Here is a 57,671-nt window from a genome sequence, read left to right on the forward strand (position 1 = left end):
AGATGGCGGCGGCGGAGCCGGATTTCTCCCGTGCGTCTCCGCAAAACGTGCGCACGCGCGTCGCCATGAAAAGTGTCGCGGCTGCAGCCCTCGCCAAACTGGGGAAGGCGGATGAAGCACGCTCGCTTGCCCGGAGCGCCCTCGACCTGGCGCAAGGAAGCAAAGGCATCGATCGCGAGGTGCTGAAGTCGTTGCACGCAACCGCAGGCGCCGAGTAGCCGAAAATTCTTCGAGCGACTCGCAAGGTTCCGACGTCCAGCGACCGAACTCGCGCCGCTCGCATCGGCGGCATGGTGTTTCCGAGCCTTTCCCCCGGCATCGCGCTCGAGCGATAGAGGCGCTGCCGGCACGGCGTAGGGAGTCTCCGTGCAGGCAGCGCGCACAAGCAGGGGGAGGCTGCTTGCAACTCCGTAAACGTCGAAACCGGCTTGATGGCGCCATGCCGCTCCAAATTGGCGCCCGCCCGCTCCTCTTCGGTATTGGCGCTGTCGGCCTGCTTCCGACGTTTACGCCGACGTAGACCGGAGGACGATGCAGTGATCACACAGGAATTCGCCGATGCTTTCGCCCGCGAGTGGATCGCGGCGTGGAATGCGCATGACGTCGAGCGCGTGCTGTCGCACTACGCCGATGACTTCGAGCTCACTTCTCCCTTTATCGCTCGCATCGCCGGCGTTCGGGATGGTCGACTGATCGGAAAGGCGTCCGTACGCGCGTACTGGATCGAAGCATTGCGTCGCATGCCCGATCTGATGTTTCGCTTGCGCGGTTGCCGTATCGGCGTCGACAGCATAGTGATCGAGTACGAGGGCGTGGGGCACCTGGCTGCCGAGACACTCGTGTTCGACCGCAGCGGCGTGGTCGTGCGCGCCTATGCCAATTACGGATGAGCGGCGCGTCGATCCGGCGCCACGCCATTTTCCGATGTACAAACATACGAGGACCTTCATGAAAGCAGGAACAGGCTTGCTGCTCGCACTCTTGGTCATGAGCGCCACCCAGGTGGCGGCACAGGAGGGCGTTCCGGATCCGACTTTCGCGACAGCGGGGCGCAGCGAGTTCGTTCCGATCGAGTCGGGAGCGCGAGCAATCGTTTTCAACGCGATCAAGCCATTGCCGGACGGAAGCCTGCTGGCGGTCGGTTACATCGACTACGCATTGCCGCTGCCATTGGCCGAACCCAAGACTCGCATTGCCATTGCGAAGTTGACGGTGAACGGTGCGCCGGACGTCACCTATGGAAACGCGCCCGAGTATCCGGGGATGATGCTTTTCGGCGATATCAACCTGGGATCGCGGATGCAGGAAGCGCGATCGATTGCCGTGCTGGCGGATGGCAGCGCCGTCGTCGGAGGCATCCTCGATTCCTGGCTGTTCGGCGGGTTTACCTTGCGGCTCGATTCGAGCGGCGTTCCCGTCGACGGATATGGCGATGCGGGCATGTCACTGCTTCCTTTCCAGGTCACGGATCTGGACGTCGATTCACGTGGACGCGTCGTCGTCGCGGGGAAAAGCAGGGGCGAGCAACCGGCAAGTCATGGCGTGGTTGCGCGCATCGACGGGACCACGGGCAACCTCGACGCCACGTTCGGTGGAGATGGCGTCGTCGACCTGCTCGAGTTCGCGGCCGACGGCTCGGTGCTGAATCACCTGGGCGGTCTGCAGGCGATCGCCGTCACCGCACAAGATGATGTGGTCGTCGGCGGCTTTCAGGAAGGAGACGCTTTCCAGGTGCAGTATTCGCTCGCGAAATTCGTCGATGGCGAGTTCGATGCGTCGTTTGCCGAGGGAGGCTGGTGGCGCTTCGTGCCAGCTTGGCCGCATGCCTACGTCCCCGACGGACTCGCGGACATTGCGATCACGTCCGGCGGCGACATCGTGCTCGCCGGTCAGTACACGGACGATGCGAACAACACGTTCCCGATGCTCGGCCGGCTTTCCGCGGAGGGCGTGCCCCAACCCGAATTCGGCGAGACCGAGTATCCCGGATTCAGGCGTCTCGACGTGCGCGCGGGATTCGGGTATCAGCGGCCGACCGCGCTCGCGCTGCAGAACGACGGCAAGATCCTCTATACGGCGATGGCGGTTGCCGATGGCCAGGTTTCGGATTTCGTCGTGGGGCGCGTCGATGCACAGGGTGCCCCGGATGCATCGTTCGGCATCGGTGGAGTTTCCATAATCGGAATGCCTACATCGAGTGAATTCGCGCATGCACAGGGCATCTCGTTGCAGGCTGGTCGGCCTGTCGTCGTCGGGGCGAATGGACGCCGCGCGGATCCGGAAAGTCCGATGTTCACCCGGGCGGTGGTCGTGCGTCTGTCGACCGACCGGGTGTTCGCAGCGGGGTTCGATCCGCTTGAATGAGCGCGCTGCCAAGCAGGCGATGCGCAGCGCGCAATCGCCTGCGCCGAGCGGTCCGGCGAATCGCGTATCCGATGGACCTTCGCGCTACGCCGGCTCCGCGGGCGCGAACTCGCCTTTGGCAAGCGCCATCGATCCAGGTGCTTTCAGCGCATCGCGAGGCGAACCGCCCCACTTGCGGTTCCAGGCGCGACGCAGGTGCAGGCCCGAGCGGAAACCGGCCGTCTCTGCGGCAATCGTCACGCTCGCTCCGTGTTCGAGCGATTGGCGCGCGCGTTCGAGGCGCATGGCCTGCAGGTAGTGCAAGGGCGAAACGCCCGCGTCGAACCCATCACACAGGGTTGCCTAATCCACGAACTCTACGAGCGGACCGATGGGCTGATCGGCGACAGCATCCTGAGCTACGATCCCGCGCGCAAGCAATGGCAGCAGACCTGGGTCACCAATCGCGGCTCGATCATGGTCATCGTCGGAACGTTCAAGGACGGCGCGCTCGTTCTCGAAGGCGATGTCCATCTCAAGGACTGCAAGTCGATCATGCAGCGCATAACCTGGAAAAGCCAGGGCAACGGCGTGCGCGAGTCGGCCGCGCTGTCGAAGGACGCGGCAAGACCTGGTCGCCCGCGTTCGATGTACTGTTCCTCAAGCGCAGGGCCGGCGCTTGACCGCGAACCGGCAACCGTAACGATGGATCGAAGCTGGTAAAATCCGCGCCGGACCGTGCCGCGTACGTGCGGTATCGCCAACTAACGGCCGGGCACGGATGGGAATCGAGATTCAACCTGATCGCGATGACGCGCGGCTGCGAACGGGCCGGGTGTCCTGCGTCGCGCCGATGATGGACTGGACGGACCGGCACTGCCGGTACTTCCATCGCCTGCTCGCGCCGCACGCGCTGCTCTACACCGAGATGGTCACCGCGCCCGCGGTGATCCACGGTGATCGCGCGCGCCTGCTCGGTTTCGACGAGAGCGAGCATCCGGTTGCGCTGCAGCTCGGTGGTTCGGAGCCGGAGCAGCTGGGGGAAGCGGCGCGCATCGGTGCGGAACTCGGTTACGACGAGATCAACCTCAACGTCGGCTGCCCGTCGGACCGCGTGCAGTCGGGTCGCTTCGGTGCGTGCCTCATGCGCGAGCCTGCGCTGGTGCGCGACTGCGTGGTCGCGATGCGCGAGGCGATCGCGCACACGCGCGCGACGGTGACGGTGAAGTGCCGCATCGGCGTCGACGAACAGGACGAGTATGCCGGGCTCGCTCACTTCGTCGACGACGTGCACGCGGGCGGCTTCGACGTGTTCATCGTGCATGCGCGCAAGGCGTGGTTGCAGGGTCTTTCGCCGAAGGAAAATCGCGAGGTGCCACCGCTGAACTACGAGCGCGTGTACCGGCTGAAGCAGGAGCATCCGCAACTGACCGTGGTCATCAACGGCGGCGTCGCGAGCGTTGCCGAGGTCGAGGAACACCTGCGTCACGTCGATGGCGTGATGCTCGGCCGCACCGCGTACCACGAACCGTATCGACTTGCGGAGATCGAGCATGCGTTGCATGGCACGCCGCTTCCCGATCGCGACGACGTGCTCATGCGCCTGCGCCCGTACGTCGAGGCGCATCTCGCGCGCGGCGATCGCCTGCAGCACATCACGCGCCATGTGCTCGGGCTCTACCAGGGCTTGCCCGGTGCGCGCGCGTTCCGGCGCATGCTCAGCGAGCAGGCGCATCGCGCGGACGCGGGCTGGGACGTGATCGGGCAGGCGATGGCGGCGCGGCGTGGGGAGCTGCGCAGCCGCGCCGCGTAGGCGCAGGGACCGGGGAAGGAACGCTTCGCGTGCTGAAGCCGCTCCACCGGCCCGCCCGGACCCGGCGGTTCAGGGCACAATACGCGCCGCAACCTCGAACGCCGCCCACGCATGTCCCTCGTCAACCTCGTCAACGTCGACTACTCGGTCGGCGGTCCACTGCTGCTCGAAGGCGCGACGCTATCGATCGAACGCAACGAGCGCATCTGCGTGGTCGGGCGCAACGGCGCCGGCAAGTCGACCCTGCTGAAGCTGATCGCGCGCGAGATACGCCCCGATGACGGCGAGGTGCGCGTGCAGGACGGCGTGCGCGTCGCAAAACTGATGCAGGAAGTGCCGACCGACGTCGCCGGCAGCGTGTTCGACGTCGTGGCCGGAGCGCTCGGCCACCTCGGCGAGCTGATCGCCGAGTACCACCACCTGACCCATCACCTCGAGGTGCCCGGGAACGCCGACGCGCTCGGGCGCGTGCAGGCGCAGATCGAGGCCGAGCACGGCTGGGACATCGACAGCCGCGTGATCCAGGTGCTGACGCGCCTGGACCTGCCCGAGGAGGCGGAATTCGCCGCGTTGTCCGGCGGCATGAAGCGCCGCGTGCTGCTCGCGCGCGCGCTCGTGCTCGATCCGGACGTGTTGCTGCTCGACGAGCCGACCAACCATCTCGACATCGAGGCGATCGACTGGCTTGAGCAGTTCCTTCTCGACTTCGCCGGCAGCGTCGTGTTCGTCACCCATGACCGCCGTTTCCTGCGCGCGCTGGCGACACGCATTGTCGAAATCGATCGCGGCCAGGTGACGAGCTGGCCGGGCGACTACGACAACTACCTGCGCCGGCGCGAGGAGCGCCTGCATGCGGAAGCGCAGGCGAACGCGCTGTTCGACAAGAAGCTCGCGCAGGAGGAAGTGTGGATCCGCCAGGGCATCAAGGCGCGCCGCACGCGCAACGAAGGCCGCGTGCGCGAGCTCGAGGCAATGCGGCGCGAGCGTGCACAGAGGCGGGAACTCGGCGGCAAGGCGAAACTGCAGGTCGGCACGGCGGGCGCGTCGGGGCGCCGCGTGATCGACGTCGACGGCATCCGTTTCGGTTACGGCGAGCGCACGATCGTCGCCGACCTGACCACGACCATCCAGCGCGGCGACCGCGTCGGCCTGATCGGCGCGAACGGTTCCGGCAAGACCACGCTGCTGCACCTGCTGCTTGGCCAGCTCGCGCCGCAACTTGGCGAGGTACGCCTGGGCACCAATCTGGAGATCGCGTATTTCGACCAGCACCGCCTCCACCTGCGCGACGACCTCAGTGCGCTCGACAACGTATCGGAAGGTCGCGAGTTCATCGAGATCAACGGCGCGCGCAAGCATGCGCTCGGCTACCTGCAGGACTTCCTGTTCTCGCCGGAGCGCGCGCGCGCGCCGATCACGGCGCTGTCCGGCGGCGAGCGCAACCGCCTGCTGCTGGCGAAGCTGTTCGCGAAGCCCTCCAACCTGCTGGTGATGGACGAACCGACCAACGATCTCGACGTGGAGACGCTCGAATTGCTGGAGGAACTGCTCGCGGCTTACGCGGGCACGCTGCTGCTGGTCTCGCACGATCGCGACTTCCTCGACAACGTGGTGACCAGCACGCTTGCGCTCGAAGGCGGCGGTCGCGTCGGGGAGTACGTCGGCGGATACAGCGACTGGCTGCGTCAGGCGCCACGGCGTGACGGCAAAGGCGGCGGAGGCATTCTTCCTGTATCGCCCACTTCGGACTCGGGCACGGATGCAGGGAAAGCTCCTCCGTCCCCTGTGACGCCCGCGGCGAAGCGCAAGCTGAGCTACAAGGAGTCGCGCGAACTCGAAGAGCTGCCCGGTCGAATCGACGCGCTGGAAACCCGCATCGCGGTCATCGGTGCCGCGATGCAGGCGCCGGGTTTCTATCAGCAGGAAGGCGCGCGCATCGTCGCGCTGAACAATGAATTGTCGGCCTTGCAACTCGAACTCGACGCCGCGTACGCGCGCTGGACCGAACTCGACGCGTAGGGTGGGCCCAGGCCCACCACGGAATTGTCGAGACGTCGCAATTCCCGGGATGCAGCATGCGGTGGGCCAGAGCCCACCCTATGAAATGCAATGCGAGGCCGCGGGAATGGCGAATGCCACTCCCGCAGCGGCTGGCGCGTTCACCACACTTCGCAGCGCTCTGCCGGCGCGCGCACCATCGGTGCATCCGCCTTGCACTGAAATGCTTCGCGGAACGCGGGCAGGTTCGACAACGGGCCGTTCACGCGGTATTTCGCGATCGGATGCGGGTCGCCCTGAACCATCGTGCGCTGCGTCTCCGGCCGGATCTCGTCGCCGCGCCACTGGCCCCACGACAGGAAGAACTGTTGCGCGGGCGTGAACCCGTCGAGGGTTGCCTCGGGCGCCTTGCCCTCGCGCGACTTCTGGTAAGCGAGCCAGGCGAGCTTGGCGCCAGCGAGGTCGCCGATCGACTCGCCGAGCACGAGCTTGCCGTTGTGGTGGATGCCCGGTTCGATGAAGTAGCCGTCGAACTGCTTCACCACGCACGCGCCGCGCGCCTTGAATTTCTCTTCGTCCGCCGGCGTCCACCAGTTGCTGAGCCGCCCTTGCGCGTCGAACTGCGCGCCCTGGTCGTCGAAGCCGTGGCTGATCTCGTGGCCGATCACCACGCCGATCGCGCCGTAGTTGACCGCGTCGGTCGCGGTCATGTCGAACGCGGGCGGCTGCAGGATGCCGGCCGGGAACACGATCTCGTTGAGCAGCGGGTTGTAGTACGCATTCGAGGTCGGCGGCGTCATGCCCCAGCGCGCGCGGTCGACCGGCTTGCCGATCTGCATGCGGCCATCATTGACGTTCCAGCGTGAAGCGGAGACGACATCGTCCCAGTACGAGTCGCGCCCGACCTTCACGCCGGCGTAATCCTTGAACTTGTCGGGATAACCGATCTTCGGGTTGAACGTCGCGAGTTTCTCCAGCGCCTTCGCCTTGGTCTTGTCGTCCATCCAGTCGAGTCCGCGAACGGTGTCGCCCATCGCGAGCAGGATGTTCTTCACCATCTCCTGCATGCGCGCCTTTGCTTCCGGCGGGAAGTATTTCTCGACGTACTTCTTGCCGAGGGCCTCGCCGAGCTGGTTGTCGGTGGCTTCGGCGCAGCGCTTCCAGCGCGGCTTCATCTCGGTCGCGCCGGTGAGGAACTTGCCGTTGAACGCGAAATTCTCCTCGACGAACGGCTTCGACAGCGAATCGGCCGCGGCGTTCAGCACCTGCCATTCGAGGTAGGTGCGCCACTGCGCGATCGGCGTCGCCTTGAGTTCCTTCTGCACCTGCTGCATGAACTTCGGTTCGGTGACGTTGAGGTCGTTGTGCGGAATGTGCGCAGCGTCGAAATACCCCGCCCAGTCGAACGCGGGCACCTGCTCCTGCAACTGCGCAAACGTCGTCTTGTGGTCCTGCTGCTTCGGATCGCGCAGCGCCACGTTGTCGAGCGAGGCGAGCGCGAGGCGCTTCTCGAACTCGAATACGGTGGCCGATGCCCGCTTGGCGGCATCCGCTTTGGCGCCGGCCAGTGCAAACATGTTCGCGACATGCGCGTGGTATTTCGCGCGCGCTTCGACGAAGCGCGGTTCGGGCTTGAGGTAGTAGTCGCGGTCCGGCATGCCGAGGCCGCCGGCGGTCAGGTGCGCGATGACCACGGTCGGGTCGTGCAGGTCCTGCTGCGCGGCCAGGCCGAACGGCACGTTGACGCCCAGATCGTGCAGGCGGCCGATCGTGCGCTGCACGCCGCTCTTGTCCTTGATCGCGCGGACTTCGTCGAGCAGGGGCTGCACCGGCTTCACGCCGAGTTCGTCGACCCGCGCTTCGTCCATGCAGGCCGCGTAGAAGTCGCCCGAAAGTTGTTCGGCGCTGCCGGCGGGCCAGTCGCTGCGTGCGGAAACGTCGGCGAGGATGTCGCGCACATGCTCCTTGTTGACCTCGCCCGACTGCCAGCGTCGGCTCCAACGGTCCATGTAGTCGGGAATCTTGTGCTGCGCGCGCCACGCGCCGTTCGCGTAGTCGAAGAAGTCCGTGCAGGCGGCACCGTCGCGATTGATGTCGGCGGGGTCGATGCCGTGCAGCGCGAGCGCGGGCGAGGCGGTCGCTGCGAGCGAGACGAGGAAGGCGAGCTGCGACGCGCGCAGGCGCAGCGTCGGCGGGGCAGTGCGGTCGTGCATGGCAACGTCCTCATGGCTGGCAACGCCCCATCGTTGCCGATGGCGCGCGCGCGGACATGGCCCGAATGGCAGGGGTCCGGAAGCGGCCAATCCGGATAGCCGTCCCTTCCGGCGTTCGATCTTCCCTCCGCACGTGTCGAGCGCAGCGGAACGCCGTTCCGCGACGCCGATACACCTGCGAGCGTTCGACGCCGGCGCTGCGCGTCATTCGACTTCGCCCAGGACAGGGCTGCGCCCAGGGCGGACGTAAGCGTGCGGCTGGCTTCAGGACTCCGGCGGCACGGGCGGCGCGGGAGGCATCGGCGGCCCGGGCGGCGCCGGTGGCGCGGCGGATGCGGGTGGCAGTGGCGGCGCCGGTGCCACCGGTGGCGCAGGCGGCACGGGTGGCGCAGGCGGTGCTGGTGCCGTGAAGATCGACTTGAACTCCGGTGTCTTCATCGTCAGCGCAATCGCCTTGTGGTCGCGCAGCAGCTTGACCGTGACCTCCTTGCCTTCGGGTTGGTCGCGCAATGCGCGCATGACATCTTCCGGCCGCTCGACGGCACTGCCGCCGACCTCGGTGATGACGTCGCCGCCGCGCAGTCCCGGCAACGCAGCCGTGTCGCTCGCGACCACCAGCGCGCCGCGGTCGGTACCGAAGTAGCGGCCGAGGTCGGCGTTCACCGGCGCCAGGTTGAGGCCCCACCATGGCATCGCACGGCGCATCGTCCGCTGCGCATTCAGCATCGACTCGCGCACCTGCTTCGAGTTCATGCGCTCCTGGATGCGTTCGCCCGCCTCGGAAATGCGCTCGTGCGCGCGCACTTCGCGATCGGCCTGCCGCTGCGCGCGTTCGACGTCGACGCGCACGCGCTCGTTGAAATCCTTCGGCAGGAACGGGTGTTCCGGATCGTCATTCATCAACGCCGGCCAGTTCAGCGCCTTGCGCCGCTCGGCATTGAACACGACCACGCCGTTCTGCGCGCCGCGCCGGTACTCGATGCTGACCGACTGGCCCTCTTTGAGGTTCGCGAGCAGGCCGCGCGCCTGCCGCAGGGCGGAACCTTCGCCTTCGTCGCGGCCATCCGCCGGATCGCCGGTGGCGGCGAGCGCATGGCCGTCGATCGCGGTGATCACGTCGCCGTCATGCAGGCCGGCGCGCGCGGCCGGGCCGTCCGGCGTGACGGCGCTGATGCGCACCCGATCCTTGTCGCGCGCGAGCACCACGCCAATCATCGCGCGGTCGGATTCGCCGAGGTAGCGGAACGCGTACGCGCGCGGACCGACGTCGCCGAGTTCGCCCGACAATTCGGCCATGCGCCGCGTCAGGTCCTGCATCTGCTTGCGCAGCTCGGCGAGCTCCTTGCGCGCGGCTTCGGCGTTGGCGGCAGGCACCGCCGCACTCGCGGCAGCGCCGCCGGCCGCCGGTGTCGCGGCATTCGGTGCCGGCTTGGCGGCGGGTTCGATCGCAACGGCGCCGCGTGCGGCGAGGGCGAGGGCGAGAAACAACAGGCTGCGCTTCATGGAGGGGCCTCAGTTGATGCGATTGAACGAGGTGTCGATGGCGTTCGCATCGATGTCGCTGGCGGCGATTGCGAACGCACTGCCGCGGATGGTGGCAAGGTCTTCGAGCAGGGCGACGCGTTGGCGCCACAGCGGCAGCGCATCGGCGCGGTCGCGGCTCGCGCCGAGCTGCACGTCGACGAGACCAATCAAGTCCTCGACTTCGACCGCGGCCATCAGGTCGCTGCTGTTTTGCGGCGCATGCGCGGCCACTGCCGCGACCCAGCGCTCGAGCGTCTGCGAGCGCGTGCGCAGCGCATCGAGTTCGTCGTTCGCGCTGGTCGGAGCGGTGGTTGCAGGTGAGGGTGTCGCCGTCGGCTCGTTCGCGAGCGGCGGCGGCGTGGTCGCGCGTGGCAGCAGCAGCGCGAGCAGTACGCCGGCAGCGAGTGCGGCGGGCACGATGTAGCGCCAGATGCGCGGACGCCGTTTCGCGGCGAGCGCGCGCGCGAGCTCCGGCCACAGGTCCGGCTGCGGCGCGGCATCGGGCAGGGCGCGCAGCGCGGCGCCCAGCGTACGATCCGCGTCGATGTTCAATGTGCGGTCGCGGTCATGCATGGCGCGGCCTCCTCCTGCAGTGGTTCGAGCAGGTTGCGCAAGCGAATGCTGCCGCGCATGACCTGCGACTTCGAGAAGCTGACCGACTTGCCGGTCAGCTCCGCGATCTCCTGGTGCGTGTAGTCCTCGACGTGGTACAGCCACAGCACGCTGCGCGTCAGCGCCGGCAGATGCGTGAGCGCCTGTTCGAGCCGGCGCGCGTCGGCCAGCACCCACGGCGGGGGTGCATTGCCCTGGACATCGTCGTCGGCGGGCAATTCTTCCAGCACCACGCCGCGCTCCTTGCGCAGGCGCATCAAGGCCTGGTTGACGACGATCTGGCGCAGCCAGCCCCAGAACGGCGACTCGCCGCGGAACTGGCCGATGCGTTCGAGCACATGCAGCATCGCGTCATGCACGGTTTCCCGCGCATGCTCGGCGTCGCCGAGCATGCGCAGCGCGAGCGTGAACGCGGGGCGCTCGAACGCGCGGTAGATCTGCTCGAGCGCGCCGGTTTCGCCGCGCCGCGCACGGGCGAGGACGGTATCGGGGACCTCGATCTGGAAACTGGTTGCGCTCACGGAAGGGTCAGATGCGGGTCGCGGCGATTTGGTCGCAATCGCACGATGCGCCATGCGCGCGCACGCCGCCAGCGAGCGGCGCGGACAGCCTGTCCGGCACCTGTCCGCATCGCCCGCGGACACTGCGCAGTGTACGGCTTTGTGTCGTAAACGCTCTTGATATCAATCATTTGAGTGTTGGCACAGTCGTTGCTGAGTAACCGTCGACGCTATCCATGGAGTCTGCACCCGATGATCCGCGACACCTCCGCACAGGACCGTGTGCTCACCGCCCCGAGCAATCGCAGGAAGCAGTTCGTCTGGATCGGGCTCGGCCTGGCGACGTTGGCCTCGATCGGGTTGTGCGTGCCGACCATCGTGCGGCTGATGTCGGCGGACTCGTCGGCGAGCAGTGCACGCCTGCGCATCGCCGAGGTCAAGCGCGGCGACCTCGTGCGCGATGTGTCGGTGCAGGGGCGCGTGGTCGCGGCGGTGAGCCCGACCTTGTATGCGCGCACCGCCGGCACCGTCACGCTCGACGTGCATGCGGGCGACAAGGTCAAGAAGGGCGACGTGCTCGCCGAGATCGATTCGCCGGAACTGACCAACCGCCTCAAGCAGGAACAGGCGACGCTCGACAGCCTCGGCCTCGACGTCGAGCGCGCGATGATCGACAACCGCAAGGCGCAGGCGGCGACGCAGATGGCGTACGAGCAGGCGAAGATCGACCGGCAGACTGCTGAGCGCGAAGTCGAGCGCAACGAGAAGGCGTTCCAGCGCGGAGCGCAGCCGGAGATGACCGTGTTGCGCGCGAAGGATGCGCTGGCCAAGTCGCGCCTGAGCGAGACGAATGCACAGCACAATGTGCAGCTCGACCGCGACAGCCTCGCGTTCGAATTGAAGACCCGGCGCTTCGCGCTCGATCGCCAGAAATTGCTGGTGCAGGATCTTGCGCGCCAGGTCGACGAACTCAAGATGCGTTCGCCGGTCGACGGCCAGGTCGGCCAGCTCGTCGTGCAGCAGCGCGCGAACGTGGCGGCGAACGCGGCGATCCTCAGCGTGGTCGACTTGAGCGCGCTGGAGATCGAGGTGCAGGTGCCGGAAGTGTTCGCGCACGACCTGAGCGCCGGCATGGCCGCCGAGATCCAGGAAGGCGGCGAGAAGTACGCGGGCGAAGTCAGCGCTATTTCGCCCGAAGTGCAGAACGGCCAGGTCACCGGGCGCGTGCGCTTCGGCGACAGGAAGCCTGCCGGCCTGCGCCAGAACCAGCAGCTGACCACGCGCATCCTGATGGATGAACACCCGAACGTGCTGATGGTCGAGCGCGGGCCGTTCGTCGACACCGGCGCCGGTCGCATTGCCTACGTCGTGCGCAACGGCACGGCCGAACGCACCGAGATCCAGGTTGGCGCGACCAGCCTCAACGCGGTCGAGATCGTCAGCGGCCTCAAGGAAGGCGACCGCATCGTGATTTCCGGCACCGATGAATTCAGGGGCGCGCAGAAGATCGCGCTCAACTGATCCAGCAAGAACAACGAACGACGACGAGGAACCACCATGCTTAAGATGACCCACCTGCAGAAGGTCTATCGCACCCACCTGATCGAGACCTATGCGCTGCGTGATTTCTCGATCAACGTGCGCGAAGGAGAGTTCGTTGCGGTGACCGGTCCGTCCGGATCGGGCAAGACGACGTTCCTCAATATCGCCGGCCTGCTGGAGGAGTTCACCGGCGGCCAGTACCTGCTGGATGGCGTCGACGTCAGTGGCCTCGGCGACGATGCTCGCTCGCGCCTGCGCAACGCCAAGATCGGCTTCATCTTCCAGAGCTTCAACCTGATCCCCGACCTCAACCTGTTCGACAACGTCGACGTGCCGCTGCGCTACCGCGGGTTTGCGGCGGCGGACCGCAAGAAGCGCATCGACGAGGCGCTGTCGCGCGTCGGCCTCGCCTCACGCATGAAGCACTACCCGGCGGAACTCTCGGGCGGCCAGCAGCAGCGCGTGGCAATCGCGCGCGCGCTTGCGGGTTCGCCGCGCCTGCTGCTCGCGGACGAGCCGACCGGCAACCTCGATTCGCTGATGGCGCGTGGCGTGATGGAGCTGCTGGAGGAGATCAACCGGCAGGGCACCACCATCGTGATGGTCACGCACGATCCGGAACTCGCCGCACGCGCGCACCGCAACGTGCACGTCATCGACGGCCAGGTTACGGATTTCGACGACGAGCCGGCGCTGCGGCGCCCGGTGCGCGACGACGACACCGCCGCCGCCGCGATCGCCTGAGGAGGACCGCGCATGTTCGCCTACTACCTCCAACTCGGCCTGCGCAGCCTGCGGCGCAACCCGATCCTGACCGCGCTGATGGTGGTCGGCATCGCGCTTGGCATCGCCGCCAGCATGACCACGCTGACGGTCATGCACCTCATGGGCAGCAACCCGATCCCGTGGAAGAGCGACAAGCTGCATTACGTGCAACTGGACAACTGGAGCGGCGACCAGTCGTTCTACGACGACGGACGTCCGCCGGACCAGGTCACCTACCAGGATGCGGTCGCGCTGATGAAGGCGGGCAGGGCCGACAAGCAGGCGGCGATGTTCAAGCTGTCGCTGCCGGTGCAGCCGGAGAACAAGGACCTCAAGCCGTTCCAGTCGCTCGGTCGCGTGACGTACTCGGATTTCTTCGCGATGTTCGAGCCAAAGTTCAAGTACGGCGCGCCGTGGAACCACGACCAGGACGAGAGCCATGCGCGCGTCGTCGTGCTCGGCAAGGACATCAACGAGAAACTGTTCGGTGGGCAGGACAGCACCGGCAAGAACGTGCGCCTCAACGGAATCGACTACACGATCATAGGCGTGCTGGATGCGTGGAACCTGCGCTCGCGCTATTACGACCTGACCAACGGCGCGTTCGCCGAGCCGGACGAGTTCTTCATGCCGTTCACCACCGCGGTCGACCTCAAGCAGCGCTCGAGCGGCAACAACAGTTGCTGGAAGTCGCCCGGCGATGGCTGGGATGCGTACCTCGCGTCCGATTGCGTGTGGATGCAGATGTGGGTGCAGCTCGATTCGCCAGCGCGGCTGGCCGAGTACAAATCGTTCCTCGACAACTACGTCAACGAGCAGAAGAAGCTCGGCCGCTTCCCGCGGCCGCTCAACAACCGCCTGCTCGACGTGACCGAGTGGATGCGCGACCAGAAAGTGGTGTCTCGCGACGTCGAGGTGCAGACCGGCCTTGCGTTCGCGTTCCTCGTGGTGTGCCTGGTCAACACCATCGGCCTGCTGCTGGCGAAGTTCACGCGCAAGGCGGGCGAGATCGGCCTGCGCCGCGCGCTCGGTGCGAGCCGGCGCGAGGTATTCACCCAGTTCCTGGTGGAGTCCGGCGTGGTCGGCCTGACCGGCGGCGTGCTCGGCCTGATGCTGACCGGCCTCGGCCTGCTTGCGGTGCGCGCGTTGTACACCGAGTACAAGACGGTTGCGAATCTCGACTGGGCGATGGTCGCGATGACGATCGTGCTGGCGGTGGCATCCGCGTTGCTCGCCGGCCTGTATCCGACCTGGCGCGCCTGTCGCGTGCAGCCTGCGGCTCAATTGAAGGTTTGAGGAGAGTCACCATGGAAATCAGACCGATTCTCTCCGCGCTGATGCGCAGCAAGGTGTCGATGATCCTGATCGGCCTGCAGGTCGCGCTGACCCTCGCGATCGTCTGCAACGCGCTGTTCATCATCGGCCAGCGCCTTGATCTCATGAACCGCCCGAGCGGGATGAACGAGGCCGACACCTTCATGTTCGGCAGCTCCGGTTTCGGCCAGGGCTACGACGGGCGCGCGGTGATGAAATCCGACGTCGCCTTGTTGCGGCAGATCCCCGGCGTCGCCGATGCGACGACGACGAACTCGGTGCCGATGAGCGGCGGCGGCTGGGGCTCCGGCATCTCGTTGCAGCCGAAGCAGAAAACCTCGAGTGCCGACACCACGTTCTACATGGTCGACGATCACGGGCTCTCAACCTTCGGCGTGAACCTCGTCGCCGGGCGCGACTTCACGCCCGCCGAAGTCGAGGACCACGACCAGGGCCAGCGCGTGCAGCCGCCGGTGATCATCGTCAGCAAGGCGCTCGCCGACAAGCTGTTCCCGAACGGCGATGCGCTTGGCAAGCAGGTCTACCTCGACGAGGACGAGCCGCGCAGCACGATCATTGGCATCGTCGAAAAGGCGCAGGAGCCGTGGGTCGACAGCAAGGACGTCGAGAACGCGACCTTCATTCCGTACTACCTGCCGTACGGCAACTACACCCGCTACCTGGTGCGCGCCGAGCCGGGACGCCGTGACGAAGTCATGAAGTCGGTCGAGCAGAAGATGGCGGAAGCGAATCCGAGCCGCATCATCGGCAAGTTGCGCAGCATGCAGCAGGTGCGCCGCGAGGCCTATGCCAACGATCGCGCGATGGCGATCATCCTCGGCGCGGTGATCTTCGCGCTGCTCGCGATCACCGCGCTCGGCATCGTCGGCATGGCGAGCTTCTGGGTCGCGCAGCGCACGCGCCAGATCGGCACGCGGCGCGCGCTCGGTGCGACCAAGTTCGACATCCTGCGCTACTTCCAGACCGAGAACTTCATAATCACGACGATGGGCCTGATCGCAGGCGGCATCCTCGCCTACGGACTCAGCCTGTGGTTGATGCAGCAATACCAGTCGCCGCGCTTGCCCTGGTACTACGTGCCGATCGGTTTCGTCTGCCTGTGGCTGCTCGGGCAACTCGCGGTGCTCGGCCCGGCGATGCGTGCATCGCGCGTGCCGCCGGCGGTGGCGACGCGCAGCGTGTAGTTGATGTGGGCTACTGTCTTTCTTCTTCGCGAGGACCGACCCGCATCCATGCGCGTTCGTCCCGCATCCCTGCGGGCCGGTTACCTTCTCTTGCTTGTCCAAGAGAAGGTAACCCAAGAGAAGGACACCCCCGCGGCAACGCCCGCGGGGCATCCTGCCCCGCGGGTGCGTGAACGGCGGCCGAGGTTCGCCGACAGCGCATCCGTGCGCTGACGGCGAACGCGCGCGCATCGTGCGCGCGCCCCTGCGGGCTTTGTCGTCCGCCGTTCACCGTTGCCGAAGGGGACCCGATAGAAGCAGCGCGCTCCTGCGCGCAGAGGCCGAGCAGCAGCAACAGGAGCGTAGGAGCAGCTTCGGCGGCGATGCTCTTGACTCAAGGCATCGCAAGTTTCCCCGAAGGATACCCGGACTTCCGGCCCATCCAATCCGCACGTCGATCACCGATCATGCACTTCCGATCTGGCCATCCGGCCGGCCCGCCCGAATGGATGTCTGGAGTCTTTCGATGTCACGCAATCCGTACCGAATGCTTGCTGTCGCCACCGCGATCGGCATGGGCCTGATGCAATCCGCGTTTGCGGCCGGCGACGTTGCCGCGCGCGTCAAGGCGCTCAACGACCTGCTCGCCGAGCAGTGGCAGTACACGATGAAGGAGTCGCCGGAGTTCGCCTCTATCCTCGGCGACTACCGCTACAACGACCGGTGGAGCGACTTTTCGCTCGGCCATATCGCGCAGCAGAAGAAGGACGCGCAAGCGTTCCTCAAGCGCTTCGAGGCGATCGACACCAGCGGTTTCTCCGAGCAGGACCGCCTCAACCAGCAGTTGATGGTGCGCCAGCTCAAGGATGGCCTCGAAGCCATCGCCCTCAAGAACTACGAGATGCCGATCGACCAGTTCAGCGGTGCGCACCTGCAGCTCGCGCAGTTCGTCTCGGCGCTGCCCTACGACAGCACGAAGCACTACGAGGACTACATCGCGCGCCTGGACAAGGTGCCCGCGATCATCGATGACCTCATCGCGATCCTCAAGCAGGGCGAGAAGGACAAGCTGATGCCGCCGCGCTTCCTGCTCGAAAAGGTCGTCGGCCAGTGCCGTTCGATCGCCGAGCCCGCGGGCGAGGAGAGCGTGTTCGGCGCGTCGGTGAAGAAGTTCGCCGATACCGTTCCGCAGGCGGATCGCAAGCGCCTGCACGACGCCGTGATCGCCGCGGTCGACGGCAAGGTGCGCCCGGCGTATCGCAAGCTCGCCGACTTCGTCGAGAAGGACTACGCGCCGAAGGGGCGCACGAGCGAAGGCCTGTGGTCTCTGCCGGACGGCGACAAGCGCTACAAGTTCGCGGTCGAGCAGATGACGACGACGGCGATGGAACCCGCGGCGATCCACGAGCTCGGCCTTTCCGAGGTGAAGCGCATCGAGGCGGAGCAGACGAAGATCGCCGAGAAGCTCGGCTACAAGGATTTGAAGGCGATGCGCGTCGCGCTGGACAACGACCCGAAGGTGCACGCCACCTCGCGCCAGCAGATCGTCGATCTCTACAAGTCATACATCGAGCAGATGCAGCCGAAGCTGCCGGAGCTGTTCGGCCTGCTGCCGAAAACCAGGGTCGAGGTGTTGCCGACCCAGGAGTATCGCGAGAAGGAGGCGTCCGGCGCGGAGTACCAGCAGGGCACGCCCGACGGCACGCGTCCGGGGCGCATCTACGTCAACACCTACGACTTCGGCAAGCGCCTGACCACCAATATCGAGACGACCGCCTATCACGAAGGCGTGCCGGGCCATCACATGCAGATCTCGATCGCGCAGACGCTGCCGGACCTGCCGCCGTTCCGCCAGCAGGCCGGCTATACCGCCTACATCGAGGGCTGGGCACTGTACGCCGAGCGCCTCGGCGAGGAACTCGGCTTCTACAAGGATCCGCTCAGCTACTACGGCCACCTGTCGGATGAACTGCTGCGCGCCGATCGCCTCGTGCTCGACACCGGCGTGCACTACAAGCACTGGACGCGCGAGCAGATGGTCAACTACTTCCGCGAGCATTCCTCGCAGGACGAGCCGAGCATCCAGTCCGAGACCGACCGCTACATCTCGACCCCGGGCCAGGCGCTTGCCTACAAGATCGGCCAGCTGAAGATCCTCGACCTGCGCGCGCATGCGAAGAAGGAGCTCGGCGACAAGTTCGACATCCGCGCGTTTCACGACGAAATCCTCGATGGAGGCGCGTTGCCGCTCGACGTGCTCGACGCGCGCGTGAGCGCGTGGATCGCGGCGACCAAGGCGGGCAAACCCTCGGCCTGATGCAACGAGCGCGGGAGCGCAGCGATGCGCTCCCGCCTCTGGATACATCCCCGCGTCGGAGTTGTATGCTCCGTCCCACGCAACCTTTTCGCCTCGCGCCGCATCCAAGCGGCGCATGTGCCGCCCAGACGCCAAGAATGAATCCATGCGCACGGTCCTCGTGATCGACGACAATCCGGCGGTCGGAACCTCGCTTGACCTGCTGTTCGGGTTGCGCGAGATCCGCACGCTGACCGCGCAATCGCCCGAGGACGGCATGGCCGTGCTCGCGCGCGAGCCGATCGACCTCGTCGTGCAGGACATGAACTTCTCGAGCGACACGACCTCGGGCGAGGAGGGCGTGGCGTTGTTCCGCGCGATCCGCGAACGACATCCCGACTTGCCGATCGTGCTGCTGACCGCATGGACGCACCTCGAAACGGCGGTCGAACTGGTCAAGGCCGGCGCGTCCGACTACCAGGCCAAGCCGTGGGACGATCACAAGCTGGTCGCGACCGTGGAGAACCTGCTCGAACTGGCGGAAGCCACGCAGGAAGTCGCGCGCTTCCGCGACGAACGTCGGCGCAGGCGCAAGGCGCTCGACACGCAGTACGACCTGCGCGGCCTGGTGTTCGCATCCGCGGCGACCGAACGCGTGGTCGAGCTCGCCTGCCAGGTCGCACGCGCGGACATTCCGGTATTGATCACCGGGCCGAACGGTGCCGGCAAGGAGCGCATTGCCGAGATCATCCAGGCGAACTCTGCGGTCAAGGACGGCCCGTTCGTCACCGTGAATTGCGGCGCATTGCCTTCGGAGCTGATCGAAGCCGAACTGTTCGGCGCCGATCCCGGCGCCTACACCGGCGCGGCGAACAAGGCGCGCGAAGGCCGCTTCGAACTTGCCGATGGCGGCACCCTGTTCCTCGACGAGATCGGCAACCTGCCGCTCGCCGGGCAGGCGAAGCTGCTGCGCGTGCTCGAAAGCGGCCAGTTCGAGCGCCTCGGTTCGAGCAGGACGCGCAAGGTCAAGGTGCGCGTGATCAGCGCGACCAATGCGGATGTCGCCGCGATGATCCGCGACGGACGCTTCCGCGAAGATCTCTACTACCGCCTCAACGTGATCGAGTTGCGCCTGCCGCCGCTGGCCGAGCGCATCGACGACGTGATCCCGCTGGCCGAGCATTTCCTCGCCGGCGCCGCGCGCCTCGACGACAGCGCGCGCACCGCGCTCGTCGGCCATGCCTGGCCCGGCAACGTGCGCGAACTCAAGAACGCGATCCAGCGCGCGGCATTGCTGTGCCAGAACGGCGTGGTCAGTGCACGGGACCTCGGCCTCGTCGCGGTGCGCACCGCCAGTGGCCGCATCGCCGCCGACGCCGAACCCGATCGCGAGGCGATCGAGACGGCCCTGCGCAACGCGCGCGGCGTGATCAGCCAGGCCGCCGCCGAACTCGGCCTGTCGCGCCAGGCACTGTATCGGCGCATGGAGAAGACGGGGCTGAAGGCCGAGGGCTGAGGCTCTGACAGCCGGGCGCGGGGCGGCTGTTCATTGCCCGTGCGCGCCGAAGCTGCGATGTTGTCAGCCCCGGGACCAAGTCCTCATTGCATGCGCCTGCTTTCCCTCGAAGGCAAACTCGCCGCCGCACTTGCCGCCGCACTGGTTGCCGCGGCGGTGCTCGCGGCGTGGGCGACGACCTGGTTCGCGTCGGCGTGGTACGGCGCGGCGGCCGCGGTGCTCGTGCTCGCATTGCCGGCGCTGGTGTTCGCGCGCCAGCTCGCGCACCCGGTCGCGTCGCTGATCCGCGCCCTGTCCGGCAGCGTGGTCGCGTTCCGCGATGGCGATTTCAGCTTTTCGATCGGTACCCGCCGCAGCGACGAGGTCGGTGAACTCGTCGCCGCGCACAACGAACTCGGGCGCGTGCTTCGCGAGCAACGCCAGCATCTGTTCCAGCGCGAGTTGCTGCTCGACACCGTGGTGCAGAACACGCCGACCGCGCTGGTGCTGGTCGAACCGGGTGGACATGTCGTGTATGCGAACGTGTCTGCGCGGCAGATGCTCAACGGCGGCCGCTCGCTCGCCGGCGAGCGCTTCGCCGAGATCGTCGCGAGCGCACCGGAAGCGTTGGCGCGTGCGATCGGGAGCGGCGCGGATGGACTGTTCAGCGTGGCGTTCGACAACGAGGACGAGACGTTTCATCTGTCGCAGCGCGAGTTCAAGCTGCAGGGACGCGCGCACCGCCTGTACCAGATCAAGCGCCTGACGCGCGAGCTCGCGCGCCAGGAGGTGATGACCTGGAAGAAGGTCATCCGCGTGATCAGCCATGAGCTCAACAACTCGCTCGGGCCGATCCGTTCGCTCTCGCATTCCGGGCGCGAACTCGCCCGCCTCGGCGATGCGGCGCGGCTCGGCATCGTGTTCGACACGATCGAGGAACGCACGCGCCACCTCGAAGGATTCATCAACGGCTATGCGCGGTTCGCCAAGCTGCCGCTGCCGCGGCCGGAGCGGATCGAATGGGCGCCGTTCCTCGCCGCGCTTGCGCGCCACTATCCGTTCCGTGCGGTCGGCGCGGTGCCGGAACAGCCCGGCTGGTTCGATCGCGCGCAGGTGGAGCAGGTGCTGATCAACCTGCTGAAGAACGCGCACGAATCCGGCGGGGCTGCCGATGAGGTCGAGCTCGGCGTGGCGCAGGGATCGCGCGAAGTGCGCATCGAAGTCGCCGACCGCGGCAGCGGCATGAGCGAAACCGTGCTCGCCAATGCGCTGCTGCCGTTCTATTCGACCAAGCGCGCCGGATCCGGACTCGGCCTTGCGCTCGCACGCGAGATCGCCGAGGCGCACGGCGGGCGCGTGCACCTCGCCAACCGTCACGGCGGCGGCCTCGCGGTCACGCTCGCGCTTCCGATCGTCGAAAGAACCGAAGCAAGAGACTGAAACACGCAGCACGCCGGGCGCACGAAGGGAAATCCAGGATGGGCGCAGCAGTATTTTTCCTGCGCGTGCTCGGCTTGCGGCTCCGCTCTGTTCGCACTCCGCTGCGGTCGCCGGTGCGCGAGTGGGGCGCGGGGCTATACTGGTCGTCCAATCCGGGGAGAGCGCCATGGGACTGTATCTGCCGCTGATCGTCGTCGTCGTCGCAGTGATCCTGTTGTCGAAGCTGGTGCGCATCGTGCCGCAGGGCTTCGAATGGACGGTCGAGCGCTGGGGAAAGTACACGCATACGCTGACGCCGGGCTTCCACCTGCTGATCCCGGTGATGCAGAACGTCGGGCGCAAGATGAACATGATGGAGCAGGTGCTCGACGTTCCTTCGCAGGACGTGATCACCAAGGACAATGCGGTCGTCAAGGTCGACGGCGTGGTGTTCTACCAGGTGCTCGATGCGGCGAAGGCGGCGTATGAAGTCGCGCAGCTGGAAGTCGCGATCATCAACCTGATCATGACCAACATCCGCACCGTGCTCGGCTCGCTCGACCTCGATGAATCGCTGTCCAAGCGCGACGAGATCAACGCCAAGCTGCTCAAGGTCGTCGACGAGGCGACCCATCCGTGGGGCCTCAAGGTCACGCGCATCGAACTCAAGGACATCCAGCCGCCGCGCGACCTGGTCGACTCGATGGCGCGCCAGATGAAGGCCGAGCGCGAGAAGCGCGCGAACATCCTGGATGCGGAAGGTTTCCGCCAGGCCGCGATCCTCAAGGCCGAAGGCGAGAAGCAGTCGGTGATCCTCGCCGCCGAAGGCCAGAAGGAAGCCGCGTTCCGGGAGGCCGAGGCGCGCGAGCGTCTTGCCTCTGCGGAAGCGAAGGCGACCGAAGTCGTGTCTGCCGCGATCGCCGGCGGCGACGTCAATGCACTGAACTACTTCGTCGCGAACAAGTACATCGAGGCGCTCAAGGCGATGGCCGATTCGCCGAACCAGAAGATGCTGCTGCTGCCGATCGAGGCGACCGGCGTGCTCGGCTCGCTGGCCGGCATCGCCGAGCTGGCGAAGAATGCCCTGGCGGAGCAGGGCGCGCCGCGCGCGTCGGCACCCCCGCGCGCGCCCGCGCCGCCGCGCGTCCCACCGCCGGATCAGCGCTGATCCGCTCCGGACCCGTTGGAGACATGCTCATGGACAATTTCGTCGACAACTATGGCTGGTGGGTGCTCGCACTGGTGCTGATCGGTGCGGAAATGATCGCGCCCGGCTATTTCCTGCTCTGGATCGGCATCGCCGCCGGCCTGATGGGCATCCTCACCTGGATCTTTCCGGCGTTGCCCGCACTCGGCCAGGCGATCCTGTTCGGCGCACTCGCGATCGCGGCGTGTGCGGTGTACTGGAGATTCATCCGCCCGCTCGCCGAGCAGCGCGACGACCAACCGCTCTTGAACAAGCGCGGCGAGCGCATGGTCGGGCGCCGGGTCGTCGTGGTCGAGGCGATCGTCAATGGCCGCGGCAAGGTCAAGGTCGGCGACGGCCAGTGGCTGGTCGAGGGGCCGGACCTCGCCGTTGGCAGCGAAGTCGAAATCGTTTCGGTGCAGGGCACCACGTTCACGGTGAAACCGGTGGCGTGAGCGCGTCGTGCGGGCGATCCCGTCCGCCGGTGCCTGCCCCGGGCGGAAATCCCGCGTTGCCCGCGGAGCGCAGACACGATCCCCCACTGCCGCGATAATGCGCATCCCGCATACCCGGAACGGACCCGACGATGACCCAGAAGACCATCCTCAACGACACCCACCGCGCGCTCGGCGCGAAGATGGTCGACTTCGGCGGTTGGGACATGCCGATCAGCTACGGCTCGCAGATCGAGGAGCATCACGCGGTGCGCCGCGATGCCGGCATGTTCGACGTATCGCACATGACCGTGGTCGACCTGCACGGCGCGCGCTGCCGCGAATTCCTGCGCCACCTGCTCGCGAACAGCGTCGACAAACTGAAGGTGAGCGGCAAGGCGCTCTACTCGTGCATGTTGAACGAGCAGGGTGGGGTGATCGACGACCTCATCGTGTACTTCCTCGCCGAAGACTTCTTCCGCGTCGTCGTGAACGCCTCCACGCGTGACAAGGACCTCGCCTGGATCGAAAAGCAGGCGGCGGCATTCGACGTGAAGGTCACCGAGCGGCCCGATTTCGCGATGATCGCGGTGCAGGGGCCGAACGCGCGCGACAAGGTGCTCGGCCTGCTGACGCCGGATACGCGCGCGAAGGCGGCGAAGATCGGCAAGTTCGTCGCCAGCGAGGGCGACGGCATGTTCATCGCGCGCACCGGCTACACCGGCGAGGACGGTTTCGAGATCATCGTGCCGGAGCAGGACGCGGTGTCGTTGTGGAACCGCCTGAAGGATGCCGGCGTCGCGCCCTGCGGACTCGGCGCGCGCGACACGCTGCGCCTCGAGGCGGGCATGAACCTGTACGGCCAGGACATGGACGAGTCGGTGTCGCCGTGGGAGGCGAACCTCGGCTGGACCGTCGCGCTCGACGAAGGCCGCGCGTTCATCGGGCGCGACGTGCTCGAGCGGCAGAAGGCCGCCGGCGATCACCGCGTGATGGTCGGTCTCGTGATGGACGACAAGGGCGTCCTGCGCCACGGCCAGCGGGTGGCGACGCCGCAGGGCGATGGCGAGATCCTCTCGGGCAGCTTCTCGCCGACGCTCGGCAAGTCGATCGCGTTCGCGCGCGTACCGGCTGGCGCCACCGGAATGCTGCACGCGGACATCCGCGGCAAGCTGGTGCCGGTGCGTGTAGTGAAGTACCCGTTCGTGCGCGACGGCAAGCCTTGCGAAGGCGTTTGAGCCCACTCGTCGCGTTGTACGTTTCCCGTTGCTAGAATCCGTTCCGCTGACTACCCAAGGACCCGTGTCATGCAAGAGATTCCCGGTGATCTGAAGTTCATGAAGTCCCACGAATGGGCGCGCGTCGAGGACAAGGGCACGGTGACCTGCGGCATCTCGGACCACGCACAAGGCCTGCTCGGCGATCTCGTCTACGTCGAACTGCCGAGCGTCGGCGACACGGTCAAGGCCGGCAATGCCTGCGCCGTGGTCGAGTCGGTGAAGGCCGCGTCCGACGTCTACGCGCCGGTGTCGGGCGAGATCGTCGCGGTCAACGAGGCACTGCCGGACAAGCCCGAGACGATCAACGAGGACGCCTACGGCGATGGCTGGCTGTTCGTGATCAAGCCGGACAATCTGGCCGAGGATCAGGAAGAACTGCTCGACCCGGACGCATACGCGGAGCTGATCGAGAGCGAAGAACACTGATCCCTGTTCCGAAGTCTCCGGGTTTGAATCCAAGGGCGCGCCAATGGCGCGCCCTTTTTCATGTCTGCTTGCGTGGCCTTGCGCTGGTCGAGCGGAGCTTGCTCCGCTGCTCCTGCTTGCCGCCCTTTTGACAGTCGAGGTGCATCACGAGTCGCGCAACTCGGTTGCATCACGGTGACGATCCACACGTCGATGCGCCCGTGTGTGGACTCACCAGTCGTGCTCGCATCATCTTCGAGAGCGTGCCGAAGGTTGCTCGATCGATGCATCGAACGTCGTCGCGATGACTCCGTCGCGAGTGCTGGCGACGCCCCGATCGATCCGAGTCGAGGATGCCGATCGGCACCGCAATCCGGCCTCGACGCCCCCGGAAGAGGCGAAACCGAAAAATATTTTTTCCGCCGTTCACCCGCCGTTGAGGCATCTGGTGGCGCCACGCGAGCCGCGCGCTTCCACGCTTGTCAAGCATCTGCATCGTTGCGTTATGCGTCCGCCGCAAGTTCGAAATCGGCAAGGTGGAAAACCCGCAAAGCCGCGCCACGCCTAGCTTTCCGGGCTTTCACACGCTTCTTTTAATGCGCTATTTACAGACGTTAAGACGTCTGGACGTCCTTAGTAAAAAGTGCACATTGAGCGTGTTTAGCGTGGCTCGGGAGGGGCTCGGAGGGCGCTTGGAGGCGGTTCGGGAACCTCTTGTTTCCCCTCAGAAATTTGTTGACACGCGCTTGGGACAGTAATAGTTTCTGCGCCGGCGTGACAAACAAATAAAGGAAACATGACTGCGACACGCTTCATCGTCCCCTACGTTGAACACGGCGCGAAGGCCGGGTCGGTGAAGAAAATCACGGTGTCGGTTCCCTTTCACATTCTCAAGCTTCTGTCCGACGAACGGACCCGCCGCCAGGTCGGAAACCTGCGGCACGCCACCAACAGCGATCTGCTGTGCGAAGCATTCCTTCACGCTTTTACTGGGCAACCACTGCCAACTGACGAGGAGCTAAGACGCGATATGGCCATGAAGAAAGCAGCTGCAAAGAAGAAACCCGCCAAGAAGGCCGCCAAGAAGGCGGTGCGCAAGACCACGGCGAAGGCGAAGACCGCAACGGCCCGCAAGACGGGCGCTGCGAAGAAGCCGGCGGCCAAGAAGGCGGCCAAGAAGGCCGTCAAGAAGGCTGCAAAGAAGAAGTAATGCCACTGTCGGGTCGTCCGTCTCCGACGTGACGGTCCAGGGTTACAGCTTCGCGACCGGAACCTGGTCGCGAAGCGGCCCGAAGAAGTGATCTGCAACACGCAACACGTAGCAAGCAACAACAAGCACCATCGGAAAGAGACTCGCCTCTCCCTGCGGATACGCCCAGCGCAGGGAGAGGATTTCTCCGCAGCCTTTCCTCCTTCCGCGCCGACTTCCCCTCCCTTCGATCGAGCTGCTCCGCTTGCCGGTGGCGCGCGCATGCCTTTGCGCCGGATCCGAAGTCGCCGGCCCCCTGTTTCTTCAGTCGCGCTTCGCGCTCGCCACGCCCCTTCGCCCGCTGCACTCGCAGTAGCGGGGTGACAGCAGTTGTCCGGAATGGGTCAGTGCGACAGCAGGGTCGCGACGGTGTACCCGTGCTCGCTGCGCCCCGCAATGATCTTCGCGCAGCTCATCAGTGGCACTGCCAGCAGCAGACCGGCAACGCCCCATACCCAGCCGAGTACCACCAGCGCCAGGAACACCATCACCGGATCCAGCGCGAGTCGACGCCCGACCAGATGCGGCGTCACCAGTTGTCCTTCGACGAGGTGCAGGCCGAGGAACGCAGCGGGTGCGGCGAGTGCATGCAGCGGCGTGGTGAACTCGGCGAACCCGGCGACCGCAAGCACGCACGCGGTCAGCAAGGGTCCGATGAAGGGTGCGTAGTTCATCAGCGCGGCGAGCCCTCCCCACAGCAAGGGGTCGGGGACATGCAGCAGCGCAAGCGCACCCGCGGTGGCAAGACCGAGCGCGAGATTGATCAGAGTGATCGTGATCATGTACAGCGACAGCTCGTGCTGCGCCTGGCGCGTCGCCTGCACGAGGTCGCGCTTGGCACGCAGATGCGGCGCGAGGGTCACGAACTTGCGCAGCAGCGCATCGCCGTGCAGCAGGAACAGGAAAGTCAGGAACAGCACGACCAATGCACCGGCCAGCACGGTCGGGGCGGTGCTGGCTAGCTGCGAGAGCACGCCGGACGAGGAATCGACCACCTGCATCGGTTCGCTGCCGCCCATGTTGGCGAGCTTGCCGAGTTCGCGCGTCGCTTCGCTCGCCGCCTGCAGCGGGCGGCGCAGGTCGCGCAGCGCCGACTGCAGGTGCTCGAGCGCGCGCGGCATGCGCGCGATCCAGGTGCGCGCTGGCGCCGCGAGTGCGAAGAACGCGCCGGCAGCGGCGGCGATCGCAATCGTGATCGCGACCAGTGCGCCGAGTGGCCGCGGAACCCGCCAGCGTTCGAGCCCCCTTACCAGCGGCGCGAACATCAGGCCGAGCAGGATCGCGAGCAGGATCGGCACGATCAGCGCTTCGGCGAGCGCGCAGGTATAGGCGATGAGCACGGCGAGGATCGTCGCGCACAGACGCACCAGCGTTTCCTGCGGCGTGGTCGCAGCGGCTTCGTCGACGACGACGGGCGCCGGCGACACGCCCGCAACGTGCGCAACCACCGCGGCGGGCTGCCCTGCAGAGTCCTCGTTTGCGGTCGTCATCATGCGCGCTCCTCGGTGGGCGGGCGATCATGCATGCGCAATGCACCGATCCAGGCGTTGACGGGAACGCGCAAAAGCAACATGCCCACGCTCGCCAGCCCACGCGCGATGCGCATCACGCCGCCGAGCGGCAGCAGGCCCGCGACGGCGCCCGCTGCGGCTCCGGTACCGAGCAGCGCGACAGGACCGTGGCGATGGATGCGTGCGCGCACGCGTGCCGTCGACGCGTGCAAGCCCGCAGTGGCATCCGCGAGACGCCGCTCGGCGATCGCGAGCCGGAGTCGGCGCTCGCGCCGCCTCACGCGCGCGCCTCGGTGATGCCGGCGAGTACGCGGCGCGTGCGTGGCAACGTGAGTTCGCGCCAGCAGCCGCGCATCGCGAACAGGACCGCAACGCCGCCGATCACGTTGGCGAGGGCGACACTGCCGATGCCGAGGAACAGGTTGCCGCTGAGCTGGTACACGCCGACGGCGATCGCCGCGCTTGCCGCGAGCCAGGCGCCGACGCCGAGGAAGACCAGCAGGAACGACAGCCAGACGAGCAGCAAGGCGCTGCTGCGCGCGAGACTGAGCTCGGCGCGCAGCAGCGCGAGCGCCGCCTGGGCGACGCGCATCGCCTGGTCGAATGCAGTGCGTGCGGCATCGAAATCCCGCTCGATGCCGCCGCCCCCTTCATCCGCCCCCTGCGCGTCCATGTCAGCGACGACGCAGCGCGCGGGACAGGACGAACCCGGCAGCGAACGCGATGCCGAAAGCAGCCAGCGGGTGCGCGCGCACCTGCTCGGTGGCGGCGCTACCGAACGTTTTGGCGCCTTCCGCGAAACGTTCACCCGCGTCGCGCAGTTCCTGTTCCAGATGCGCGCCGTTCGCGCGCAGCTTCGCACGCAGGCGGCGCAGCTCGCCGCGGGTCGCCTCGATGCTCTCTTCGGCGGCATCCGCGACTGCTTCGCCGGCATCGCCCAGTTGCTGCTTGACTTCTCGTACGCTTGCCATGGGACGTTTCTCCTCAGGAGAGAGTGCGGCCAGACGGGGCCGGGCCGCACCAAGGAACCCGCTGACGCGGGAAGGTTCGGCAGTCCGCCGGCGCTGGATTTGCGCCGCCGGACGTCGCAGCGCCGGGTCTTCGGCACCGGGGTGCTTGCGACGCGACGATTCGCAGCGGAAGCTTACGCAAGCGATTCTGAACGCACCTCGGACGAGGTGCCGTCGCTGCATGGCGTGCATTATGCATTCAGGGGGTATAGGTTTAGTCTCGCGCGCGGTTTCCGCGTGCTCCATATCAAAGCAGCGGGAGGGTTGGGACATGCCGGAACTCATCGGCCAACGCACCACGTCCATCGATGCAACAGCAGCCGTGCGCACGATGCGCGGTGGCGCCCCGGCCCGCATGCGCGGGCTGGCGGCGGCGCAGCTCATCGTCATCATCGGCATCATCGCGCTGCTCGCGATCGGCGCCTGGTGGTACCTCGGGGGTTCCGGTCCGGCGAGTACCGGCACCACGACGGCGCCGGCGGCATCGACCACCGCGGCGCCGGATGCGTCGCAGGTTCCGGCGCCGGAGGCGGGTGATGCCGATCTCACCGTCGACCAGCTCTACAAGGAAGCGCGCTCGGCGATGAGTGAGAATCGCATGGTCGTTCCGGCCGGCAAGAACGCGCTGGAATATTACCTGCGCATCCTTGCCAAGCAGCCCGACGACACCGGCGCGAAGGACGCGTTGCGCGAGATCTTCCCCTTCGCGACCGCGGGCGTCGAGGACCAGATCAACCAGGGCAATTTCGACGAGGCGGGCCGCATCATGGCGCTGCTGGCGAAAGCCGATCCGAGCAACTACACGCTGACGATCCTGCGCAGCAAGCTCGACCTCAAGAAGAAGCAGAACGATCGCGACCTCGCGCAGAAGGCGGTGGCGGATGCGGCCGCAGAAGCGGCCAAGACGCGAACCGCGCAGGCGCCAGCCGCTTCCGGCGACACCACCGCCGCAACGGCCGAGACATCCGCTGCTGCGCCCGCGGGCGGTACCACCGCGCCCGCAACCGCGAGCGAAGCACCCGCCGCGGCTGCCGCGCCCAAGCCGACCGAAGTCGCGAAGGCGACGCCACCGCCTGCGCCGGTTGCGCCGGCCGGCGAATCGCGCGAGGTACGAGTGCTGACGCCACCGCGTCCGTCGTACCCGCCGGCGGCTGTACGCAATCGCCAGGATGGCTGGGTCGAAGTCGAATTCACGGTCGGTGCCGATGGCTCGGTGCAGAACGCGCATGTGACCGCGTCCGAGCCGGCGCGCGTGTTCGACCGCGAAGCGGTCAGCGCGGTGCAGCGCGCCAAGTTCGATCCGAAGATGGAGAACGGCCAGGCCGTCGCGTCGACCCTGCGTCGTCGCATCGAGTTCAAGCTCGGCAACTGAAGCATCGCGGCGCGGCGGCGGCATGCGCCGTCGCGCCGATCAACGCGTGCCGTCAACACCGCATCGCCAAACGACGATGTGTCAGCACTGCGCGTGCATCGTCAGTTTGCGACACGCGTCGGCCGCACGCTCTTGTTGCCCGCGTCAGTCCGCGTTGCCGCTTGCTTCGGTGGCATCGTCATGGTCGATGCCGGCCCAGTTGACTTCCGGCAGGCCGAGATAGCGATCGAACAGCATCGGCATCAGGCCGGCCGGCAAGCCCGACTCGCTGTTCCACAGCATCGCCGCGCCGAAGCGGTACTTCGGCAGGAAGGCGATCATCGCGCGGTACCCCTGCACCGCGCCGGCGTGGAAGATCAGGGTCTCGCCGGCGTAGTCGTAGATGCGCCAGCCGAGTGCGTATTGCGCGTCCTTGAGTCGACCGCGCTTCCACGGCGTCGCGCGCAGCTCGCGTTCGGTTTCGATCAGCGGCTTGTGCAGCGTGTCGAGCAACGCCGGCGACAGCACGTCCGGGCGACCGCCCATCTGCGCGATCAGCCACTGTTCGATGTCGCGGATGCTCGCGTTGACACCAGCCGCCGGCGCCACGCGGTAGTACGCCTCATTCGGCACGAATGGCGACCAGCTGCTTCCGAAGTGGTGGTGCGGACGCGCCCAGCTCTTCGAGCTTTCGAGTGCGTCGCGGCCATAGGTCGCCGTCGTCATGCCGAGCGGGCGGAACAGGCGCTTTTCGACCTGGTGGTAATAGAAGTCGCCGGTAGTCGCGAACACGACGTCGCCGACCAGGCTGAAGGCGATGTTCTGGTAGGCATAGCAGGCGCCGACCGGACACGCCATCGGTACTTCCTTCAGGCGATCGACGAGCAGCTCGTACGGTTCGTCCTGTTCCAGCAAGGTGTCATAGGTATTGTGCGGCAGGCCGACGCGATGACTGAGGATATCCTGCACGGTCAGGCGCTGGGCGCCGTCGACATCGCTGAGCGTGAACGCGGGCAACATGTCGCCGACCTTGCTGTCCCACTGCAGGCGACCGTTCTCGACCAGCAGGCCGGTCATCGCGGCGGCGAACGCCTTCGACAGCGAGGCGAGGCGGAATACGGTGTCGGCGTGCACCGGCTCGCCGGTCGACCAGTCGGCATAGCCTATGCCGCGTTCGAGCAGGACCTTGTCGTCCTTCACGACCGTCGCGGCGAGTCCCGCGACACCACCCGATTCACCCACCGCAGCGAGCCAGGTGTCGAACTCGCGCGCGATCGCTGCGCTGTCGTGCGCGACCGCGCGCGGATCGGCCAGCGGTACCGGGATGACAGGCTCGGCATGCACGCGAGGACGCGTCGTGGCGATCGCCTTGCGGGGGAACTTCGCGTGCGCGGCGCCGTGTGGAGCGCGCTGGCTCGCATGCGCCTTCTTCGGCCGGCCGGCGGCATCGACGGAAGCGGACAGGGCAATTGCAATTGCCGCAACGAGGGCGACCAGGGCGCGTGGGGTGCTGCTCAATTCAGTCTCCGGGGCCTCGAAGGACCCTCGTGTTATGCTCGAAACGCCTTGATTCTAGCAGGATACTTGCCAAGTCGAATGGGCTGCACGTTGCACAGCTTGTTGTTTTTCGTGTACCGCGTCCGCAAATCGTGATGGACGTCCGCCATCATTCAGCTACACGCATCGGAGGGTTGGAATGAGCATGATCGTCCTGCTGGTCATCCTGGCGGCCCTGGCCCTGTGGCTGGTGGGCATCTACAACGGCCTCGTCGCCGGCCGCAACGGCTACAAGAACGCGTTCGCGCAGATCGATGTCCAGCTCACGCGCCGCTATGACCTTATCCCGAATCTGGTCGAGACTGCCAAGGGTTACATGAAGCACGAGCGCGAGACGCTTGAAGCCGTCATCCAGGCGCGCAACTCCGCCGTCAGCGGGCTGGCCGCCGCGAAGTCGAATCCGGGCGACGCCGCCGCGATGCAGCAACTGGCGGGTGCCGACAATGCACTGACCCAGACACTCGGCCGCCTGTTCGCATTGAGCGAGGCCTACCCTGACCTCAAGGCGAATCAGAACATGATGCAGCTGAGCGAGGAGCTGACCTCGACCGAGAACAAGGTCGCGTTCGCGCGTCAGGCGTACAACGACTCGGTAATGTCCTACAACAACCGCCGCGAGATGTTCCCCGGCTCGATCTTCGCGAACATGTTCGCGTTCCTGCCGGCCGAACTGCTGAAGATCGAATCGGAGCAGAAGCGCGAAGTGCCCAAAGTGCAATTCACCTGACATCGGGTCGAAGCATGGGCCTCCCGTACGCCGTATCGTCGAGCGTGCGAATCCGCACGGCACCCGATCTCCTTCAACCCGGCGGGGAGAAGGATTGGACGAGGGGTGATCGGAGCGACGACTTCGTCATGCACAGGCGCCGCGCTCCTGCATGGCACGTCACACCGGCCTTCTCCCCGGCAGCGAGGGGGAGAAGATGAATTTCTTCGCGCACCAGGACCTCGCGCGCCGCCAGACGCGACGCATGCTCGTGCTGTTCGCGCTTGCGGTCGTCTCCATCGTGTTGCTGATCGACGCGGTCGTGCTGCTTGGTTTCGGGCATGGCCGCGCCGGGCCTGGCGGATTCGTGGTCCTGAGCCTGCTGGTGCTCGGTGTGATCGGTTCCGGTTCGCTGTATCGCATCGCTACCTTGCGCGGCGGCGGCGCTGCGGTCGCCGCGCAACTGGGCGCGCGTGAAGTCCCGAACGACACGGGCGATTTCACCTACCGGCGCCTGCGCAACGTCATTGAAGAGCTCGCGATCGCCGCCGGTGTGCCGGTCCCGCAGGTGTTCGTGCTGGAGGACGAGCGCGGCATCAACGCGTTCGCTGCCGGCTACGCGCCGGCCGATGCCGCGATCACGGTGACGCGCGGCGCGCTCGACAAGCTCACGCGCGAGGAACTGCAGGGCGTGATCGGGCACGAGTTCAGCCACCTGCTCAACGGCGACATGCGCCTGAACATCCGCCTCGTGGGCGTCGTGTTCGGCATCCTCGTGGTGTCGGTGATCGGCCGCAAGATCGCCGAGGGCGCCGGTCGCGGCGGGCGCGATGCGAGCGGCGCGGTGATGTTCGGCCTCTCGCTCGCCGCGGCCGGCTACGTCGGCGTCGTGTTCGGCCGCATCATCAAGGCGTCGATTTCACGCCAGCGCGAATTCCTCGCCGACGCTTCGGCAGTGCAGTTCACGCGCCAGACCGAAGGCATCGCCGGCGCCCTGAAGAAGATCGGTGCGCTCGCCGAGGGATCGACGCTCGACAGCGGCGAGAAGGAAGAGGTCGCGCACATGCTGTTCGGCGATGGCGTCGGCTATTCCGCATGGTTCGCGACCCACCCGCCGCTGCTCGATCGCATCCGTCGCCTCGAACCGTCGTTCCGCAGCGATGAACTCAAGGCGATCGCGGCGGCGTGGTCGCAGCCGGTGCTGGTCGACGACCTCGACGCGCCGGGCCTGTCGATCTCCGGCTTCTCGCCGGCCAACGCGAAGCCTTCAACGTCGCGCGCTTCATCGATGCCGTTGCCCGCGGCGGGAGCACAGTTGCGCATCGCGCCGGTTGGCGTGGTGCGCCAGGTCGGCAATCCCGGCAAGGACGACCACGTCGCCGCGCGCACATTGCGCAAGAGCATTCCCGGCCGCCTGCGCGAGGCCGCGGTGCAAGCCAAGCAGGCGATCCCCTTGCTGTATGCGCTCGTGTTGAACGAGGACGCCGACCTGCGCGCGCGCCAGCTCGACCTGGTCGCGCAGCGCCTCTATGCAGGCACCGCCGCGCTGGCGCGCGAACTCGGCGAAGCGGTGGCCGACCTGCATCCGATGCAGCGCCTGCCGCTCGCCGCGCTGGCGTTTCCCGCATTGCGGCGGCGACCGCGCGCGCAGCTCGACCTGTTCATCGCGACCCTGCACGAGCTGATCGCTGCCGACGGACACGTGACCCTCGACGAGTACTGCCTTGCGCGGCTGCTCGGCGCGCAGGTCCTCGAGGCGCTCGATCCGGCGTCCAGCCGCGTGATCGGCCGTGCGAAGCTGGCCGAGGTCGAGGCCGAGCTGAAAGATGTGCTCGCGATCGTCGCGCAGTTCGGCCACGACGACGCCACCGCAGCGCAACGCGCATATGCGCTCGGCCTCGGCGAAGCGCTGCCGGCCGCGAAGCTCGTGCATGCGCCGCCGTCGGACTGGATGGCAGCGCTCGATCGCGCGTTGCCGAAGCTCGATCGCCTCGGCGCACCCGGGAAGGAACTGGTTGTCGCGGCGCTGACGCGCGCGATCAGCGCGGACGGCATGGTCAGCGTCGCGGAATCGGAATTGCTGCGAACGATCTGTGCGTCGTTGCATTGCCCGCTGCCGCCATTGCTGCAGGTTGCGCACTGACGTCGCATCGCGACCGGTGTATGGTCGCAAGCACGGGAGCACGCGCCGCGTTGCATCGGCTGCGTGGCTGGGTTGCCATTGTTGCGCACGACGCGTTCCCGACGAGCGATATCTGGTAGAAGCGAGCGCATGAACCTGCACATCTCCCCGCAGCGCGCGACCGACGAACTGCTGGCGCGACCGAACCTGCGCCTGCGCGTCGGCGAGCAGATCGTCGACGTCGGCGCGTTGCGCGTGGCGACGCGACCGGAGCTGCCGCGCCTGACCGGCAAGGCGGTCGCGGTCTTGATCGAACTGGTGCGCCACGCCGGCAGCACGGTCACGCGCGACCAGCTGCTCGAGCGCGTGTGGACCGGCCGCTTCACCACGCCCGACGTGCTGAACCAGGCGATCACGGAGCTGCGCCGCGCGCTCGCCGACGACAGCCGGCCGCCGCGCTACATCGAGACGATCCCGAGGGTCGGTTACCGGCTGATCGCGCGCGTGCAGTTGCTGGAGCCGGATGAGGGTGCGTTGTTCATTGACTCTGCCGAGCCGTCGATCAATGACGATATCGCGCCGGCCACGGCGGTGCGCGAACGCGCGCCGGCGCGCAGCAGGCGCAGGACGACCCTGCTGGTCGTGTTGCTTGCGATCGCAGTGGTCGCGGCTGCACTGCTGGTGCCGGCTGCACGCAACCGGCTCGCGCCTGCAGCGGGTACCGCCGGCGCACCGGCGACCGCCGCGCATCCATGGCGCGTGTCGGAGGCGCGCGCGCTGACGTCCGATCCCGGCGCCGAACGCCGTCCGCACATTTCCGCCGACGGCTCGCGCATCGCGTTCGGGCTGCTCGACACGAGCACGGGCTTCGACCGCATCGTCGTGCGCACGCTCGAGCCGTCGCAGCTCGTGCACCTGACCCCGGGACGCAACGAGCACGAAGCATTGCCGGTGTGGTCGCCGGACGGTGCGCGCATCGCCTACGAGCGCCTGCATGGCGCCGGCTGCACGATGCACGTCGCCTCCAGCCTCGGTGGCAGCGAGCGGGAGATCGGGCGTTGCCGTCGCTACTTCAGCAACTATTACGACTGGACGCCGGATGGCCGCGCGCTGGTTTCCGCCGGGCGCGCCGACGACGAGCAGGACGGGTTCCGCCTAATGCGCCTCGATCTCGAATCCGGCAGCAGGACGTTCTTCGACTACCAGCGCGACGCGCTCGACCAGGACATCGAACCGCGCTATTCGCCGGATGGGCGCACGATCGCGTTCCGGCGTGGCTTTGCGCCCTACAGCGACCTGTTCGTGATGGACGCCTCCGGCGGCGCGGTGCACCAGCTCACGCATCTCGCGACCCGCATCCGTGGCTATGCGTGGACGCGTGACGGACGCGCGCTGGTGTTCGCCTCTGGCCACGCCGGGCCGATGGCATTGTTCACCGTCGATGTGGCAAGCGGCGCGCTGCAGGCGCTAGGTGTCTCGCCCGCCGAGTACCCCGACACCGCGCGCGCGACCGACACGGTGGTCTACGAGATCCCGCGCACGCGCAGCGCGCTGTCGATGGTCGCGTACGCGGACGCGAACGCGACACCCCGCGCGCTGGCGACATCCACCGGCAGCGATGCCGCGCCGCGCGTGTCGCCGGACGGCGACCGCGTCGTGTTCGTGTCCGATCGGAGCGGCCAGTACCAGCTATGGCTGTATGACCTGAAGGCCGCGACCGCGCTGCCGCTGACCGATCGCGCCGACGCTGGGGTGACTTCGCCGCAATGGAACGCGCAAGGCACCCGCGTGGTTGCCGTCGAGAACGATGCGCAGGGGCGGCACCTGATCGAGATCGACCTCGCCAGTCGCCGCCGGCGCGTGCTGTCGCGCCCGGAGGAGAACGTGCTGCTCGGCGTGCCCGGCGCTGCCGATACCTACGCGTGGATCGCCGGCACCTCCGGGCGCGACAACCGCCTGCTGCGCGTGCGCCATCCCGGCACCCCCGAAGAAACGCGCGACACGCTCGCCGAAGCGGTCGGCATCATCGAGGCCGATCCGGCGAAGGATGTCGTCTACTACGAACCAACCACCGGCGGGCGCCTGTTCCGCGCCGACCTCGACAGCGGCGCCAGTCAGCTCGTCGCCGGGCGGTTGCCGGACGGCGCGTTTGCCTGGCGCATCGTCGACGGTCGCCTCTGGTATCTGTCCGACATCGAGGAGAAGAGCTCGAAGTTGCACGAGTTCGATCCGGCCAGCGGCAACGACCGCGTGATCGGCACGCTCGACGCGATCATGCGCAACCTCGACTTCAGCGTGATGCCCGACCGCAAGCAGATCCTGATCGTGCCATTCGGCACCGAGGACACCGACGTCGGCATGTTCCACTTGACCCGCAGCGAGCCTTCGGCACGCTGAGCTGCGCGACCGCATTTGCACGCAGACGCGCAATTTCCGTCATTCCTGTCGGAGATTCCCGCAACCCGCGCCGCGCGCGCAGCGTGCACTCTAGTCGCGCCCTCCAACGGGCAGATGTGTCACAGCATCGAAGTGCAAAACCCTTGGCGGACCACGGGATCGGGACCCCGGGTCCGCTATTTTTATGACCATGGATGGTAGGTACACCGGTCCGCGGATGCTCCCGGCATCCGCGAACACTCCCCACGTCCATGCGGGTCGAAAATGCAGGAGCAATTTCCGGTGTGACCATGGATGGTCGGTACACCGGTCCACGGATGCTCCCGGCATCCGCGAACACTCCCGACGTCCATGTGGATCGGAAATGCACGAGCAACTTCCGGTGTGACACGGATGGTCGGCCACGCGGGTCGGAAAACGACAGAGCAGTTCCCGGTGTCAGGGCAAGCACGCCCCCAGCGCCAAGGGCACCACCTGCAGCACCGAGCCGTCGCGCTCGTCCTGCACGAACGCAACGACGTTCGCGTTCGCAAGATCGAGCGTCTTCGGCAGCTCGAGCTCGACCTCGCTGGTGCCCATCGGCAGCGGACCGGCAAACGCGCGCACGACGTGGTCGTGGCGCAAGGTCTTGCCGCGGTTTTCGCCACCATCGACCGCATTCGAAAGACCATCTTCGGCCAAGGCGATGAACACGCGCTCGCTGCCTTTGCCGTCAGCGGTTTCCACTTTCGCCTTCAACGTCGCAGCCGCGCGGGTGACCGAAAGGTTCAGCACCGACGCGTCGGTTTCGACCGGCAGTGGCGGCGCGCCTTTCGGGAAGTCCTTCCACAGGCGACCGTCGACCGCGACCTGCGGCGTGTAGAGGATGCCGCGCCGATCCTGTTGCGCGAGCCGCTTCTGGCGCTTCGCGAAACGCGCATCCGCCCACGGGTCATGCCAATCCTTGGTATCCCAGTAGTCGACGTGGTATTCCAGCCCGGCCCAGCCCGGCTTGCCGCGCAATGCGCTGAGCCAACGCTCGGCCGGCGGACACGAACTGCACCCTTCGCTGGTGTACAGCTCAACCAGGTGCGGACGGTCTCCGGCGCCGGTCGCGACGCAGGCAGCGGAGCCTGCGACGGGAACGGCGGCCAGCAGGCATGCAAACAGGCGGTTGTGCATCGATCGACCTCGCGCGGGATTCGCTCCAGCCTAGTGCGGGCGCCGCGCGGATGGTTGCCGATGCTGCGCGCCTGTCGATGCAATTGCGCTGGTTCGGGACGCAACCGGTGTCCGCGCGGGACTTCGCATCGTCTGCCGGCGCCGCCTGCAAGCCCATGATCGGAAACCGCTTCGCGAATTCCATCGATCGAATTCGCGAGAACCTCGCAACAATTTCCTGACCCCGCTGGCGATCGGTCCTATGCAGGACGCCGGTCGTTCCTGCGGAGGTCGCATGCACATCATCCATCACCATCTCACCCACGGCACGAGCCTCGAACTCGCTGCCCGCACGATCGCGGTCGGACGCGAGCCCGCGCTGGCGGTCATCCATGGCGGCGGCCGTGGCTGCGTGCTGCGCATCGAAGGGCCGGTCGCGGCGATCTGGATTCCGCTGCGCGGACGCCTGCAACTCGGGTCCGGTGGCGATGCGCTCGCGTATCCAAGCGAAACCCGCGTCACCGAGACCGAGCCGCGCGTGCATGCGATCGGTCGCGGCAACGCGATCTGGGTCGCGATCGCGGGCACGCCGACGGCGTGGCGCAACGCACTGCGTGGCCTGCTCGGCAACCCGGTGCCCGAACCACTGCTGCTGCCGGCGCGGCATCCGGCCGACCACGACCTGCGACGGCGTTCGATCGCGCTGGCGCGCGCGGCCGTCGGGACGTCTGCCGAAGCGCCCGCCGAAGCGTTGCTCGATCGCATCGTCGCCCTGCAGGGACAATTCGCCGACGCCATCGCGCGCTGTCCCGGGCGAACCTATGCCCAGCGTCGCCAGGTATTCCTGCGCCTGCAGCGCGTGCGCAATTACCTCGCCGCGAACTGCCACCTGGATGTCGACAACGAGGCGCTCGCGCGCATGGCGAGCTACTCGCCGTGGCATTTCATCCGCGCATTCCGCGCCGCGTACGAGGAGACGCCGCACGCCTACCTCGTGCGACAGCGCCTCGAGCGCGCGCACCGCATGCTGCGCGCGAGCCCGTTGGCGATCGCGGAGGTCGCACTGGCGAGCGGTTTCGAGAACCGCTGCGCGTTCTCGCGTCTGTTCCGCCAGCGCTTCGGAGTCACCGCCGGCACGGTGCGTCGGCAGGCAAGCGCTGGCGCCGGCGTGCCTCTCGCGGCCGCGTCTCGATGAAAGCGCAAATCCTGCAACGCGTGCTGCCCGGCATCGGCACCGCGCCGACTTCACGGGTTTTTAAGGTTCGCATGACATTGCCGCAGCGGCGGCCGTCCATCGCTTGACTGGAGAAAACAACATGACAAACCCACTGCTCCGACATGCCATCCACAATGCATTGCGCAACTACGCAATCGCCGGAGCCTCGACGCTTGCCCTCGGCATCGCGCTTCCCGCGGTCGCGCAGGACGCCGCGCAAGACACGAATACGCAGAAGCTCGACACCATCACCGTGACGGGTTCCAACATCCGTCGCGTCGACATCGAAACGTCCAACCCGGTCATCACGGTCGACCGCGCCGAGATCCAGAAGTCCGGCAAGCTCACGGTTGGCGACCTGCTGCAGCAGCTGCCGACGATCGCCGGCATGGCGAACAACCCGAACGTCAACAACGGCGGCGGCACAGGCGGTGCGTTCATTTCGTTGCGCGGCCTTGGCAGCAACCGTTCGCTGGTACTCGTCGACGGCAAGCGCATCACCAACGGCGACGTCAACGCGATCCCGAGCGCCGCGATCGAACGCATCGAAGTCCTGACCGACGGCGCTTCGGCGGTGTACGGCTCCGACGCGATCGCCGGCGTGGTCAACTTCATCACGCGCAAGGACTACCAGGGCGCGGAAATCCAGCTGAACTATGGCGTTTCCGATCGCGACGATGGCGCCCGCCGCGGCTTCACCGTGGTGTTCGGCCAGACCTCCGACAAGGGCAGCCTGATCGGCGGCATCGACTACAACAAGACCGACCAGATCCTCGCCGGCCACCGCGACTTCTCGCAGTACTCGCTGTCGCTGAACCGTACCGGCACCGCGGTGCGTCGCGCCGGTTCGTTCACGGGGCCGGGCGGCTTCTTCGTCGGCCTGCCCCAATTCGCCAATTGCAGCTACTACGGCTACGGCACGGTTGATCCGAGCGCGCCGGGCGGCGGCGGCATCCCGCAGGGTTACCGTTGCTACGAGCCGGCATCGACGACGAGCACCGGCGACACGTTCAACTTCGCGCCGATCAACCTGATCACCACGCCGCAGGAACGCACCAACTTCTTCCTCAACGGCAGCTACAAGCTGACCGATTCGACCGACGCCTACATGCAGGTCTTCCACAACGGCACCAACTCCGCCGGACAACTGGCACCGCTGCCGATCCAGTTCGGTCCCTCCGGCGTCACGGTCACCGCAGGCAACCCGTACAACCCGTTCGGCGTCGACGTCGGCGCGGGTTCGGCAGACGGCTACGACTTCGGCGTGCGCCTGACCGCGCTCGGCCCACGCATCATCAACTTCAGTTCGAAGACCGACCAGGCGCGCCTTGGCATCAAGGGCAGCCTGTTCGGTACCGACTGGCAGTACGACCTGTGGGGCAACTATGGCCATCAGTCGTTCGTGTTCCGCAACATCAACTACTTCAACGCGGCGGGCGCTGCGCGCGCGCTCGGTGACAACTGCAACCTGCCGCAGGCGGGCGTGCCGATGGACACCAATACCTGCCTCGACATCTTCAACCAGCGCGACCCGAACACTGCCACGCTGCTGCACCAGTTCTATTCGCTCGGCGTCGACAATGGCAGCCTGCAGACCGAACGCCAGGGTGGCCTCGACCTCAACGGCCCCTTGTTCGACCTGCCGGCGGGCCAGGTCAGCGTCGCTGCGGGCGCGAACTACCGCAAGTTCTACCTGCGCCAGTTCGCCGACACCGTCACGCTGACCGATCCGGTCACCAATACCTGCCCGGCCGGTTCGGCATCGCTGTGCAACGCCCCGTACACGGGCGGCTTCAACGTCAAGGAAGCCTACGTCGAGGCATTCGTGCCGGTGCTCAAGGACCTGCCGTTCGTGCACAGCCTCAACGTCACGCTCGGCGATCGCTGGTCGAAGTACAACACCTTCGGCAGCACCAACAACTGGAAGCTTGCGGTCGAGTACCGCCCGATCGAAGACCTGCTGCTGCGTGGAACGATCAGCAAGGTGTTCCGCGCGCCGAACACGGCGGAGCTCTTCACCGGCACGTCGAGCTCGTTCGACTCGTACACGTTCAACCCGGCGTACAACGAACCGCGTTCGACCGCCAACAACCAGGTGCAGACGATCTTCTCCGGCGCCGCGGTATCGGGCTTCCCGATCCAGCCGGAGCAAGGCAAGTCGTTCGACTTCGGCGTCGTGTACGACCCGCAGTGGCTGCCGGGCTTGTCGCTGAGTGCCGACCTGTGGCGCATCTTCCTGAACGACAACATCCAGCGTCCGAGAGGGCAGACGATCGTCGACCTGTGCTACATCCCGACGCACGCCTACGATCCGGGCAATCCGTATTGCGGCTACATCAACCTCAATGCGCAGGGCACGATCACCAACATCAGCGGCGTGTCGGTCTTGAACCTCGGCCGCCTCGACGTCAAGGGTGTCGACTTCGCGGGCGTTTACAAGCTGCCGGAGACCTCGTTCGGCAACTTCTCGCTCGGCCTGAATGCGACGTACCTGACCGAGTACAACAACGCGGTGCCGGCGAGCCCGACATCGCATGTTGCCGGCGCGTTCAACACGCAGTTCGGCACCTTCCCGCGCTGGCGTGCATTGGGCAGCGTGTCGTGGCAGATGGGCGACTTCTCGGCCAGCTGGCAGATGCGCTACATCGGCCACCTGAAAAACAACGTCAACGCGTTCCGTGGCCTGCCGGACGGTTTCCTGCCGATCGGTGCGGTCACGTACCACGCCGTGTCGTTCGGCTACAACATCGAGCCGATCAACACGCGCATCGACATCGGCGTCGACAACCTCGGCGACAAGCAGCCGCCGCTGTACTACCAGTCGACGGTCAACGCGAACATCGACATCAACACCTACGATCCGATCGGCCGCTTCTACTTCGGGCGCGTGACCGTGAAGTTCTGAAGCCCGGCAACCAACCGACCGACCGCCGGCAAGTCGGCGGTCGATCGAATCCTCCCACCGAGGGCCACGCGGCGATGCCGCGTGGCCTTTTCCTTGCGTCACGTCCCCGCGACGCCCGTTAGACGTACATTGACGTACGAAGCGCCTCGTTGACTAGTTGGCGTGAACGTCCTAGGCTTCGATCGCGGACCGGCTGCGAGCGCCTTCGCAACGGCTGCCGATTTCCCCTGGTCGGTCGGAGTACGGAGGACGGGTGATGGCGGAGTCGATTCGCTTTCGGCACGACGCGCAATGCATGAATCCGCCGGACTCGCTGGCGGCAGTCATCGCGGCCAACATGCGGAGCACGCCGATTCGCCGACGAGGATCATTCCCTCGCCGATGCATCCGACGTGGCCAGCAAGCATTCGGCCTGCACACGGCTGCGCGCAGCACTGGCCATGCGTCGAGCCGCCCATCGCGGTCTCCCATTCCGCTCGACGCAAGCCCGCAACGCCACGTCGAAAGTTCGTGGACGCGCAGCATCGGCACATGGGATCAATCCATCCCATGCAATCGAAGGAGCACCGGATGATCGAAATGATCTCGACACTTCGCGATACCGGCAGGAAAGTCGGCAGGGTGGGTGAGGTGCGTCTGCCCGTTGCCTCGAAGTGGATCGGGCATGGGGCGAGCATGGACATGAGTGCCATCGTGCCCTCATCCGCACACAAGGGCATCGTCGCCGTGGTCGGCGGTGGTCGCGGCTGCCAACTGCGCACGGACAGGGCGGCATCCATCATCTGGATTCCGCTGCGCGGTCGCGTCCAGGTGGGCAACGGCGGCGACAGCCTGCTCGGCACCGGCGAGGCACGCGTGACCGAGGCCGATGCCTGCGCGTATGCAGTCGGTCGCGGGCACTCGTTGTGGATCGCACTGCTCGCCCCGCCCGGCGTGTGGCGGCAGGTCATGCATGGGCGCCTGGGCGTTCCCGCCGCCCAGGCGTGGCTGTTCCCGGCCCGGTATGCGATCGACCGCGACCTGCGACACCGCGCCGTAGCACTTGCTCGCGCAGTCGCGGCGGAGAACGCCGTGGAAATCGCGGTGGAAAACGTGCTCGAGCGGATCGCCGGGTTGCAGGCGGGGTTCGCCGAAGCGATCGCGCGTTGTCCCGGGCGCACGCATGCGCAGCGACGCCAGGTATTCGTGCGCCTGCAGCGGGTGCGCAACTACCTGGCCTCGAACTGCCACCTCGAGATCGACAATGACGAACTCGCGCGCATGGCGAACTACTCACCTTCGCACTTCATCCGCGCCTTCGGTTCGGTGTACCAAGAGACGCCGCACGCATTCCTGATCCGCCAACGACTCGAGCGCGCGCGTCGTCTCCTGCGCGTCAGTCCACTGGCGATCAACGAGATCGCCCTCGAGAGCGGTTTCGAGAACGCCAGTGCATTCTCGCGACTGTTCCGCCAGCGTTTCGGCATCACCGCCGGCGCCGCGCGCAAGCTCGCCGCATCACGCGACGCAGTCGCGGCCTAGCGAGCGCGCAATTTTCGCAAATTGGCGCCGTGCGCCCTGCCAAGGCGAAGCCTTCACATCTTTTTAATGTGCGAAGCAGATTGCCATTCGCGGCAGTCCTTCGGACATTTTGGAGAAGAACATGGCAAACGCACTGCTTCGAAGCGCGATCAACCAGGTGCTGCGAACCTCCGGCACCGTCGGTTTGTCGACGCTTGCCCTCGGTTTCGCCGCGTCCGCGGTCGCGCAGGATGCGGCACAGGACAGCGGTACGCAGAAACTCGACACGATCACGGTCACGGGTTCGAACATCCGTCGCGTCGACATCGAAACCTCGAACCCGGTCATCACCGTCGACCGCGCCGAGATCCAGAAATCGGGCAAGCTGACCGTCGGTGACCTGTTGCAGCAGCTGCCGACGATCGCCGGCAACGCCAACAACCCGAACGTGAACAACGGCGGCGGTACGGGTGGTTCGTTCATCTCGCTGCGCGGCCTCGGCACCAACCGTTCGCTGCTGCTCGTCGACGGCAAGCGTGTCATCAATCCCGACGTAAACGCGATTCCGTCTGCAGCGATCGAGCGCATCGAAGTGCTGACCGATGGCGCCTCGGCGGTGTACGGCTCGGACGCGATCGCCGGTGTCGTGAACATCATCCTGCGCAAGGATTACCAGGGCGCGGAAATCCAGCTGAACTACGGCATCAGCGACCATGATGACGGCGCGCGCAAGGGCTTCTCGTTCACCTTCGGCCAGATGTCCGACAAGGGCAGCCTGGTCGGCGGCATCGACTACAACAAGACCGACCAGATCCTGGCCGGGCATCGCGCATTCTCCGCAACGCCACTGTTCTTCCTTCCTTCCGGCGTCGTTCCGGCAGGCTCGGTCGCTTCGCCGGGGGGCTCGTTCACGAACTTTCCGCAGTTCGCCAACTGCAGCTACTACGGTTACGGCACCTTCGATCCGTCGGCACCGGGCGGCAACGGCGCCCCTGCGGGCTACCGTTGCTTCCGTGGTCCCGGCGATCCCGCGGGTCCGACCGATACCTACAATTACCAGAGCCTCAACCTGATCACGACGCCACAGGAACGCACGAACTTCTTCCTCAACGGCAGCTACAAGCTTACCGATTCGATGGAGGCCTACATGCAGGTCTTCCACAATGCGACGCGTACGGCCGGCCAGGGCGCCGAAGTGCCATTGATCTTCAGCAACACCGGCCTGACCCTCAGCGCCGACAACCCGTACAACCCGTTCGGCATCGACATCGGTGCCGGCGAAGGTGCCTCGCCGAATGGCGAGAACGTGCAGATCCGCCTGAAGGCGCTCGGTCCGCGCGTGATCAAATTCCAGTCGAGCACTGACCAGGCGCGCGTCGGCCTGCGCGGGAACATCTTCGGCAGCGACTGGCAGTACGACCTGTGGGGCAATTACGGACACACCGCGGGACTGTTCCAGAACCTCAACTACCTCAATGCGTCGTCGATGGCGTTCGCCCTGTCGGGCGACTGCACGCTCCCGACCCCGGGCGTTACCGTCACGCCGCAGAACTGCCTCAATCTGTTCGACCAGAACGATCCGAATACGGCGTATGCCCTGCAGCACTTCTACTCGCTCAACTCCGACGCGGGTGCGCTGTCGACTTCGAGACAGGGCGGCCTGGACGTGAATGGCACGCTGTTCGATCTGCCGGCCGGCTCGGTCTCGATGGCTGCAGGCGCCAACTACCGCAAGTTCTACGTGCGCAACTACAACGATACGGTGAGGACGACCGACCCGGCTACCGGGACGTGTCCGGCCGGCTCGTCGTCGCTGTGCGCGACGCCGTTCACGGCCGGCTACAACGTGAAGGAAGCCTACGCGGAAGTATTCGTGCCGATCCTGCGTGACCTGCCATTCGTCCACAGCCTGTATCTGACGGGCGGTGACCGCTGGTCGAAGTACAGCACGTTCGGCAGCACCAACAACTGGAAGCTGGCCGTCGAATACCGTCCGATCGAGGACCTGCTGCTGCGCGGCACGGTCAGCACGGTGTTCCGTGCGCCGAACACGACCGAATCATTCGCGCCGGTGGGTTCCTCGTTCGATCCGTACACCCGTGGTCCGGGTGAGCCGCGCTCGACCTCGGGCCCGCAGATCGAGACGGTGTTCAGCGGCGCGAGCGTCGGCGGCTATCCGCTCAAGCCGGAGAACGGCAAGTCGTTCGACTTCGGCGTGGTGTACGACCCGCAGTGGCTGCCAGGCCTGTCGCTGAGCGCAGACGTGTGGCGCATCTACCTGCTCAACAACATCGTGCGTCCTACCGGCCAGAACGTGGTCGACATCTGCTACGCCAACGGTTCCTACGGCGGCGACAGCAATCCGTATTGCGCGCTGCTGCAGTTCTCCGGCGACAGCATCCAGACGATCAGGCAGCTGACGTACCAGAACCTCGGGCGTCTCGATGCGACGGGTGTGGATTTTGGCGGCGTGTACAAGTTGCCGGAGACGGCGTTCGGCCACTTCACGCTCGGCCTCAACGCGACCTACCTGACCAAATACAACAACTCCTCTGCGATCCTCGGCATTGACGACCACGTGGCAGGCACGTACAACAACCAGTACGGCAGCTTCCCTCGCTGGCGCGCGATAGGCAGCATCGGCTGGCAGATGGGCGCCTTCTCGGCCAATTGGCAGCAGCGCGTGATCGGTCGCCTGAAGAATACGGCAGGCCAATTCAGCTTCCTGCCGGGCGGATTCCTGCCGACCGGAGCGGTCGTGTATCACAACGTGTCGTTCGGCTACGACATCGAGCCGATCAACACGCGCATCGACATCGGTATCGACAACGTCGGCGACAAGCAGCCACCGCTGTTCTATCAGTCGGTCACCAACGCGAACATCGACATCAACACGTACGATCCGATCGGCCGATACTATTGGGGTCGCGTGACCGTCAAGTTCTGATCGTCCTGCGTTGCTGCGATCCTTCGGGACCGCGCGGCTGGTCCGCGCGGTCCCTTTCTTGTCCATGGTGGATGGCATGTCGAGGAGGCCGCGGCAGCAGTTGGCGGCCGCTGTCTTGCGCGCCTGAGCAGGGGCAGGCCGATACGGCAGTTGCTTCGCCGGGACGCCTCGGGGAGCATAGCCGCCCCGCTTTCCGGCCTGCCCATGCCCCGCGATCCCGTCCATGCCCGCCTCGAGGAGCTGTTCGTCGCCTATGGCGCCCGCGTCAAGCGGCTGCTGCAGACCTATGGCCTCGACAAGCACGGGATCGATCCGGCCGATGTCGAGCAGGAAGTCCGCATCCGGCTGTGGCATGCCCTTGAGCGTGACCGGTCCGGCGCCTTCCATGCGTCTTATGTGCAGAGGGTGGTCTCAAGCACGGTAATCGATGCCCTCCGGCGGGCCCAGGTTCGCGCCACGGAGCCCTTGCCGGACGATGACGATGAACCGACCGACCTCGGTGAAGGACCGGTCGGCCCCGAGCGCAGCGCCGGGGACGTGGAAAAGATGCAAGGCCTGGAGCGCTGCCTGGCCGAGATTCCCGAGCGGCGGCGATTGCCGATCGCGTTGAACCTGCAGGGTTTTTCCCTGCAGGAGATCGCCGACCTCGCGGGGATTCCCTCGGTCGAGGCGGCAAGGAAACTGGTGTCGCGCGGGATGGATGAATTGAAGACCCGCCTGCGCGATCTGGGTTACGGTGATTTCGAAGACTGAATGCCATGAACGAAATGTCGCTTTCCCGCCTATATCGTCGCCTCGCCGAGCAGCGCCCGGCCTTGCCGGAAGCCGAGCTCGGCCGGCTGCTGCGCGAGCTGCAACCGGAGTCGGAAGCGCTCGCCGCCGAAGTCGCTCGCGTGCAGCGTCCCGCTCATCCGCTGCGCGGACGCGGGGTGCGCGTCGCGGCCGGCGGTCGTCGGCGCGTTGCACCGGCACGCTGGATCGGTGCACTCGCTGCCTGCCTTGCGCTCGCGATCGGCGTGTTCTCGCTGCGCCAGCCGCACGAGCAGCGTTGGAACAACGTTGCCGGCGCGGCGGATTCCATGAGTCCGCCGAGCCAGGTGGTCGCCTCGAACGACCGCATCTTCGCCGCAGGGAACGACGCCGTCGCGCAAGCGCCGGGTGACGAGATCTTCCGCGGGCGCTTCTCCGCCGGCGGCTGAAAAAATAGACTGTCCCGAGCACGTAAGAAGCCCGGCCTTGGCCGGGCTTCGTATTTTCGGGTCTGGCCCAGCCGTGGACGGTCCGGAATGTGAAGTGGGTCACGCGTCCACCGTCGAATCTGCGGCTGAGTCCGGTCGCAATCCTCCCTAGGCTGTCTCCCATCGGCCGTGCGTCGTACGGCCGAACCCCAGGAGAATGCCATGCGTTACACCGAAGCCCACCGCCGCCTGCGCGAGATCCATTGGTTCGATCACGCCGACAGCTACCTCGCCGTGGTGCGCGATGCGTTGCAGGAGGATCCGCAGGACAAGGAATTGCGCGAGCTGATGACAGCGATGGAGAACGCAATCGCCGCGCAGCGCCGCCAGCCGCTGCACTGACCGCACCGATCCCTTCGACTCCGGCCTGCGCCCAGGGCGAACCGGGATCGGGTCGACCCCAATCCGTCCGCGCAGGGCGAGCGGCGAAGGGCGCGAAGTCGAAGCGCGTGCGGCCGCCGCCGATCCCACGTTGCCGAGCGTGCTCGGCCCGATGTGCGCAACGGCGCGAACGGGGAGGAAGGAAGGACGCTACGTCGTTTCCAACGCGCTCGCGTGCTCGCGCGTCGCCGCGAACGTGACGGTCGGCCAGCGTTCCGTCGTCAGTTGCAGGTTCACCCGCGACGGCGCGAGGTAGACCAGTTCGCCGGCGGCATCAATCGCGAGGTTGGTCGCGTTCTTCTCGCGGAACTCCTCCAGCTTCTTCGCGTCCGCACAGCGGATCCAGCGTGCGGTCACCACGCCGACGTTCTCGAATGCCGACTCGACGCCGTACTCGTCCTTCAGGCGATACGCGACCACGTCGAACTGCAACATGCCGACTGCGCCGAGGATGAGATCGTTCGACATTAGCGGGCGGAAGAACTGCGTCGCGCCTTCCTCCGACAACTGTGCGAGGCCCTTCTGCAGCGCCTTCATCTTAAGCGGGTCCTTCAGGCGAGCTCGGCGGAACAACTCCGGCGCGAAGTTCGGGATGCCGGTGAACGACAGCGCTTCGCCCGCGGTAAAGGTGTCGCCGATCGAGATCGTGCCGTGATTGTGCAGGCCGATCACGTCGCCTGGATACGCGGTTGCGACGATCTCGCGGTCCGATGCCATGAAGGTCAACGCATTCGCGATGCGCACCTCCTTGCCCGTGCGCACATGCAGCATCTTCATGCCGGCGTCATAGCGCCCCGAGCACACGCGCAGGAACGCGACGCGGTCGCGGTGCATCGGGTCCATGTTCGCCTGGATCTTGAACACGAAACCGCTGAGCGCTTCCTCGTCCGGCACGACCTCGCGCGAGGTCGTGCCGCGGCTGCGCGGCGACGGCGCGTGCTCGACGAAGAAATCGAGCAGCAGCTGCACGCCGAAATTGTTGACCGCCGAACCGAAGAACACCGGCGTCAGGCGGCCGGCGAGGTAATCGTCAAGATCGAACGGGTGCGACGCACCCTGCACGAGTTCCAGCTCGTCGCGCAGTTCCGCCAGTGCCTCGGCGCCGATGCGCGCCGCGAGCGCGGGATCGTCGAGGCCCTTGAAGATGGTCGAGTCCTGCCGCGTGAAGTTGCGGCCCTGCTCGAAGATGTGCACCTCGTCGAGCAGCAGGTGGTACACGCCCTTGAGGCGCGAACCCATGCCGATCGGCCAGGTGATCGGAGCGCACGGGATCTTGAGGACCGATTCGACTTCGTCGAGCAACTCGATCGGCGCGCGACCTTCGCGATCGAGCTTGTTGATGAAGGTCATGATCGGCGTGTCGCGCAGCCGGCACACGTCCATGAGCTTGATCGTGCGTTCCTCCACGCCCTTGGCGCAGTCGATCACCATCAGCGCCGAATCGACCGCGGTCAGCACGCGGTAGGTGTCCTCGCCGAAATCGGCGTGGCCCGGCGTGTCGAGCAGGTTGACGATCTTGTCCTCGTACGGGAACTGCATCACCGAGGAAGTGACCGAGATGCCGCGCTCCTTCTCCAGCGCCATCCAGTCGGAGGTCGCATGGCGTGCCGCCTTGCGGCCCTTGACCGAGCCGGCCATCTGGATCGCCCCGCCGAACAGCAGCAGCTTTTCGGTCAGCGTGGTCTTGCCGGCGTCTGGATGCGAAATGATCGCGAACGTGCGGCGGCGGCGGGTTTCGGTCAGGTGGTCGGGCATGGCCGTGGGGATGTTGCGGGCAGCCCGCTAGTTTATCAGGGTCGGGCTTGGCCTTCGGCTCTCGGTCCGCACCCCTGCGGTCTGCCTTCCCCTCTCCCGCTTGCGGGAGAGGGCAGGGTGAGGGCGCTCTTGCCGTTCCCTTCGCGTGTTCGCGGACCCGGCTGCTTCGCGAACACCTGTCCACGTCCCTGCAGGTTCGTCCCGCATCCCTGCGGGCCGGTAACTTCTCTTTGCAGTCCAAAGAGAAGTTACCAAGAGAAAAGACACCCCAGCGACCCGGTCAGCGGGCTCCTGCCCGTTGACTGCGCGAGCGGGTTGCGGGCTTCGTTGGCGGTCCATCCATGGACCGCAACGAGCGCGCGCGCATCGTGCGCGCGCCCCTGCAGGCCGGTCCTCCACCCGCTCGCCGGGCCGCAAGGGGACCCCGGTGGAAGAGCGGCGCGCTCCTGCGCGCAGAAGCAGGAGCCAAAGCATCGCGGCTTCCGCCGCTCCCACAAAAGCATGAGAAGTCCCTGTGGGAGCAACTGTCTTCACCCAGTCACAGGCATTTTCCATTCGACCTTGTCGCGCACCATGGCGTTGAGTCGGACGAGCAAGACACGCATGCAGGCGGTAATGGCGACTTTGGCGCACTTGCCCAACTGCCGTAGGCGTTGATAGCGAAGCCTGAAGTCATCTTGTTTGCGAATGACGGACCAGCAAGCCATGTAGAGGACGCGGCGAATGGCGGGCCGCCCGCCGCGGATGCGGCGCTTGCCGGCATGCTGGCCGCTGTCGACGTTATAGGGGGCCAGACCGGCCATGGCCGCGATCTGGCGCCGGTCCAGGCCACCCAGCTCAGGCAGATAGGCCATCAGGCTGGCGGCGGTGACCGGCCCGATGCCCGGGATCGCCTCAAGCCGCTGGCAGAGAGTGCCATCGAGATGACGCTGGGCGAGGACGATGGCCTTGCTGATTGCCCGGATGCGCAGGCGTAGTTCGCCGATGTGTCCCACCAGGTCCGCGTGCGAGACCGGCTCGGTGACTTGATGCAAGCGCCGACGCTCGCTGTCACGCTGCTCGACGAGTTGCTCGCGCCGCTGAACCAGCGCGCGCAGCGCTTGGCGCTGCGGATCCGGCGCGAGCACCGGTGCATTGACGAGTTCAGCCATCCGCGCGAGCAGGGCGGCGTCGATCGCATCGGTCTTCGCCGTGGTGCCCATTGCGATGGCAAAGGCGCGTGCGCGCCGCGGGTTGATGCGTGTCACCGGCCGGCCCGCGTCCATCAGCGCCGCCATGAGCGCACGCTCATAGCCGCCGGTGGCTTCCAATAGGATATTGCCCACGGTTTGACCGTGCAGATACGCCAGCAACTGCGCATGGCCTTCGCCCGTGTTGGGCAGGGCCAGATGCTGTCCTGCCGGCAACACGTACACGGCCAAGCTCGCCTTGGCCACATCGATACCGATCCAGAAGGTCATAAGAGTCCGTAAACTGTGGGGAGGAGAGAGCCGCCTCGTTCCTGCCCACGCTTGTAGAAGTTCGAGCTCAGGCTCGTTCAACTGTTCGGGCTGCGGACGAGGTCGATGTGCGGCCACCCTGGCTCCCACACGTGCTCGAACACTGCGGCCTGTCGGTGTGCCGCACATCGCTCTCCACTCAGACTCTACGACGAAGTGCAGACACAAGCGGCGGAAGCCGCGATCCTCTCGCTCCCGGATCCCCTTCGGCGCCGGTGGACGGCGGACGAGAAGGCCCGCAGGGGCGCGCGCAGGACGCGCGCGCGTTCGCCGCGATGCATGGATGCATCGCGGCGAACCCCGGCCGACGTTCACGAACCTTCCGCGCAGCGGAAGGCGGCGCCGTCGGGGTGTCCTTCTCTTTGGTTTCTTTCTCTTAGACAAACACTGCGCCGCAGGAGCGGCGCGAACAGCGAAGCTGGCCCGAAGGGCGGAGGGCAGGATGCCCGGAGTCACAGAAAGAAACCGGCCCGCATGGATGCGGGACGAACATGCACGGATGCGGGACGGGCTCCGCGAAATGGTAGTCGCGGCAAAAGCACATATGGTCAATAGATATATGAGACGTATAGACGTCTAAATGTCTATTGACGAAACAGCCGCGCCGAACTAGAGTGCCCCCACTGCTCATCAAGACCGGTCGAGGGACAGGCCCGACGACACCGGGGCAACCAGCGGATCCACGGGAACGTCCCGTGCTCCGTCAGGTGCCAACTCCCGCGGGGACGCGCCGTCGCGCGATCCGCCGAGAGATGAGCTGCGACATCGCCCGGCGCATCGCTGCGCCGGCGTCGACGCAGCGCACTCCGGTTTTCCCGCAGCCGATGGGCACGACCGGAGAACCGCGATGAGCCTGCAAGCCGAAGCCCGTTCCAACGTTGCCGATTCGATCCCTGCGGCGATCGCGCCGCACATCGATGCGGCGTTCGATGCGCTGTTCGCGCCTTCCGCGAACAGCGCGCGCATCGGTGAGTCCGTGGTGCGCCTGCAGCCGGAGCACGCCGACGGCATGCGCGACGTGCGCGTGCGCTGGTCCCTGTGCGGAGCCGTCGATGGGCCGCTGGTGATCGTGCAGGGCGGCATTTCAGCCGACCGCCACGTCGCCGCGAACGGTCGCGAATCCGGCTGGTGGAACGACATCGTCGGCGACCGCTGCGCGATCGACCTGCGATGTCGGCGCGTGCTGTCGATCGACTGGCTCGCGCGTGCCGACCTCGGCGACGCGCTCGCCGTCAGCACCGACGACCAGGCCGACGCGATCGCTGGCGTGCTCGACGTGCTCGGCATCCGGCGCGCGCAGGCGTTCGTCGGCGCGTCCTACGGCGCGATGGTCGGACTCGCATTCGCGGCGCGCCACGCCCGGCGCCTCGAGCGCATCGTCGCGGTCGCCGGCGCGCACCGCGCGCATCCGCTCAGCATCGCCGTGCGCAACATCCAGCGCGAAGTCGTGCGCCTCGGCGCGCGCCTCGGCGACACCTCCGCCGGCCTCGATCTCGCGCGTCGCCTCGCGATGACGACGTACCGCGGCGAACGCGAATTCGCCGAACGCTGCGCCGAGGCGCCGCACTTCACAGACGGGCGCTTCCGCTTCGCCGAGGAACCGTGGCTCGCCGCAGCCGGAGCGAGCTTCGCCCAGCGCTTCGACGCGGAGCGCTACCTCTCATTGTCCGAATCGATCGACCTGCACACGATCGAGCCAGAAGACGTGCGCGTGCCGACGACCCTGATCGGCATCGCCTCCGATCGCGTGGTGCCGCTCGCCGACCTGTGCGAGCTGCAACGCCGCTGCGGCGCTCGCGCGACCCTGCACGTGATCGACTCGCGCTACGGCCACGATGCGTTTCTGAAGGAGCCGGCGCAGCTCGGCGCATTGCTGAACGAAGCCCTCGACATTCCCGGAGCCTGAAATGATTCCATCGCCCTGTACCCGTGCCGTGCGCGCCGGGATCGAATCCGACCTGCAGCACGGCGCCGTGGTGCCGCCGCTGCACCTCAGCACCAATTACACGTTTGCCGGTTTCGGGCGCAAGCGTGCCTACGACTACTCGCGCAGCGGCAATCCCACCCGCGATCAGCTCGCGAACGCACTTGCCGAGCTGGAGCGCGGTGCCGGCGCGATCGTCACCGCGAGCGGCATGGCCGCAGTCGCACTGGTGCTGGAACTCGTTCCCGCCGGCGGCCTCTTGCTCGCTGCGCACGACTGCTACGGCGGCACCTGGCGCCTGCTCGATGCATGGGCGAAGAAGGGTCGCTTCCGTGTCAAGTTTGCCGATCTCACCGATCCGGCACGCCTCGCCGAAGGACTCGCGCAGTCGCCCGACCTGGTGTGGGTCGAGACGCCGTCCAACCCGTTGCTGCGCATCACCGACGTGCGCCACGTCGCGCAGGCGGCGCATGCGGTCGGCGCTCGCTGCGTGGTCGACAACACGTTTCTTTCGCCCGCGCTGCAGCAGCCGCTCACGCTTGGCGCCGACATCGTCGTGCACTCGACCACCAAGTACATCAACGGCCACAGCGACGTGGTCGGCGGGGCGGTCGTCGCGCGCGATGCCGACACTACGCAGCAACTCGCGTGGTGGGCGAACTGCCTCGGCCTCACCGGTGCGCCGTTCGACAGCTTCCTGACCCTGCGTGGCCTGCGCACGCTGGTGCCGCGCCTGCGCGCGCACGAGGAAAACGCCGCGCGCATCGCCGCCTTGCTCGATGCGCATCCACAGGTCGCGCGCGTGTACTGGCCTGGCCTGCCGGGGCATCCTGGGCACGCGCTCGCCGCGCGCCAGCAGAGCGGCTTCGGTGCAATGCTGAGTTTCGAACTCGACGGTGGTGCGCCTGCGATCGAGGCCTTCCTCGACGGCTTGCAGTTCTTCTCGCTGGCCGAATCGCTCGGCGGCGTCGAAAGCCTGATCGCGCACCCGGCGACGATGACGCATGCGTCGATGGCGCCGGATGCGCGCCGCAAGGCGGGCATCGGCGATGCACTGCTGCGCGTGTCGGCCGGCATCGAGGGCGGTGCCGACCTGTGCGCGGATCTCGAAGCCGCACTTGCGCGCGCAGCGCTCGCCTGCAAGCGTCGGGTGCCTGCATGAACGCGCTGCCGAAATTCGTCGCCGCCAGCGGCGGCAGTGCGCTGGTGTTGTTCGGTACCGGCGTGGTCGGCTCGGCGTTGCTTCGTCTGCTGGCGACGCCCGCCGCCAATGGGCTGCATCTGGTCGGCGTCGCGAACTCGCGCATCCAGCACGTCAATGCGCGGGGCGTGGTGCCCTCGCAGGCGTCGCGCCTCTTGCGCACGGCGCCCGCACCGCGTGCGGACGAGATCCTGCTGGCCACGCTTGCGGGCAGCGGCGCGACGCAGCGCATCCTCATCGATGCGACGGCATCCGAGACGGTTGCCGCGCGCCACGCCGGCTGGCTTGCGCACGGCCATCACGTCGTCAGCGCGAACAAGGCCGTGCTTGGCGGCGCGTACGCCGGGTTTCGCGACCTGCGTCGTGCGGGCGCCTCCGGCGACGCCGTCTACGGCGACGCCGCGACGGTCGGTGCGGGCCTGCCGGTGTTGTCGACCTTGCGCCGCCTGCGGGAGTGCGGCGACCAGCTTCTCGCGCTCGAAGGCGTGTTCTCCGGCACGCTGTCGTGGCTGTTCAACCACTACGACGGCTCGCGCCCGTTCTCCGGGCTGGTGCGCGAAGCGCGCGCCCTCGGTTACACCGAACCCGACCCGCGCATCGACCTCGCTGGCGTCGATGTCGCGCGCAAGCTGCTGATTCTCGCGCGCAGCGCCGGCCATGCGATCGACACCGGCGAAGTGGCGATCGAGAACCTCGTGCCGGACGCACTGCGCGAGGTCGATGTGGACACGTTCCTGGCCCGCCTGCAGGAATTCGATGACGTGCTCGAAGCGCGTCGTGCGGCCGCCGCACGCGCCGGTCGCGTGCTGCGTTACCTCGCACGCATCGACGACGAAGGTGTCGCTCGCGTCGGCCTCGCCGAAGTCGGATCGACCCATCCCGCAGCGCGCCTCGCCGGCACCGACAACCTGTTCGCGCTCACCACCGCACGCTATCGCGCGCAACCGCTGGTGATCAGCGGACCCGGCGCGGGTCCCGAAGTCACCGCGCAGGCGCTGCTCGGCGACCTGCTGGCGATCCAGGCGCGTGGGGAGCGCCGCTAGCGCGGTTGCCCGCGCGGACTGCGCTGCAACTCAGCGTGTCACGGCGTCTCGTTCCGGCGGCGCATCCCCGGCGCGAACCGCCAGCGGCCGCACGTCGTTGACCAGGTGCATCAGGAACAAGCCGGGTTGCTCCTGCATCATCAGGTGTGCCGAATCGTCGAACCAGAACATGCGCTTGTGCGGCGCATGCAATTTCGCGAACCAGCGCGCGGCGACCTCGTTCGACGTGGTGTAGTCGTGGCGGCCATTGAAGAGGAAAATCGGACAGGAAAATCGCGTGTTCTTGCCGAAATCGGTGGCCGCCATCGGCGCCAGCAGATGTTCGAGCGAGAACAGGCCACCCTGGTCGATCGCGCCGAGTTCCTCGTTGCTGTAGTCGGGAGACAGCTTGCGCGCGTCGTCGAACGGTTTGTATTCGGTGCGACCCCAGGCGAGACCCCCGAAGTACATCGTCCACTTGCGTTGCGCGCCGATGCGCTCGATCGTCAACTTGTCCGGATCGCCGGGGTAGGGCGCGAGCGCTTCCAGCTCCCGCACCGCGGTCGCGTTGCCCTGCGTGCGTGCCTGTTCGAGCGCCCAGCGATAGCCGTCTGCTTCGCTGCGCGGCGAATCGGCGATCTGGCCGGCGCCGAGGTAGGCATGCAGCCATTGCGGATGGCGTCGCGCGACTTCTTCGCCGACGATGCTGCCCCACGAGTGGCCGAGCAGGAAGATCTTCTGCTTGCCATAGCTCGTGCGCAGGTAGGCGATCATCGCTTCGGCATCGCCGACCATGCCGTCGATCGTCATGCCCGGCGCCATCGCCTCGCGCGTGTTCGAGGCGAATGTCTTGCCCGCGCCGCGCTGGTCCCACTGCACTACGGTGAAGAAATCCTCCCACGGCCGCTGGTAACCGTACGACTCGACCATCTCGACCGAACCGGGGCCGCCGTGCAGGTAGAGCAGGATCGGATTGCGCCGGTCGTTGCCGCGCACCGAAATCCACTGCTTGATGCCGTTGATCTCGACCGCCTTCAGTTCCTGCACGCCGTACGGCGACAGGATCTGGCGGCTCTGCGCGATGATCGCGCGCGCGTCATCGCGGCCGAAGGGCTTGTCAGCGGCGTGGGTCGCACTGGACAGGGTCAGCAAGGCAGCCAGGGTGAGAGGCACGGATCGCTGCATGAAGTTCCTCCTCAATGCGGGCAGCGACTGCCGTTGCATAGCCGGGCCCGCTCGACTCGCGGCGCACGGGCGGACAAGCTCAGCTCCACTCCGCAGGGGTTTGTATCACTCCTTGCGGATATCGATGTCGCCACTGAACGTCTCGAGCTTGACCTGCCCGCTGCCGCTGCCGGCGGTGGCCTCGAGGCTGCTGCCGGGACCGTGTTCGGGTTCGGTCACGCTGCCGAAGTCGCTGCGGATGCGGCCGCTGAAGGTCGAGGCGTTGAGGCGCGCCGATGCATCCGCGGGCAGGTACAGGTGGACGTCGCCACTCATCGTCTCGACGTCGATGCGCGCGCTCGCGTCCGGCTTGCCGCGCAGGGTGATGTCGCCGGACACGGTGCCGGCGGTGACCTCGCGGTAGCCCCCGTTCTCGGCGTCGATGTCGCCGGAGACGGTCTCGAACTTCACCGTGCCGGCGAGGCCGCGCGCGCGGATATTGCCGGACACGGTTTCGACGTGTGCACGTTCGGCGCCGCCGCTCACCTCGATGTCGCCGCTGACGCTGTCGAGCTCGAGCTCCTTCGCACCGCTGTCCAGGCGCAGCTTTCCGCTGACGCTGTCGACATTGAGCGTGCGGCCGGCGACGCCGCTGAGGCTGACATCCGCGCTGACCACTTCAATCTTCATCTCGGCGCCCTTCGGCACCTTGATGTCGAGCAGGCTGTCGCCCATGCGCGTGTCGGCACCCCAGCTGAACCAGCCTTGTTTGTCCGGTGCTTCGACCTTGATGCTGAGGCGATCGCCGCTGCCTTCGACCGAGAGCTTCTTGGCGCCGTCGCCGAGGGTGCCGCTGATCGCGACTTCGGACTTGTCCCAGCCGCTGACCGTGACCGAGCCCTTGATGTTCGATACGTCGATGCGAGCGGTCGCATTCACCGCGCGCGTTTCGTTGATCGGCGTGCCGGCATGGGCGGCAGCGAGTGCGCCGAGCAGGGCGAGCGACAGGATGGTGAGGGTGGTCTTCATGACGGGGCTCCTGTCATCAGCCGGCGCGGGCGCCGTAGTGTTCGAGTTTCATGCGGCGAGCATTGGTGCGGTTCAGCAGGCTGACCAGGAAAACTGCATCGGGTCGCTGTTCGAGCGCCTGTTCGAGTTCGGCATGCGCGGAGTCGAGTACCACCGCGGCCCCGACCAGGCGCGGATCACCGTCCGGCGCGCGCGCGAAATCGCGCGCATCCGCAGGCGAAACGCGGCTCGGCATCGGCATGCTCCGGTTGGCGCTGAGCGTCGCGTCATCGGGCGTCCGCAAGACCGCAATGCCGGCGCCGAGCGCGATCAGCACGCTCGCCGCGGCGGCGAGCGGCAGCCAGTTGCGGTGCGCGGAGCGACGCGGTTGTGTCTCGGCCGTAGCGATGCGCGCGGCGATTCCAGGCCACAGGTCCACCTGCGGCATCCGCGGGGTGTTCATCTGGCGCAGTCCGCGCTGGGTTTCGAAATCATTCATGGTGTGTTCTCCAGCGATCGTCCCGATCGTGAAACAAGAGCGGCCG

General features: G+C 66.7%; 48 protein-coding genes and 1 riboswitch (1 of these 49 only partly in view). Of the genes, 32 read left to right on the forward strand and 16 right to left on the reverse strand.

The features are described 5' to 3' along the window. From ACILRJ_RS07955 to ACILRJ_RS07965, 3 genes are all read left to right on the forward strand, one after another. Window positions 1–218: the final stretch of a protein kinase domain-containing protein gene (locus ACILRJ_RS07955; protein ID WP_395683058.1), read on the forward strand. 2,446 nt of this gene lie to the left of the window's left edge; the window shows 218 of its 2,664 coding nt (coding positions 2,447–2,664); the start codon falls outside the window, past its left edge; the stop codon is at window positions 216–218. 213 nt (window positions 219–431) lie between these two features. After that, complete coding sequence (locus ACILRJ_RS07960; RefSeq protein WP_395682168.1) at window positions 432–890, forward strand: nuclear transport factor 2 family protein; 459 nt, start codon at window positions 432–434, stop codon at window positions 888–890. Window positions 891–948: 58 nt separating this feature from the next. After that, window positions 949–2,364: a hypothetical protein gene (locus ACILRJ_RS07965; protein WP_395682170.1), complete on the forward strand. Its 1,416-nt coding sequence runs from the start codon at window positions 949–951 to the stop codon at window positions 2,362–2,364. Window positions 2,365–2,448: 84 nt separating this feature from the next. Here the strand turns inward: ACILRJ_RS07965 and ACILRJ_RS07970 are convergent, their stop codons facing one another. Further along, complete coding sequence (locus ACILRJ_RS07970; RefSeq protein ID WP_395683060.1) at window positions 2,449–2,649, reverse strand: hypothetical protein; 201 nt, start codon at window positions 2,647–2,649, stop codon at window positions 2,449–2,451. Here ACILRJ_RS07970 and ACILRJ_RS07975 point away from each other — a divergent pair. The 3 genes from ACILRJ_RS07975 (at window position 2,614) to ACILRJ_RS07985 (ending at window position 6,175) form a co-directional block, all read left to right on the forward strand. After that, window positions 2,614–3,066, forward strand: a complete 453-nt coding sequence (locus ACILRJ_RS07975; RefSeq protein ID WP_395683095.1) for a hypothetical protein — start codon at window positions 2,614–2,616, stop codon at window positions 3,064–3,066. The two genes, ACILRJ_RS07970 and ACILRJ_RS07975, sit on opposite strands and share 36 nt — an antisense overlap. A gap of 58 nt (window positions 3,067–3,124) precedes the next feature. Further along, a complete protein-coding gene (gene dusA, locus ACILRJ_RS07980; protein WP_395682172.1) occupies window positions 3,125–4,156 on the forward strand; it encodes a tRNA dihydrouridine(20/20a) synthase DusA in 1,032 nt (343 codons plus the stop codon). 111 nt (window positions 4,157–4,267) lie between these two features. Beyond that, window positions 4,268–6,175 (forward strand): ATP-binding cassette domain-containing protein, encoded by a 1,908-nt coding sequence (locus tag ACILRJ_RS07985; RefSeq protein ID WP_395682174.1) that lies wholly within the window; start codon window positions 4,268–4,270, stop codon window positions 6,173–6,175. Window positions 6,176–6,315: 140 nt separating this feature from the next. On the opposite strand, the gene ACILRJ_RS07990 is transcribed toward ACILRJ_RS07985, so the two are convergent. The 4 genes from ACILRJ_RS07990 to ACILRJ_RS08005 form a co-directional block, all read right to left on the reverse strand. Continuing rightward, on the reverse strand, window positions 6,316–8,367 hold the full coding sequence (locus ACILRJ_RS07990; protein ID WP_395682176.1) for a M13 family metallopeptidase: 2,052 nt from the start codon (window positions 8,365–8,367) through the stop codon (window positions 6,316–6,318). A 264-nt stretch (window positions 8,368–8,631) separates the two neighbouring features. Then, window positions 8,632–9,870: a PDZ domain-containing protein gene (locus tag ACILRJ_RS07995; RefSeq protein ID WP_395682178.1), complete on the reverse strand. Its 1,239-nt coding sequence runs from the start codon at window positions 9,868–9,870 to the stop codon at window positions 8,632–8,634. Between the two features lie 9 nt (window positions 9,871–9,879). Beyond that, window positions 9,880–10,464: a hypothetical protein gene (locus tag ACILRJ_RS08000; RefSeq protein ID WP_395682180.1), complete on the reverse strand. Its 585-nt coding sequence runs from the start codon at window positions 10,462–10,464 to the stop codon at window positions 9,880–9,882. Continuing rightward, window positions 10,440–11,024, reverse strand: a complete 585-nt coding sequence (locus ACILRJ_RS08005; RefSeq protein WP_395682182.1) for an RNA polymerase sigma factor — start codon at window positions 11,022–11,024, stop codon at window positions 10,440–10,442. The genes ACILRJ_RS08000 and ACILRJ_RS08005 overlap by 25 nt, the downstream gene beginning before the upstream one ends. 231 nt (window positions 11,025–11,255) lie before the next feature. Between ACILRJ_RS08005 and ACILRJ_RS08010 the strand changes: the two genes are divergently transcribed. From ACILRJ_RS08010 to metJ, 12 genes are all read left to right on the forward strand, one after another. Further along, on the forward strand, window positions 11,256–12,524 hold the full coding sequence (locus ACILRJ_RS08010; RefSeq protein ID WP_395682184.1) for an efflux RND transporter periplasmic adaptor subunit: 1,269 nt from the start codon (window positions 11,256–11,258) through the stop codon (window positions 12,522–12,524). Window positions 12,525–12,560: 36 nt separating this feature from the next. Beyond that, window positions 12,561–13,289 (forward strand): ABC transporter ATP-binding protein, encoded by a 729-nt coding sequence (locus ACILRJ_RS08015; protein WP_395682186.1) that lies wholly within the window; start codon window positions 12,561–12,563, stop codon window positions 13,287–13,289. Between the two features lie 12 nt (window positions 13,290–13,301). After that, complete coding sequence (locus tag ACILRJ_RS08020) at window positions 13,302–14,606, forward strand: ABC transporter permease (protein ID WP_395682188.1); 1,305 nt, start codon at window positions 13,302–13,304, stop codon at window positions 14,604–14,606. Window positions 14,607–14,617: 11 nt separating this feature from the next. Then, window positions 14,618–15,829, forward strand: a complete 1,212-nt coding sequence (locus ACILRJ_RS08025; RefSeq protein WP_395682190.1) for an ABC transporter permease — start codon at window positions 14,618–14,620, stop codon at window positions 15,827–15,829. Window positions 15,830–16,334: 505 nt separating this feature from the next. Further along, complete coding sequence (locus tag ACILRJ_RS08030; RefSeq protein WP_395682192.1) at window positions 16,335–18,125, forward strand: DUF885 domain-containing protein; 1,791 nt, start codon at window positions 16,335–16,337, stop codon at window positions 18,123–18,125. A 145-nt stretch (window positions 18,126–18,270) separates the two neighbouring features. Beyond that, entirely contained in the window at window positions 18,271–19,620 is a 1,350-nt protein-coding gene (locus tag ACILRJ_RS08035) for a sigma-54-dependent transcriptional regulator (RefSeq protein ID WP_395682194.1), read from the forward strand. 90 nt (window positions 19,621–19,710) lie between these two features. Next, a complete protein-coding gene (locus ACILRJ_RS08040) occupies window positions 19,711–21,039 on the forward strand; it encodes a sensor histidine kinase (RefSeq protein WP_395682196.1) in 1,329 nt (442 codons plus the stop codon). A gap of 166 nt (window positions 21,040–21,205) precedes the next feature. Next, complete coding sequence (locus tag ACILRJ_RS08045; protein WP_395682198.1) at window positions 21,206–22,186, forward strand: SPFH domain-containing protein; 981 nt, start codon at window positions 21,206–21,208, stop codon at window positions 22,184–22,186. 29 nt (window positions 22,187–22,215) lie between these two features. After that, window positions 22,216–22,659 (forward strand): NfeD family protein, encoded by a 444-nt coding sequence (locus tag ACILRJ_RS08050; protein WP_395682200.1) that lies wholly within the window; start codon window positions 22,216–22,218, stop codon window positions 22,657–22,659. A gap of 131 nt (window positions 22,660–22,790) precedes the next feature. Further along, window positions 22,791–23,876: a glycine cleavage system aminomethyltransferase GcvT gene (gene gcvT / locus ACILRJ_RS08055; protein WP_395682202.1), complete on the forward strand. Its 1,086-nt coding sequence runs from the start codon at window positions 22,791–22,793 to the stop codon at window positions 23,874–23,876. Window positions 23,877–23,945: 69 nt separating this feature from the next. Further along, a complete protein-coding gene (gene gcvH, locus ACILRJ_RS08060) occupies window positions 23,946–24,344 on the forward strand; it encodes a glycine cleavage system protein GcvH (RefSeq protein ID WP_395682204.1) in 399 nt (132 codons plus the stop codon). A 775-nt stretch (window positions 24,345–25,119) separates the two neighbouring features. Beyond that, a complete protein-coding gene (gene metJ, locus ACILRJ_RS08065) occupies window positions 25,120–25,533 on the forward strand; it encodes a met regulon transcriptional regulator MetJ (protein ID WP_395682206.1) in 414 nt (137 codons plus the stop codon). Window positions 25,534–25,916: 383 nt separating this feature from the next. Here the strand turns inward: metJ and ACILRJ_RS08070 are convergent, their stop codons facing one another. The 4 genes from ACILRJ_RS08070 to ACILRJ_RS08085 are packed head-to-tail and all read right to left on the reverse strand — an operon-like array spanning window position 25,917 to window position 28,285. Next, the gene (locus tag ACILRJ_RS08070; RefSeq protein WP_395682208.1) at window positions 25,917–27,065 is read right to left on the reverse strand and encodes an AI-2E family transporter; all 1,149 of its coding nucleotides are present in this window, start codon (window positions 27,063–27,065) and stop codon (window positions 25,917–25,919) included. Continuing rightward, a complete protein-coding gene (locus tag ACILRJ_RS08075) occupies window positions 27,062–27,364 on the reverse strand; it encodes a hypothetical protein (protein ID WP_395682210.1) in 303 nt (100 codons plus the stop codon). The genes ACILRJ_RS08070 and ACILRJ_RS08075 overlap by 4 nt, the downstream gene beginning before the upstream one ends. Beyond that, entirely contained in the window at window positions 27,361–27,756 is a 396-nt protein-coding gene (locus ACILRJ_RS08080; RefSeq protein WP_395682212.1) for a hypothetical protein, read from the reverse strand. The genes ACILRJ_RS08075 and ACILRJ_RS08080 overlap by 4 nt, the downstream gene beginning before the upstream one ends. 1 nt (window position 27,757) lies before the next feature. Continuing rightward, the gene (locus ACILRJ_RS08085) at window positions 27,758–28,285 is read right to left on the reverse strand and encodes a hypothetical protein (protein ID WP_395682213.1); all 528 of its coding nucleotides are present in this window, start codon (window positions 28,283–28,285) and stop codon (window positions 27,758–27,760) included. Window positions 28,286–28,364: 79 nt separating this feature from the next. Between ACILRJ_RS08085 and ACILRJ_RS08090 the strand changes: the two genes are divergently transcribed. Beyond that, on the forward strand, window positions 28,365–29,465 hold the full coding sequence (locus tag ACILRJ_RS08090; RefSeq protein ID WP_395682215.1) for an energy transducer TonB: 1,101 nt from the start codon (window positions 28,365–28,367) through the stop codon (window positions 29,463–29,465). A 144-nt stretch (window positions 29,466–29,609) separates the two neighbouring features. Here the strand turns inward: ACILRJ_RS08090 and ACILRJ_RS08095 are convergent, their stop codons facing one another. Further along, window positions 29,610–30,962 (reverse strand): serine hydrolase domain-containing protein, encoded by a 1,353-nt coding sequence (locus ACILRJ_RS08095; RefSeq protein WP_395682217.1) that lies wholly within the window; start codon window positions 30,960–30,962, stop codon window positions 29,610–29,612. A gap of 178 nt (window positions 30,963–31,140) precedes the next feature. On the opposite strand from ACILRJ_RS08095, the gene ACILRJ_RS08100 reads away from it, so the two are divergent. The 3 genes from ACILRJ_RS08100 (at window position 31,141) to ACILRJ_RS08110 (ending at window position 36,226) form a co-directional block, all read left to right on the forward strand. Next, complete coding sequence (locus tag ACILRJ_RS08100) at window positions 31,141–31,728, forward strand: LemA family protein (RefSeq protein ID WP_395682219.1); 588 nt, start codon at window positions 31,141–31,143, stop codon at window positions 31,726–31,728. Between the two features lie 151 nt (window positions 31,729–31,879). Continuing rightward, complete coding sequence (locus ACILRJ_RS08105) at window positions 31,880–33,850, forward strand: M48 family metallopeptidase (RefSeq protein ID WP_395682221.1); 1,971 nt, start codon at window positions 31,880–31,882, stop codon at window positions 33,848–33,850. Window positions 33,851–33,979: 129 nt separating this feature from the next. Next, a complete protein-coding gene (locus ACILRJ_RS08110) occupies window positions 33,980–36,226 on the forward strand; it encodes a winged helix-turn-helix domain-containing protein (protein WP_395682223.1) in 2,247 nt (748 codons plus the stop codon). 438 nt (window positions 36,227–36,664) lie between these two features. Here the strand turns inward: ACILRJ_RS08110 and ACILRJ_RS08115 are convergent, their stop codons facing one another. Beyond that, window positions 36,665–37,387 (reverse strand): DUF1223 domain-containing protein, encoded by a 723-nt coding sequence (locus ACILRJ_RS08115; RefSeq protein WP_395682225.1) that lies wholly within the window; start codon window positions 37,385–37,387, stop codon window positions 36,665–36,667. A 274-nt stretch (window positions 37,388–37,661) separates the two neighbouring features. On the opposite strand from ACILRJ_RS08115, the gene ACILRJ_RS08120 reads away from it, so the two are divergent. The 7 genes from ACILRJ_RS08120 (at window position 37,662) to ACILRJ_RS08150 (ending at window position 47,514) form a co-directional block, all read left to right on the forward strand. Then, entirely contained in the window at window positions 37,662–38,561 is a 900-nt protein-coding gene (locus ACILRJ_RS08120; protein WP_395682227.1) for a helix-turn-helix domain-containing protein, read from the forward strand. A gap of 121 nt (window positions 38,562–38,682) precedes the next feature. Further along, window positions 38,683–41,487, forward strand: coding sequence for a TonB-dependent receptor plug domain-containing protein (locus ACILRJ_RS08125; protein ID WP_395682229.1), 2,805 nt, complete (start codon window positions 38,683–38,685; stop codon window positions 41,485–41,487). A 579-nt stretch (window positions 41,488–42,066) separates the two neighbouring features. Next, complete coding sequence (locus ACILRJ_RS08130) at window positions 42,067–43,008, forward strand: helix-turn-helix domain-containing protein (protein ID WP_395682231.1); 942 nt, start codon at window positions 42,067–42,069, stop codon at window positions 43,006–43,008. A gap of 121 nt (window positions 43,009–43,129) precedes the next feature. Continuing rightward, window positions 43,130–45,934, forward strand: a complete 2,805-nt coding sequence (locus ACILRJ_RS08135; protein ID WP_395682233.1) for a TonB-dependent receptor plug domain-containing protein — start codon at window positions 43,130–43,132, stop codon at window positions 45,932–45,934. 204 nt (window positions 45,935–46,138) lie between these two features. Next, a complete protein-coding gene (locus ACILRJ_RS08140; protein WP_395682235.1) occupies window positions 46,139–46,687 on the forward strand; it encodes an RNA polymerase sigma factor in 549 nt (182 codons plus the stop codon). Between the two features lie 5 nt (window positions 46,688–46,692). Further along, window positions 46,693–47,133 carry a hypothetical protein gene (locus ACILRJ_RS08145; protein WP_395682237.1) on the forward strand — a complete coding sequence of 147 codons (441 nt, stop codon included), beginning with the start codon at window positions 46,693–46,695 and terminating at the stop codon, window positions 47,131–47,133. Between the two features lie 201 nt (window positions 47,134–47,334). Then, complete coding sequence (locus ACILRJ_RS08150) at window positions 47,335–47,514, forward strand: hypothetical protein (protein WP_395682239.1); 180 nt, start codon at window positions 47,335–47,337, stop codon at window positions 47,512–47,514. Between the two features lie 189 nt (window positions 47,515–47,703). On the opposite strand, the gene ACILRJ_RS08155 is transcribed toward ACILRJ_RS08150, so the two are convergent. Both ACILRJ_RS08155 and ACILRJ_RS08160 read right to left on the reverse strand, forming a co-directional pair. Continuing rightward, window positions 47,704–49,308, reverse strand: coding sequence for a peptide chain release factor 3 (locus ACILRJ_RS08155; protein WP_395682241.1), 1,605 nt, complete (start codon window positions 49,306–49,308; stop codon window positions 47,704–47,706). Window positions 49,309–49,838: 530 nt separating this feature from the next. Continuing rightward, window positions 49,839–50,768 (reverse strand): IS110 family transposase, encoded by a 930-nt coding sequence (locus ACILRJ_RS08160; protein WP_395680195.1) that lies wholly within the window; start codon window positions 50,766–50,768, stop codon window positions 49,839–49,841. A 663-nt stretch (window positions 50,769–51,431) separates the two neighbouring features. After that, a riboswitch (SAM riboswitch) is annotated at window positions 51,432–51,566 on the forward strand. Between the two features lie 88 nt (window positions 51,567–51,654). On the opposite strand from ACILRJ_RS08160, the gene ACILRJ_RS08165 reads away from it, so the two are divergent. The 3 genes from ACILRJ_RS08165 to ACILRJ_RS08175 are packed head-to-tail and all read left to right on the forward strand — an operon-like array spanning window position 51,655 to window position 54,975. Next, window positions 51,655–52,713: a homoserine O-succinyltransferase gene (locus ACILRJ_RS08165; protein ID WP_395682243.1), complete on the forward strand. Its 1,059-nt coding sequence runs from the start codon at window positions 51,655–51,657 to the stop codon at window positions 52,711–52,713. A gap of 1 nt (window position 52,714) precedes the next feature. Continuing rightward, window positions 52,715–53,893 (forward strand): cystathionine gamma-synthase, encoded by a 1,179-nt coding sequence (gene metB, locus ACILRJ_RS08170; protein WP_395682245.1) that lies wholly within the window; start codon window positions 52,715–52,717, stop codon window positions 53,891–53,893. Then, complete coding sequence (locus ACILRJ_RS08175; RefSeq protein ID WP_395682247.1) at window positions 53,890–54,975, forward strand: homoserine dehydrogenase; 1,086 nt, start codon at window positions 53,890–53,892, stop codon at window positions 54,973–54,975. Before metB ends, ACILRJ_RS08175 begins: the two co-directional genes overlap by 4 nt. A gap of 30 nt (window positions 54,976–55,005) precedes the next feature. Here ACILRJ_RS08175 and ACILRJ_RS08180 read toward each other — a convergent pair whose 3' ends face one another. From ACILRJ_RS08180 to ACILRJ_RS08190, 3 genes are all read right to left on the reverse strand, one after another. Next, a complete protein-coding gene (locus tag ACILRJ_RS08180) occupies window positions 55,006–56,139 on the reverse strand; it encodes an alpha/beta fold hydrolase (protein WP_395682249.1) in 1,134 nt (377 codons plus the stop codon). Between the two features lie 105 nt (window positions 56,140–56,244). Next, the gene (locus tag ACILRJ_RS08185; protein WP_395682251.1) at window positions 56,245–57,147 is read right to left on the reverse strand and encodes a DUF4097 family beta strand repeat-containing protein; all 903 of its coding nucleotides are present in this window, start codon (window positions 57,145–57,147) and stop codon (window positions 56,245–56,247) included. A 16-nt stretch (window positions 57,148–57,163) separates the two neighbouring features. Then, window positions 57,164–57,625 (reverse strand): hypothetical protein, encoded by a 462-nt coding sequence (locus tag ACILRJ_RS08190; protein WP_395682253.1) that lies wholly within the window; start codon window positions 57,623–57,625, stop codon window positions 57,164–57,166. Window positions 57,626–57,671 lie beyond the last annotated feature (46 nt).

Origin of the sequence: Dokdonella sp. (genome assembly GCF_044227025.1) — a bacterium.
Lineage (GTDB): Bacteria > Pseudomonadota > Gammaproteobacteria > Xanthomonadales > Rhodanobacteraceae > Dokdonella_A.

Excerpts from the sequence above, each read along its gene's own strand:
- ACILRJ_RS07960 (WP_395682168.1), top strand. The coding sequence starts at position 432 with ATGGCGCCATGCCGCTCCAAATTGGCGCCCGCCCGCTCCTCTTCGGTA.
- ACILRJ_RS07965 (WP_395682170.1), top strand. The coding sequence starts at position 949 with ATGAAAGCAGGAACAGGCTTGCTGCTCGCACTCTTGGTCATGAGCGCC.
- ACILRJ_RS07970 (WP_395683060.1), bottom strand. The coding sequence starts at position 2,649 with ATGCGCCTCGAACGCGCGCGCCAATCGCTCGAACACGGAGCGAGCGTG.
- dusA (WP_395682172.1), top strand. The coding sequence starts at position 3,125 with ATGGGAATCGAGATTCAACCTGATCGCGATGACGCGCGGCTGCGAACG.
- ACILRJ_RS07985 (WP_395682174.1), top strand. The coding sequence starts at position 4,268 with ATGTCCCTCGTCAACCTCGTCAACGTCGACTACTCGGTCGGCGGTCCA.
- ACILRJ_RS07990 (WP_395682176.1), bottom strand. The coding sequence starts at position 8,367 with ATGCACGACCGCACTGCCCCGCCGACGCTGCGCCTGCGCGCGTCGCAG.
- ACILRJ_RS07995 (WP_395682178.1), bottom strand. The coding sequence starts at position 9,870 with ATGAAGCGCAGCCTGTTGTTTCTCGCCCTCGCCCTCGCCGCACGCGGC.
- ACILRJ_RS08000 (WP_395682180.1), bottom strand. The coding sequence starts at position 10,464 with ATGCATGACCGCGACCGCACATTGAACATCGACGCGGATCGTACGCTG.
- ACILRJ_RS08010 (WP_395682184.1), top strand. The coding sequence starts at position 11,256 with ATGATCCGCGACACCTCCGCACAGGACCGTGTGCTCACCGCCCCGAGC.
- ACILRJ_RS08015 (WP_395682186.1), top strand. The coding sequence starts at position 12,561 with ATGCTTAAGATGACCCACCTGCAGAAGGTCTATCGCACCCACCTGATC.
- ACILRJ_RS08020 (WP_395682188.1), top strand. The coding sequence starts at position 13,302 with ATGTTCGCCTACTACCTCCAACTCGGCCTGCGCAGCCTGCGGCGCAAC.
- ACILRJ_RS08025 (WP_395682190.1), top strand. The coding sequence starts at position 14,618 with ATGGAAATCAGACCGATTCTCTCCGCGCTGATGCGCAGCAAGGTGTCG.
- ACILRJ_RS08030 (WP_395682192.1), top strand. The coding sequence starts at position 16,335 with ATGTCACGCAATCCGTACCGAATGCTTGCTGTCGCCACCGCGATCGGC.
- ACILRJ_RS08035 (WP_395682194.1), top strand. The coding sequence starts at position 18,271 with ATGCGCACGGTCCTCGTGATCGACGACAATCCGGCGGTCGGAACCTCG.
- ACILRJ_RS08040 (WP_395682196.1), top strand. The coding sequence starts at position 19,711 with ATGCGCCTGCTTTCCCTCGAAGGCAAACTCGCCGCCGCACTTGCCGCC.
- ACILRJ_RS08045 (WP_395682198.1), top strand. The coding sequence starts at position 21,206 with ATGGGACTGTATCTGCCGCTGATCGTCGTCGTCGTCGCAGTGATCCTG.
- ACILRJ_RS08050 (WP_395682200.1), top strand. The coding sequence starts at position 22,216 with ATGGACAATTTCGTCGACAACTATGGCTGGTGGGTGCTCGCACTGGTG.
- gcvT (WP_395682202.1), top strand. The coding sequence starts at position 22,791 with ATGACCCAGAAGACCATCCTCAACGACACCCACCGCGCGCTCGGCGCG.
- gcvH (WP_395682204.1), top strand. The coding sequence starts at position 23,946 with ATGCAAGAGATTCCCGGTGATCTGAAGTTCATGAAGTCCCACGAATGG.
- metJ (WP_395682206.1), top strand. The coding sequence starts at position 25,120 with ATGACTGCGACACGCTTCATCGTCCCCTACGTTGAACACGGCGCGAAG.
- ACILRJ_RS08070 (WP_395682208.1), bottom strand. The coding sequence starts at position 27,065 with ATGATGACGACCGCAAACGAGGACTCTGCAGGGCAGCCCGCCGCGGTG.
- ACILRJ_RS08080 (WP_395682212.1), bottom strand. The coding sequence starts at position 27,756 with ATGGACGCGCAGGGGGCGGATGAAGGGGGCGGCGGCATCGAGCGGGAT.
- ACILRJ_RS08085 (WP_395682213.1), bottom strand. The coding sequence starts at position 28,285 with ATGCACGCCATGCAGCGACGGCACCTCGTCCGAGGTGCGTTCAGAATC.
- ACILRJ_RS08090 (WP_395682215.1), top strand. The coding sequence starts at position 28,365 with ATGCCGGAACTCATCGGCCAACGCACCACGTCCATCGATGCAACAGCA.
- ACILRJ_RS08100 (WP_395682219.1), top strand. The coding sequence starts at position 31,141 with ATGAGCATGATCGTCCTGCTGGTCATCCTGGCGGCCCTGGCCCTGTGG.
- ACILRJ_RS08105 (WP_395682221.1), top strand. The coding sequence starts at position 31,880 with ATGGCACGTCACACCGGCCTTCTCCCCGGCAGCGAGGGGGAGAAGATG.
- ACILRJ_RS08110 (WP_395682223.1), top strand. The coding sequence starts at position 33,980 with ATGAACCTGCACATCTCCCCGCAGCGCGCGACCGACGAACTGCTGGCG.
- ACILRJ_RS08115 (WP_395682225.1), bottom strand. The coding sequence starts at position 37,387 with ATGCACAACCGCCTGTTTGCATGCCTGCTGGCCGCCGTTCCCGTCGCA.
- ACILRJ_RS08120 (WP_395682227.1), top strand. The coding sequence starts at position 37,662 with ATGCACATCATCCATCACCATCTCACCCACGGCACGAGCCTCGAACTC.
- ACILRJ_RS08125 (WP_395682229.1), top strand. The coding sequence starts at position 38,683 with ATGACAAACCCACTGCTCCGACATGCCATCCACAATGCATTGCGCAAC.
- ACILRJ_RS08130 (WP_395682231.1), top strand. The coding sequence starts at position 42,067 with ATGATCTCGACACTTCGCGATACCGGCAGGAAAGTCGGCAGGGTGGGT.
- ACILRJ_RS08135 (WP_395682233.1), top strand. The coding sequence starts at position 43,130 with ATGGCAAACGCACTGCTTCGAAGCGCGATCAACCAGGTGCTGCGAACC.
- ACILRJ_RS08140 (WP_395682235.1), top strand. The coding sequence starts at position 46,139 with ATGCCCCGCGATCCCGTCCATGCCCGCCTCGAGGAGCTGTTCGTCGCC.
- ACILRJ_RS08145 (WP_395682237.1), top strand. The coding sequence starts at position 46,693 with ATGAACGAAATGTCGCTTTCCCGCCTATATCGTCGCCTCGCCGAGCAG.
- ACILRJ_RS08150 (WP_395682239.1), top strand. The coding sequence starts at position 47,335 with ATGCGTTACACCGAAGCCCACCGCCGCCTGCGCGAGATCCATTGGTTC.
- ACILRJ_RS08155 (WP_395682241.1), bottom strand. The coding sequence starts at position 49,308 with ATGCCCGACCACCTGACCGAAACCCGCCGCCGCCGCACGTTCGCGATC.
- ACILRJ_RS08160 (WP_395680195.1), bottom strand. The coding sequence starts at position 50,768 with ATGACCTTCTGGATCGGTATCGATGTGGCCAAGGCGAGCTTGGCCGTG.
- ACILRJ_RS08165 (WP_395682243.1), top strand. The coding sequence starts at position 51,655 with ATGAGCCTGCAAGCCGAAGCCCGTTCCAACGTTGCCGATTCGATCCCT.
- metB (WP_395682245.1), top strand. The coding sequence starts at position 52,715 with ATGATTCCATCGCCCTGTACCCGTGCCGTGCGCGCCGGGATCGAATCC.
- ACILRJ_RS08175 (WP_395682247.1), top strand. The coding sequence starts at position 53,890 with ATGAACGCGCTGCCGAAATTCGTCGCCGCCAGCGGCGGCAGTGCGCTG.
- ACILRJ_RS08180 (WP_395682249.1), bottom strand. The coding sequence starts at position 56,139 with ATGCAGCGATCCGTGCCTCTCACCCTGGCTGCCTTGCTGACCCTGTCC.
- ACILRJ_RS08185 (WP_395682251.1), bottom strand. The coding sequence starts at position 57,147 with ATGAAGACCACCCTCACCATCCTGTCGCTCGCCCTGCTCGGCGCACTC.
- ACILRJ_RS08190 (WP_395682253.1), bottom strand. The coding sequence starts at position 57,625 with ATGAATGATTTCGAAACCCAGCGCGGACTGCGCCAGATGAACACCCCG.